This window comes from Nocardia aegles (genome assembly GCF_052545135.1).
In genome coordinates this window covers 228318-285293 of record NZ_JBQWRI010000005.1, presented here as the reverse complement: position 1 = coordinate 285293, position 56976 = coordinate 228318, and the positions used below count along the sequence as shown (strand labels likewise).

At 68.9% G+C, this 56976-nt stretch carries 55 protein-coding genes (1 of these 55 cut by a window edge); 28 read left to right on the top strand and 27 right to left on the bottom strand.

Features of this window, described 5'->3' with window-relative positions:
- The 5 genes from ACT89H_RS17055 to ACT89H_RS17035 all read left to right on the top strand — a co-directional run.
- Positions 1-46, top strand: the end of a protein-coding gene (locus ACT89H_RS17055) for a hypothetical protein (protein ID WP_445109607.1). The gene continues 617 nt to the left of window position 1, outside the view; the window shows 46 of its 663 coding nt (coding positions 618-663); the start codon falls outside the window, past its left edge; it ends in the stop codon at positions 44-46.
- A 5-nt stretch (positions 47-51) separates the two neighbouring features.
- Entirely contained in the window at positions 52-765 is a 714-nt protein-coding gene (locus ACT89H_RS17050; protein WP_445109606.1) for an ESX secretion-associated protein EspG, read from the top strand.
- A gap of 38 nt (positions 766-803) precedes the next feature.
- The gene (locus ACT89H_RS17045; protein WP_445109605.1) at positions 804-1652 is read left to right on the top strand and encodes a polyphosphate kinase 2 family protein; all 849 of its coding nucleotides are present in this window, start codon (positions 804-806) and stop codon (positions 1650-1652) included.
- A 222-nt stretch (positions 1653-1874) separates the two neighbouring features.
- Positions 1875-2654 (top strand): DsbA family protein, encoded by a 780-nt coding sequence (locus tag ACT89H_RS17040; protein ID WP_445109604.1) that lies wholly within the window; start codon positions 1875-1877, stop codon positions 2652-2654.
- Entirely contained in the window at positions 2651-3217 is a 567-nt protein-coding gene (locus ACT89H_RS17035) for a vitamin K epoxide reductase family protein (protein ID WP_445109603.1), read from the top strand. The genes ACT89H_RS17040 and ACT89H_RS17035 overlap by 4 nt, the downstream gene beginning before the upstream one ends.
- 6 nt (positions 3218-3223) lie before the next feature.
- On the opposite strand, the gene ACT89H_RS17030 is transcribed toward ACT89H_RS17035, so the two are convergent.
- The gene (locus tag ACT89H_RS17030) at positions 3224-4348 is read right to left on the bottom strand and encodes a S1C family serine protease (protein ID WP_445109602.1); all 1125 of its coding nucleotides are present in this window, start codon (positions 4346-4348) and stop codon (positions 3224-3226) included.
- 158 nt (positions 4349-4506) lie between these two features.
- Between ACT89H_RS17030 and ACT89H_RS17025 the strand changes: the two genes are divergently transcribed.
- The 3 genes from ACT89H_RS17025 (at position 4507) to ACT89H_RS17015 (ending at position 8261) form a co-directional block, all read left to right on the top strand.
- A complete protein-coding gene (locus ACT89H_RS17025; protein ID WP_445109601.1) occupies positions 4507-5559 on the top strand; it encodes an NAD(P)-dependent alcohol dehydrogenase in 1053 nt (350 codons plus the stop codon).
- A 72-nt stretch (positions 5560-5631) separates the two neighbouring features.
- Positions 5632-6828 carry an AI-2E family transporter gene (locus tag ACT89H_RS17020; protein ID WP_445109600.1) on the top strand — a complete coding sequence of 399 codons (1197 nt, stop codon included), beginning with the start codon at positions 5632-5634 and terminating at the stop codon, positions 6826-6828.
- Between the two features lie 107 nt (positions 6829-6935).
- Positions 6936-8261 carry a tetratricopeptide repeat protein gene (locus tag ACT89H_RS17015; RefSeq protein ID WP_445109599.1) on the top strand — a complete coding sequence of 442 codons (1326 nt, stop codon included), beginning with the start codon at positions 6936-6938 and terminating at the stop codon, positions 8259-8261.
- A 33-nt stretch (positions 8262-8294) separates the two neighbouring features.
- Here ACT89H_RS17015 and metE read toward each other — a convergent pair whose 3' ends face one another.
- From metE to aceA, 3 genes are all read right to left on the bottom strand, one after another.
- Complete coding sequence (gene metE / locus ACT89H_RS17010) at positions 8295-10601, bottom strand: 5-methyltetrahydropteroyltriglutamate--homocysteine S-methyltransferase (RefSeq protein ID WP_445109598.1); 2307 nt, start codon at positions 10599-10601, stop codon at positions 8295-8297.
- Between the two features lie 215 nt (positions 10602-10816).
- The gene (locus ACT89H_RS17005) at positions 10817-11686 is read right to left on the bottom strand and encodes a 3-hydroxybutyryl-CoA dehydrogenase (RefSeq protein ID WP_445109597.1); all 870 of its coding nucleotides are present in this window, start codon (positions 11684-11686) and stop codon (positions 10817-10819) included.
- 179 nt (positions 11687-11865) lie between these two features.
- The gene (gene aceA, locus ACT89H_RS17000) at positions 11866-13155 is read right to left on the bottom strand and encodes an isocitrate lyase (RefSeq protein ID WP_445109596.1); all 1290 of its coding nucleotides are present in this window, start codon (positions 13153-13155) and stop codon (positions 11866-11868) included.
- 596 nt (positions 13156-13751) lie between these two features.
- Here aceA and ACT89H_RS16995 point away from each other — a divergent pair.
- Genes ACT89H_RS16995 through ACT89H_RS16985 form a run of 3 tightly spaced genes read left to right on the top strand, consistent with a single transcriptional unit; the run spans position 13752 to position 15188 of the window.
- Positions 13752-14234, top strand: coding sequence for a hypothetical protein (locus ACT89H_RS16995; protein WP_445109595.1), 483 nt, complete (start codon positions 13752-13754; stop codon positions 14232-14234).
- Between the two features lie 43 nt (positions 14235-14277).
- Complete coding sequence (locus ACT89H_RS16990) at positions 14278-14784, top strand: helix-turn-helix domain-containing protein (RefSeq protein ID WP_445109594.1); 507 nt, start codon at positions 14278-14280, stop codon at positions 14782-14784.
- Positions 14781-15188, top strand: coding sequence for a hypothetical protein (locus ACT89H_RS16985; protein WP_445109593.1), 408 nt, complete (start codon positions 14781-14783; stop codon positions 15186-15188). The genes ACT89H_RS16990 and ACT89H_RS16985 overlap by 4 nt, the downstream gene beginning before the upstream one ends.
- A gap of 161 nt (positions 15189-15349) precedes the next feature.
- On the opposite strand, the gene puuE is transcribed toward ACT89H_RS16985, so the two are convergent.
- From puuE to uraD, 9 genes are all read right to left on the bottom strand, one after another.
- Positions 15350-16252, bottom strand: coding sequence for an allantoinase PuuE (gene puuE, locus ACT89H_RS16980; protein ID WP_445109592.1), 903 nt, complete (start codon positions 16250-16252; stop codon positions 15350-15352).
- A 40-nt stretch (positions 16253-16292) separates the two neighbouring features.
- Entirely contained in the window at positions 16293-17270 is a 978-nt protein-coding gene (gene alc / locus ACT89H_RS16975) for an allantoicase (RefSeq protein WP_445109770.1), read from the bottom strand.
- Positions 17271-17314: 44 nt separating this feature from the next.
- Positions 17315-18529 (bottom strand): DUF6986 family protein, encoded by a 1215-nt coding sequence (locus ACT89H_RS16970; RefSeq protein WP_445109591.1) that lies wholly within the window; start codon positions 18527-18529, stop codon positions 17315-17317.
- On the bottom strand, positions 18526-21288 hold the full coding sequence (locus ACT89H_RS16965; protein WP_445109590.1) for a molybdopterin-dependent oxidoreductase: 2763 nt from the start codon (positions 21286-21288) through the stop codon (positions 18526-18528). The genes ACT89H_RS16970 and ACT89H_RS16965 overlap by 4 nt, the downstream gene beginning before the upstream one ends.
- Positions 21288-22130 (bottom strand): FAD binding domain-containing protein, encoded by an 843-nt coding sequence (locus tag ACT89H_RS16960; protein WP_445109589.1) that lies wholly within the window; start codon positions 22128-22130, stop codon positions 21288-21290. The genes ACT89H_RS16965 and ACT89H_RS16960 overlap by 1 nt, the downstream gene beginning before the upstream one ends.
- Positions 22131-22605: 475 nt before the next feature.
- Entirely contained in the window at positions 22606-23967 is a 1362-nt protein-coding gene (locus tag ACT89H_RS16955; RefSeq protein WP_445109588.1) for an 8-oxoguanine deaminase, read from the bottom strand.
- Positions 23955-24860 carry a factor-independent urate hydroxylase gene (gene pucL, locus ACT89H_RS16950; protein WP_445109587.1) on the bottom strand — a complete coding sequence of 302 codons (906 nt, stop codon included), beginning with the start codon at positions 24858-24860 and terminating at the stop codon, positions 23955-23957. The genes ACT89H_RS16955 and pucL overlap by 13 nt, the downstream gene beginning before the upstream one ends.
- Before the next feature lie 2 nt (positions 24861-24862).
- The gene (gene uraH / locus ACT89H_RS16945; protein ID WP_445109586.1) at positions 24863-25180 is read right to left on the bottom strand and encodes a hydroxyisourate hydrolase; all 318 of its coding nucleotides are present in this window, start codon (positions 25178-25180) and stop codon (positions 24863-24865) included.
- Complete coding sequence (gene uraD / locus ACT89H_RS16940; RefSeq protein ID WP_445109585.1) at positions 25177-25680, bottom strand: 2-oxo-4-hydroxy-4-carboxy-5-ureidoimidazoline decarboxylase; 504 nt, start codon at positions 25678-25680, stop codon at positions 25177-25179. Before uraD ends, uraH begins: the two co-directional genes overlap by 4 nt.
- 134 nt (positions 25681-25814) lie before the next feature.
- On the opposite strand from uraD, the gene ACT89H_RS16935 reads away from it, so the two are divergent.
- Positions 25815-26411: a nucleotidyltransferase family protein gene (locus ACT89H_RS16935; RefSeq protein ID WP_445109584.1), complete on the top strand. Its 597-nt coding sequence runs from the start codon at positions 25815-25817 to the stop codon at positions 26409-26411.
- A gap of 13 nt (positions 26412-26424) precedes the next feature.
- Positions 26425-27447 carry an XdhC family protein gene (locus tag ACT89H_RS16930; protein WP_445109583.1) on the top strand — a complete coding sequence of 341 codons (1023 nt, stop codon included), beginning with the start codon at positions 26425-26427 and terminating at the stop codon, positions 27445-27447.
- A gap of 1 nt (position 27448) precedes the next feature.
- On the opposite strand, the gene ACT89H_RS16925 is transcribed toward ACT89H_RS16930, so the two are convergent.
- From ACT89H_RS16925 to ACT89H_RS16900, 6 genes are all read right to left on the bottom strand, one after another.
- Complete coding sequence (locus tag ACT89H_RS16925; protein WP_445109582.1) at positions 27449-28537, bottom strand: ABC transporter substrate-binding protein; 1089 nt, start codon at positions 28535-28537, stop codon at positions 27449-27451.
- 69 nt (positions 28538-28606) lie between these two features.
- Positions 28607-29404, bottom strand: coding sequence for an ABC transporter permease (locus ACT89H_RS16920; RefSeq protein ID WP_445109581.1), 798 nt, complete (start codon positions 29402-29404; stop codon positions 28607-28609).
- Between the two features lie 52 nt (positions 29405-29456).
- Positions 29457-30203, bottom strand: a complete 747-nt coding sequence (locus tag ACT89H_RS16915; protein ID WP_445109580.1) for an ABC transporter permease — start codon at positions 30201-30203, stop codon at positions 29457-29459.
- 124 nt (positions 30204-30327) lie between these two features.
- Positions 30328-31131, bottom strand: coding sequence for an ABC transporter ATP-binding protein (locus ACT89H_RS16910; RefSeq protein ID WP_445109579.1), 804 nt, complete (start codon positions 31129-31131; stop codon positions 30328-30330).
- 203 nt (positions 31132-31334) lie between these two features.
- On the bottom strand, positions 31335-32126 hold the full coding sequence (locus tag ACT89H_RS16905; protein WP_445109578.1) for a DeoR/GlpR family DNA-binding transcription regulator: 792 nt from the start codon (positions 32124-32126) through the stop codon (positions 31335-31337).
- A 111-nt stretch (positions 32127-32237) separates the two neighbouring features.
- On the bottom strand, positions 32238-32972 hold the full coding sequence (locus ACT89H_RS16900; RefSeq protein ID WP_445109577.1) for a TetR/AcrR family transcriptional regulator: 735 nt from the start codon (positions 32970-32972) through the stop codon (positions 32238-32240).
- 411 nt (positions 32973-33383) lie between these two features.
- On the opposite strand from ACT89H_RS16900, the gene ACT89H_RS16895 reads away from it, so the two are divergent.
- From ACT89H_RS16895 to ACT89H_RS16885, 3 genes are read left to right on the top strand one after another with little or no spacing between them, the layout of a single operon-like run.
- Positions 33384-34295, top strand: a complete 912-nt coding sequence (locus tag ACT89H_RS16895; RefSeq protein WP_445109576.1) for an SIS domain-containing protein — start codon at positions 33384-33386, stop codon at positions 34293-34295.
- Positions 34296-34318: 23 nt separating this feature from the next.
- Entirely contained in the window at positions 34319-35476 is a 1158-nt protein-coding gene (locus ACT89H_RS16890) for an N-acetylglucosamine-6-phosphate deacetylase (RefSeq protein WP_445109575.1), read from the top strand.
- An 8-nt stretch (positions 35477-35484) separates the two neighbouring features.
- Positions 35485-36426, top strand: coding sequence for a hexose kinase (locus tag ACT89H_RS16885; RefSeq protein ID WP_445109574.1), 942 nt, complete (start codon positions 35485-35487; stop codon positions 36424-36426).
- A 263-nt stretch (positions 36427-36689) separates the two neighbouring features.
- Here ACT89H_RS16885 and ACT89H_RS16880 read toward each other — a convergent pair whose 3' ends face one another.
- Both ACT89H_RS16880 and ACT89H_RS16875 read right to left on the bottom strand, forming a co-directional pair.
- On the bottom strand, positions 36690-36887 hold the full coding sequence (locus ACT89H_RS16880) for a DUF397 domain-containing protein (RefSeq protein WP_445109573.1): 198 nt from the start codon (positions 36885-36887) through the stop codon (positions 36690-36692).
- Complete coding sequence (locus ACT89H_RS16875) at positions 36884-37918, bottom strand: DUF5753 domain-containing protein (protein ID WP_445109572.1); 1035 nt, start codon at positions 37916-37918, stop codon at positions 36884-36886. Before ACT89H_RS16875 ends, ACT89H_RS16880 begins: the two co-directional genes overlap by 4 nt.
- On the opposite strand from ACT89H_RS16875, the gene ACT89H_RS16870 reads away from it, so the two are divergent.
- Entirely contained in the window at positions 37895-38197 is a 303-nt protein-coding gene (locus ACT89H_RS16870) for a hypothetical protein (RefSeq protein WP_445109571.1), read from the top strand. The genes ACT89H_RS16875 and ACT89H_RS16870 overlap by 24 nt on opposite strands.
- A 56-nt stretch (positions 38198-38253) precedes the next feature.
- Positions 38254-38694: a DUF4254 domain-containing protein gene (locus tag ACT89H_RS16865; protein WP_445109570.1), complete on the top strand. Its 441-nt coding sequence runs from the start codon at positions 38254-38256 to the stop codon at positions 38692-38694.
- Between the two features lie 70 nt (positions 38695-38764).
- Here the strand turns inward: ACT89H_RS16865 and ACT89H_RS16860 are convergent, their stop codons facing one another.
- Both ACT89H_RS16860 and ACT89H_RS16855 read right to left on the bottom strand, forming a co-directional pair.
- Complete coding sequence (locus ACT89H_RS16860; protein WP_445109569.1) at positions 38765-40018, bottom strand: lipase family protein; 1254 nt, start codon at positions 40016-40018, stop codon at positions 38765-38767.
- Positions 40019-40177: 159 nt separating this feature from the next.
- Positions 40178-41689: an ATP-dependent DNA ligase gene (locus tag ACT89H_RS16855; RefSeq protein WP_445109568.1), complete on the bottom strand. Its 1512-nt coding sequence runs from the start codon at positions 41687-41689 to the stop codon at positions 40178-40180.
- 94 nt (positions 41690-41783) lie between these two features.
- Here ACT89H_RS16855 and ramB point away from each other — a divergent pair, with 94 nt between their 5' ends.
- A complete protein-coding gene (ramB, locus tag ACT89H_RS16850) occupies positions 41784-43190 on the top strand; it encodes an acetate metabolism transcriptional regulator RamB (RefSeq protein ID WP_445109567.1) in 1407 nt (468 codons plus the stop codon).
- A gap of 6 nt (positions 43191-43196) precedes the next feature.
- Here the strand turns inward: ramB and ACT89H_RS16845 are convergent, their stop codons facing one another.
- Entirely contained in the window at positions 43197-44429 is a 1233-nt protein-coding gene (locus tag ACT89H_RS16845; RefSeq protein WP_445109566.1) for an MFS transporter, read from the bottom strand.
- A gap of 74 nt (positions 44430-44503) precedes the next feature.
- Here ACT89H_RS16845 and ACT89H_RS16840 point away from each other — a divergent pair, with 74 nt between their 5' ends.
- Positions 44504-45349 (top strand): TetR/AcrR family transcriptional regulator, encoded by an 846-nt coding sequence (locus tag ACT89H_RS16840; protein ID WP_445109565.1) that lies wholly within the window; start codon positions 44504-44506, stop codon positions 45347-45349.
- A 19-nt stretch (positions 45350-45368) separates the two neighbouring features.
- Here the strand turns inward: ACT89H_RS16840 and ACT89H_RS16835 are convergent, their stop codons facing one another.
- Complete coding sequence (locus tag ACT89H_RS16835) at positions 45369-47198, bottom strand: acyl-CoA dehydrogenase (RefSeq protein ID WP_445109564.1); 1830 nt, start codon at positions 47196-47198, stop codon at positions 45369-45371.
- Positions 47199-47570: 372 nt separating this feature from the next.
- Between ACT89H_RS16835 and urtA the strand changes: the two genes are divergently transcribed.
- From urtA to ACT89H_RS16805, 6 genes are all read left to right on the top strand, one after another.
- Complete coding sequence (gene urtA / locus ACT89H_RS16830; protein ID WP_445109563.1) at positions 47571-48845, top strand: urea ABC transporter substrate-binding protein; 1275 nt, start codon at positions 47571-47573, stop codon at positions 48843-48845.
- A gap of 483 nt (positions 48846-49328) precedes the next feature.
- Positions 49329-50213, top strand: a complete 885-nt coding sequence (gene urtB / locus ACT89H_RS16825) for an urea ABC transporter permease subunit UrtB (RefSeq protein ID WP_445109562.1) — start codon at positions 49329-49331, stop codon at positions 50211-50213.
- The gene (gene urtC / locus ACT89H_RS16820; protein ID WP_445109561.1) at positions 50210-51349 is read left to right on the top strand and encodes an urea ABC transporter permease subunit UrtC; all 1140 of its coding nucleotides are present in this window, start codon (positions 50210-50212) and stop codon (positions 51347-51349) included. The genes urtB and urtC overlap by 4 nt, the downstream gene beginning before the upstream one ends.
- The gene (urtD, locus tag ACT89H_RS16815; protein ID WP_445109560.1) at positions 51346-52200 is read left to right on the top strand and encodes an urea ABC transporter ATP-binding protein UrtD; all 855 of its coding nucleotides are present in this window, start codon (positions 51346-51348) and stop codon (positions 52198-52200) included. The genes urtC and urtD overlap by 4 nt, the downstream gene beginning before the upstream one ends.
- Positions 52193-52885, top strand: a complete 693-nt coding sequence (gene urtE / locus ACT89H_RS16810) for an urea ABC transporter ATP-binding subunit UrtE (protein ID WP_445109559.1) — start codon at positions 52193-52195, stop codon at positions 52883-52885. The genes urtD and urtE overlap by 8 nt, the downstream gene beginning before the upstream one ends.
- An 8-nt stretch (positions 52886-52893) precedes the next feature.
- Positions 52894-53595 (top strand): GntR family transcriptional regulator, encoded by a 702-nt coding sequence (locus ACT89H_RS16805; RefSeq protein ID WP_445109558.1) that lies wholly within the window; start codon positions 52894-52896, stop codon positions 53593-53595.
- Positions 53596-53599: 4 nt separating this feature from the next.
- Here the strand turns inward: ACT89H_RS16805 and ACT89H_RS16800 are convergent, their stop codons facing one another.
- Positions 53600-54472 (bottom strand): NERD domain-containing protein, encoded by an 873-nt coding sequence (locus ACT89H_RS16800; RefSeq protein WP_445109557.1) that lies wholly within the window; start codon positions 54470-54472, stop codon positions 53600-53602.
- Positions 54473-54688: 216 nt separating this feature from the next.
- Here ACT89H_RS16800 and ACT89H_RS16795 point away from each other — a divergent pair, with 216 nt between their 5' ends.
- A complete protein-coding gene (locus tag ACT89H_RS16795; protein WP_445109556.1) occupies positions 54689-55234 on the top strand; it encodes a carboxymuconolactone decarboxylase family protein in 546 nt (181 codons plus the stop codon).
- Between the two features lie 71 nt (positions 55235-55305).
- Positions 55306-55683 (top strand): VOC family protein, encoded by a 378-nt coding sequence (locus tag ACT89H_RS16790; protein ID WP_445109555.1) that lies wholly within the window; start codon positions 55306-55308, stop codon positions 55681-55683.
- A gap of 389 nt (positions 55684-56072) precedes the next feature.
- On the opposite strand, the gene ACT89H_RS16785 is transcribed toward ACT89H_RS16790, so the two are convergent.
- Positions 56073-56924, bottom strand: coding sequence for an SDR family oxidoreductase (locus ACT89H_RS16785; protein WP_445109554.1), 852 nt, complete (start codon positions 56922-56924; stop codon positions 56073-56075).
- Positions 56925-56976 lie beyond the last annotated feature (52 nt).

Sequence of the window (56976 nt, the reverse complement as noted above, 5' to 3'; positions counted from 1 at the left end):
CACGCCCGACGGTCCGGATTCCGTCCGCGGAGGCGGCGCACGGTGAAATGGGTGCTCACCCCGGACGAGTTCACGCATGTCTGGACGAACGAAACGAGCCTGGACCGCAGGCCCTACCCGGTCAATATGGTGCCCTCGGCCACGGCGCGGACCGAGTCGGAGTACCACGCCCTCCAGCTGCCGCAGCGCTTCGCCCGGCAAGCCGACCCCGACCTGGCCGCCGCGCTGGTGCTCTGCGCACGTAACGACGCGACCACCATCACCGTCTCCGGCGAACGCTCGCCGCTCTCGCGCAACGGCAGCGGGTCGGAGGCCGACCGGATTCTCGCCTTCGCCGCCGTGGTGCACAACCACGCGGGAATTCTGGTCGCCACGCCGGACCGGGTGACCGTGCGGATGTGCCACGCCCGCGCCGTGGGCGAACGCCTGGTCCAGATCATCGGTTCGGCGCGGCGGGGCAAGCTCGCCCCGATGCGGGAGCCGCAGGACGCGGTGCTGAATCCGGATTGCACCGAGCCGTTCGTCACCAATGGTCGCGGTGCGGCGAAGTTCCGCCGAACCCTGCGCAAGCCGGTGGACGGGCGGGGCTTCATCACCGTCACCGTGCAGCCGGAGAACCCGATGTCCCCGCCCACCCGCCATCGCACCTGGCTGGACTTCACCGGCGACGGTCGCTACTTGCTCACCAGCGCGCACGATCTGATCCTCACCCCCGTGTCGGACGAGGAGTTCGCCGCACAGCTGTTGCGGCTCGCGCAAGTGTGACACGGACTACGTCCGACCGCGCCCGTTAAGGTTGGGCCATGCCGAAGCAGTGGACGGCGTGGCCTACCGAGGCTCTGCGAGCCGACGGCTTGCGGGTGGCCGAGTTGGACACCTCCGGAACACCGGGTTTCACCGGCGGCAAGAAGGAGGGTTCGGCCTTGCTCGCCGAACGCGCCGAGGTGCTGTCGGAGCTGCAGGAGAAGCTGTACGCCAACGGCCGGTCCGGCGGCGACCGGCGCAACGTGCTGCTGATCCTGCAAGGCATGGACACCGCGGGCAAGGGCGGCATCGTCCGGCATGTCATCGGCTCGGTCGACCCGCAGGGCGTCGACCACGCCGCGTTCGGCGTGCCGACGCCGGAGGAGAGCCGCCATCACTATCTGTGGCGCATCCGCAAGGCGCTGCCGCGCGCGGGTCAGCTCGGGGTGTTCGATCGCTCGCACTACGAGGACGTGCTGGTGGTGCGGGTGCACAATCTGGTGCCGCCGACGGTGTGGCAGCCGCGCTACGACGAGATCAACGCATTCGAGCGGGAACTGGTGGACGAGGGCACCTCGCTGGTGAAGGTGGCCATGTTCGTCTCGCTCGACGAACAGAAACGGCGGCTGGCCGAGCGGCTGGAACGCACGGACAAATTCTGGAAGTTCAACCCGTCGGATATCGACGAGCGCGCCTTCTGGCCCGCTTACCAGGAGGCGTACCAGGCGATGCTGGATCGCACGTGCACCGAGTACGCGCCCTGGCACGTCGTGCCCGCCGACCACAAGTGGTTCTCTCGCCTCGCCGTCACCGAACTGCTGATCGCGGCCCTCGAGCGGCTGGAGCTCGACTGGCCGCAACCCACCTTCGACGTCGAGGCGCAGAAACGGCGGCTTGCCCGGGCCTAGCCGATTCCCGGCCGACCATGTCGACCCTCGCCGGCCTGATCCAGCAGGTCACGCGGGTCGGCGGGCAAACTGCCGCCACACGGCCGGGCCGGATATTTCGGAATCTCTCAGGAAGGCCGACGATGATGGCGGCTGTGGCCCGACCACGCGGCGAGGTGGTCGGCGGATCTACGATCGTGGCGGCAGAACCGTCCGGCGAGCGAAAGGCGTGGTGAGCGCACGGTGAGCAAGAACCAGGGTGGGAAGTCGAACCCGCTGCTGGCGGCGGAACGCGCCGACCGCAACCGCAAGATCTTGGTCCAAGTGGCCGTCGCCGCCGTGCTCGTCGCGCTGATCGCGGCGATCGGTATCGGCATCGCGGTGAAGAAGGCCCGCAAGGACAATCCCGGCCCCGCCCCGTCCATCGCCGCGACCGGCACTGCGAACGCGGGCGCCGTGCCCGGGTCGATCACCGGCAACGGCGCCGTCCGCGTCGGCAAGCCGGACGCGAAGGTCACCGTGCGGGTCGTCGCCGACCTGCAGTGCCCCGCGTGCAAGGCCTTCGAGGCGGCCAATGGGCAGGTGCTCGAGGATGCGGTGGCCAACGGCACCGCGGTGGTCGAGTACAACGTGATCGCCTTCCTGGACAAAGCGTCCACCACGCGCTACTCCTCGCGCGCGGCCAACGCCGCCTACTGCGTCGCGGAGGCCGACCCGTCGAAGTACCAGGCCTGGCTGAAGACGATGTACGCCCAGCAGCCCGCGGAGGGCGGCGCGGGCCTGCCCGACGAGCAGCTGGTCCAGATCGCCAAGAGCGCCGGTTACACCGACGACGCGGTCGCCCAGTGCATCACCGACCACAAATACGACAAGTACGTCCAGACCCGTACCAAGGAAGTGCTCGACAGCGGCATCCAGTCGACCCCGTCGGTGTTCGTCAACGGTAAGAAGATCGAGTCCAGCCCGCAGGTCTTCGGCGCAGGCGGCCTCGCACCCGTGATCAGCGCCGCCGCGGGCCAGTGATCACCGCGGGGCCCCGGGCCGCGTGGGTCCTGTTGCTCGGCGGGCTGGCCGGCTGGCTGGCCTCGGTCGCGCTGACCGTGGAGCGGTTCAAGCTGTTCACCGATCCCGGCTACACGCCGTCGTGCAGCATCAACCCGATCCTGTCCTGCGGGTCGGTGATGGTGACCCACCAGGCGGCGATCTTCGGATTCCCCAACCCGCTGATCGGTATCGTCGGGTTCTCGGTGGTCGTCACGCTGGGAGTGTTGTCGGTGGCCGGGGTCGGCTTCCCGCGCTGGGTCTGGGGCGGGCTGTGGCTGGGCACCCTGCTCGGGGTCGGTTTCATCTGCTGGCTGATCTTCCAGAGCCTGTACCGGATCAACGCGCTGTGCCCGTACTGCATGGTGGTGTGGGCGATCATCACGCCGCTGCTCGCGGTATGCACCGACCAACTGTGGGGGCGCTCGCGCGGTCCGCTCGGCGTGCTCGCCGAGTGGCGCTGGACGATCGTCGCGCTGTTCTTCGCGGTCGTACTGCTGCTGGTGTTCCTGCACTTCCAGGACTACTGGCTGTCGCTGGTCTGATCCGGATCAGTTCGGCGGGCCGGCGACCAGCACCACCGGCACCGTGCGGGCGCCGCCCGCGCCGGCGATGCCCAATCGCACGGTCTCGCTCGGCTTGCGCCGGTTCAGCGCGATGCGCAGCGACTGCGCGTTGCTGACGGGGTGATCGTCGATCGAGGTGATCACGTCCCCGGCGGCCAGACCGGCAGCGTAGGCGGGCATGCCGTAGATCGCCATGTCCACGCGGGCTCCGGTACCGGCCGGCAGCGCGTTCGAGGCGAGCACACCGAGCGTGGCCGTCGGGCCGATGTGCACGGTATCGGTGGGGGCGCCGGAGCGGATCTGCTGGACCACACGCATCGCGGCGTCGATCGGCACCGCGTAGCCGTTCGCCGGGTGGTCGGCCGTGCGCGTCCCGTCGCCCGACGCCGCGGCGATGACGCCGACGACGGCCGCCTGGTGATCGACCAGGGCTCCGCCGGACTGCCCCGGTGTGACCGCCGCCGCGACCTCCAGCATGCCGTTGAGCGCCTTGCGCGACAGATCGGCGGCGTTGATCGCCACGATCGCGCTGTTCAGATCGGTGAGGGGGCCGTGCACCGCGGTGGGCGTGCCGCCCGTCCCGCCCGCGTTGCCGATCGCGAGGACCTCCTCACGCAACCGCAATTCGGCCGAACGGCCGATGGTCGCGGTCGGCAGCGCGGCGGCCGCGGTCAAGTCCAGCAGCGCGATGTCCGCGTCGGCGTCGTAGCCGAGCACCACCGCGTCGTAGACCTTGCCGTTGCCCACGTCGGTGACGGTCACGGTGTCCGCGCCTTTGACCACGTGATGGCTGGTGAGCACCTCGCCGTCGGCGGTGAGGACGATGCCGGACCCCGCCGCACCCGGCCCGGATCGCTCGGCCGAGGCGTTGATGTTGACCAGCGCTGGTCGCACCGCCGCGGAGACGAGTCCCGCGTCGAGCGGCTCGGGCGGAACGAACGCGACCGAAGCCGCTGCCCCCGCGGGGCCGGGGCGGTCGCGGTCCGGCAGATCGCCGCGATACCCGAGGAACGCCGCGACCACGAGCATGAAGGTGACGACCAGCACGAACACCCGGCCACCGCCCGGCGCGCGACGCGCCCCGATCCACTGCTGCCGTTCTTCGTCCATGGCTCTCCCGCCTCGGCCGAACCTCCCGGCTCCATTGTCGCCGCTGCGCGCCGCCGAAGATCATCGAACCGGGGAGCTCGCCGTAAAAAAGGCCCGTGAGCGTGCTTTTTTCGGGTCGCGGTTGGCAACCGCACCCATGCGGCGGTAGGCATGTCCTCATGACCACTGCCGCCGCCTACGCCCTGGCCGCTCCCGATGGCTCGTTCGAGAAGGTCACGATCCAACGCAGGGACCTGGGTCCGCGTGACGTGCTGATCGACATCAAGTTCGCGGGCATCTGCCACTCCGACATCCACACCGCCCGCGACGAGTGGGGCAGAACCCGCTACCCATGCGTGCCGGGGCACGAGATCGCGGGTGTGGTCGCCGCGGTCGGATCCGCGGTCACCAAGTATCGGGTCGGCGACCGCGTCGGTGTCGGCTGCATGGTGGATTCCTGCGGGGTCTGCGCGCCCTGTCTCGCCGACGAGGAGCAGTACTGCACCGCGGGCGCGACCATGACCTACAACACCCCGGTCGACCCGGCGGCGCAGCCCGGCGGTCACACCCTCGGCGGGTACTCCACACAGATCGTGGTGACCGAGAATTTCGTGGTCGCCATCCCCGAGGGAATCGGCTTGGACGTCGCCGCGCCGCTGCTGTGCGCGGGCGCGACACTGTACTCGCCGCTGCGGCACTGGGGCGCCGGGCCGGGCAAGAAGGTCGCCATCATCGGCATGGGCGGGCTCGGCCACATCGGGGTGAAGCTGGCAGCCGCCATGGGCGCCGAGGTCACCGTGCTGAGCCACTCGCTGAGCAAGCAGGACGACGGCAAGCTCTTCGGCGCTACCGGCTATTACACGACCACTGACAAGCAGACCTTCCGCGAGCTGCGCGGCCGGTTCGACCTGATCCTCAACACGGTGTCGGCGAGCCTGCCCATCGACGACTATCTGCGCCTGCTGAATCTGGACGGCACCCTGGTGATCCTCGGCCTGCCCGAGAAACCGATGAGCGTCAGGGGGTTCAACCTCGCCACGTACCGCCGCTCGCTGGCGGGCTCGATGATCGGCGGCATCGCGCAAACACAGGAGATGCTGAACTTCTGCGCCGAGCACGGTATCGGCGCCGAGATCGAACTGATCGCCGCCGACGAGATCGACGGCGCCTACGACCGGGTCGTGGCCAGCGACGTGCGCTACCGGTTCGTCATCGACGTCTCCACCATGTGAGTCCGCTCGCCGCACCGGTGCGGCCGCGCGGTGTGGGGGGCGAACCGGCCGTCGCGTGAGTACCTTGGCCTTGTGTCTGCGGAGGACGAAGACCAGACGCCACGGCCGGCCATCGCCGCACGCGGTATGCCGCCGTGGCTGCCGCGCGCGTTCCTGCTCGCCGCGGCGACGGTCACCGGGTTGCTGGCGGCCTTCTGGGTGCTCGAGCGGCTGCGCAGCCTGCTGACGATTCTGCTCGTCTCGCTGTTCCTCGCGTTCGCGATCGAACCGGCGGTGAATTGGCTGGCGCGGCGCGGCATGCGGCGCGGCCCCGCGACCGGACTGGTGTTCCTCGGCCTGACGGCCCTGGTCGTCGCCTTCTTCTGGACCCTCGGGGCGCTGCTGGTGGAGCAGGTCACCACGCTGGTGCAGAACGCCCCCGAATACGCCGACCGTGGCGTCGACTGGATCAACCGCACCTTCCACAAGGATCTGTCCAGTACGGACATCCAGAAGTACGCGACCGACTGGAGCTCGACCCTGGAGGGTTATCTCACCGGATTGGCGGGCAACGTCTGGGGCATCGGCACGGCCGCGATCGGCGCGCTCTTCCAGGGCCTCGGCATTCTGCTGTTCACCTACTATTTCGCCGCCGACGGCCCCAGAATCCGTACCGCCGTCTGCTCGCTCCTGCCGCCGCGGCGACAGCGACACGTGTTGCGCGCCTGGGATATCGCGGTCGACAAGACCGGCGGCTACATCTATTCCCGGGGACTGCTCGCGCTCGCCTCGACGCTCGCGCACTACGTCATGCTGCGGCTGCTGGACGTGCCGTCGGCGTTCGCCCTCGCACTGTGGGTCGGGGTGGTCTCCCAGTTCATCCCGACCGTCGGCACGTATCTCGCCGGTGCGCTGCCGGTGATCGTGGGTTTGGTGCACGGGCCGAGTACCGCGCTGTGGATTCTCGGCTTCATCGTGCTCTATCAGCAGTTCGAGAACTACGTGCTGCAACCGCGCATCACCGCGTCCACCCTGGACATGCACCCGGCCGTCGCGTTCGGGGCGGTGCTGGCGGGTGCGGCGCTGCTGGGCGCCACGGGCGCGCTGCTGGCCATTCCGGTCACCGCGACGGTGCAGGCGTTCTCCGGCGCCTACATCCGCCGCTACGACGTCCCAGCCGACGTGGAGGCCGATATCGGCCGTCGGTCGGGCTCACCCAAGCGCCGCCGGAAGTTCGCCAGGCAGTTGACCCTGCGCCTGGCAGGCCGTCACGAGCCACCCGCGGAGTGACCCGCGACCGGCGTATCCCACGCCAGGGGGTAGCCATGGATCGCGCACCGATGTAGAAATCTCGGGAAAAGATCCGCACCTCTCGGTGCCGAGGCTGGATGGGAACAATGCTGAAGCGGCCGCCGGACCTGGCCTTCGACCTCGGCAAGATGCACCACAGGCGCAACGACGTGGTGGCCGCGCGCGAGGCGTTCCAGATCGCCATCGACTCCGGCCATCCGAACTGGGCGCCGCTGGCCGCCGCGGAACTCGGTGGGCTGCTCAGCGTGGTGGGCGACAAACCGGCCGCGGAAGGCGCCTACCTCGTCGCGGTCGATTCCGGCCATGCGGACGCGGCGCCGCGCGCGGCCTACAACCTCGGTCTGTTGCTGGCCGAGCGCGGCGACATCGCGGCAGCCGAAGCGATGTACGAGCGCGCCGCCGAATCCGGGCATCCCGACGCGGCGCCGCGGGCCTGGATCAACCTCGGCTACTCGCGCGCCAAGCGGGGCGACTCGGACGCGGCGCGCACGGCCTACCAGCACGCGATCGACGCGGGCCCCGGCGACATCGCCAGACTGGCCCTGTCCAACCTGGCCTACCTCCTGCGCGCCGAGGGCGACCTGGACGGCGTGCAGGCCGCCTACCGGGCCGTGATCGCCGGTTGGCCCACCGGCCAGGCGTTCATCCTCGCCGGCGACCTGGTGCAGCATCTGAGTGAGGCGGGCGATCTGGCGGCGGCGAGGGAGGTGAGCCGGTCGCTGGCCGAATCGGGCGATCCCGCGGTGGCCGCGCGGGCCAGTTTCGACGTCGGCGTTTTCAGCGAACAGCTCGGTGAGCCGGACGTGGCCCTGGCGGCCTTCCAGCGCGCCCTCGATTCGACGGATGCGGAAGCTCGGGTCCGGGCGGCGGCGGCGCTGGCGCCGATCTACCACGAACGCGCGGCGACCGTGCTGCGCGAGACGGACTGGGCGGGCCTGGCGCACGCCCACGGATCCGCGAGCGATGCTCCCGCCAGGCTCGTCGACCTGATCAGCTCATCCGTCGAGGACCAGGCACGCGGCATCGTCTTCCTGTACTCCACGGTGCTGCACCAGGGTTCGATCTACTCGGTCACCGCGCCCGCCGCCGAGGTCGTGCTCGGCGCCCTGCTACACGAGCGCACCGACGTGACGTACCCCCGCGCCTGGGTGCGCGAGCCGCAACCGTTGCGGTTGGAACTGCTCAACTGGCTGCACGAGGTGATCGCCACCGCGGCATGGCAATCGGCCGACGAGGACGGCGGCGAACTCCCCGCGGCCGACCGCGGCGCCGCCGCGGATTGCTTGGCCCTGCTGCCGCGCGTGCGGGCCGCCACCGCGGCCGCGCTGGCCGTGGCCGAGGCCGAAGCGGTGGCCGACGCCGCCACCGAGGTGCTCGCGACGCTCAGCGCGCTGCCCGCCGTCCGCGGGTGATCGCGCCGCGACCCTCGCTCGTTGCGCCTCAGCTCACTCGGCGGACTCCAGCCGTCTGCGGACGCGGCGCGCCGCCGCGACCAGGTTGCGCAACGACGGCTCAAGCTGCCAGTAGTGCCGGGTCTTCAGTCCGCCGTCCGGATTGGCCCACAATCGCTGCGGCGTCACCGCTTCGGCGGCCGCGGTGAGCAATTCGTCCAGCTCGTCGATACCGGGGATGCGGGCGGACCGGCTCTCGTACACGCCGGGGCCGACGCCGTGGCTGAGCCCGTGCCCGGAAGCGAGGTCTTCCTTCAGCGCTCGCAGCACCCATTCGATCGAGCGCGTCGCGACGATGGCGGTGACGTCGGCGTCCAGTTCTTCGATCGCATCGACCACCTCGGCGCGGCCGGAATAGCCGATGTGCGTGTGGATCTGCGTCTCGGCCTGCACCCCCGAGGTGGCCAGCCGGAACGCGCCGATCGCCCAGCGCAGGTACTCGGCGCGGCCCTCGGGCCGCAGCGGCAGCATCTCCCGGATCGCGGGCTCGTCGACCTGGATGATCGCGATGCCCGCTTTCTCCAGGTCCACCACTTCGTCGCGGATGGCCAGCGCCACCTGGTCGGCGGTCTCGTGCAGCGGCTGGTCCTGCCGGACGAAGGAGCGGGCGACCATGGTGACCGGCCCGGTGACGATGCCCTTGACCGGCTTGTCGGTGAGCGACTGCGCGTAGGTGATCCACTCCACCGACATCGGCGCCGGGCGCGACACGTCGCCGTAGATGATCGGCGGCCGCACACAGCGTGATCCGTACACCTGCACCCAGCCGAAGTGGGTGGTCGCGAAACCGTCGAGCAGCTCGGCGAAGTACTGGACCATGTCGTTGCGCTCGTGCTCGCCGTGCACGAGCACGTCCAGGCCGATGTCCTCCTGCAACCGGATGGTCGCCTCGATCTCGGCCTCGATCCGCTTGCGGTACTCCTCATAGGACAACCGGCCCGCACCGAGCTCGTAGCGCGCCTGGCGGATCCGGGTGGTCTGTGGGAAGGAGCCGAGCGTGGTCGCCGGCACCGGAGGCAGGTTCAGCTTGCGCTGCTGGGCTTCCCGGCGCACCTCGTAGGGCTCCCGGGAGCGCATGTCCGAGGTGATCGCGTAGACCCGCTGCCGCACCGCGTGCTTCTGCTTGAAGTGCACCTCGGTCGGCCGCTTGCGCCACTTGTCCGACGGGCCCTCGGTGAGCGCCTTGGCGAGCGAAACCACCTCGCCCACTTTTTGTTTCGCGAACGCGAGCCGTTCGGCGACATGCGCCTCGATGTCGTATTCGACCAGCAGATCGTAGGGCACGTGCAGCAGCGTGGTCCCGGTCGAGACGACCAGGTCCGGACACACCTGGGCCAGTTCGTCGAGGTATTCCAGCGTGACGTAGCGGTCGGCGCGCCACACATCGCGCCCACTGATCACGCCGGCGTACAGGCGCTTGCGGCGCAGGCCGGGCACCTCGGCCAGATCCTCCGGGCGCACCCGGTGACTGGCGAGGTCGAGGCCGATCGCCTCGACGTTGGTGCTCGCCAGGATGGTCAGCGCCGCACCGAAATCGCCGTACTGGCCGGTCACCAGGATGCGGGGGCGCAGCGGGGCCTTGCCCAACCGGTGATAGGCCATGTCGAACGCGGCCAGTTCGGCGGCGGTGCGCTCACTGGTGAACGCGGGCTCGTCCAGCTGCACGCAGGTGGAGCCGCGCTTGGCGAGGATCTCGAACAGCTCCTCGTAGACCGGTAGCAGCTTGTCCAGCAGGCTCAGCGTCTCGAATCCGCCCGACTCGCCGGGGATGTGCCCGGCCTTGGCCAGCAACAGCAGCGAGACCGGCCCGAGGACGACCGGGCGCAGTTCGATGCCGACCGCCTTGGCGCGATCGAATTCGTCCAGCAGCGCCTCGGGGTGCAGCGAGAACTCCGTATCGGCGTCCATTTCCGGCTGGCGGTAGTGGTAGTTCGTGCCGAAGAACCGGACCAGCTCGAGCGGCGGCAGGTCCGGACGGCCGCGCGCCATGAGGAAGTAGAAGTCCAGCGGATGCAGGCCCTCGCGATACGGTTCGAACCGCTTGGGCACCGCACCGAACAACAGCGCGTTGTCCAGCACGTGGTCGTAGAACGAGAAGGTGTTGCCCGGCACCTGGGTCAGTCCGGTGGCGGCCAGCTCGTTGAACTGGGTCTCCTGGATCTCGCGGCCGACCGCGAGCAGTGCTTCGCGCTCGAGCGAACCGTGCCAGTAGGCCTCCAGTGCCCGCTTGAGCTCGCGGTGCGGCCCGATCCTGGGATAGCCGAGAATGCTGGACCCGTAGCCGTCGGTCACGTTCACCATGAGCGGGATACCTTCTTTCGATCACCTGCGCGGCCTCTGCCGGGATCGACGGATCGATCCCGGCGCTGCGCTCCGGATACCCAGCCGAGCCGTCGCTATGGCCCGGCGGTTGTGCAGCTGTCGGGTGCGAGTCTTACGAGCACCGTTCGCGGCCCGCGAGACTTCCCGGGGCCGCGAACACGCAGCGCCGCAGGCGCTGCGAAATCAACACCGCATCAAGCCCTGTACTGGTAGAAGCCCGCGCCGGTCTTCTTTCCGAGCAGCCCCGCCTCGACCATGCGCATCAGCAGCGGCGGCGCCGAGTACAGCGGCTCCTTGAACTCGCCGTACATCGAGTCGGCGATGGATTTCACGGTGTCCAGGCCGACCAGGTCGGTCAGCGCCAGCGGGCCCATCGGGTGGGCGCAGCCGAGCACCATCGCCTTGTCGACGTCCTCCTTGGTGGCGAAGCCGGACTCGACCATGCGGATCGCCGACAGCAGGTACGGCACCAGCAGCGCGTTGACCACGAAGCCGGAGCGGTCGGCCGAGCGCACGACCTGCTTGTCGAGCACGTCGCCCGCGAAGGCCTCGGCCCGCACGGAGACCGACTCGCTGGTCTTCAGCGTCGTGACCAGCTCGACGAGCGGCAGCACCGGGACCGGGTTGAAGAAGTGCATGCCGACAACGCGCTCGGGGTTCGCCGTGGCGACCGCGATCTTCATGATCGGGATGGAAGAGGTGTTGGAGGCCAGCACGGCCGAGGGGTCGGTGACGACCTTGTCGAGCTCGGCGAAGATGCTGGTCTTCACCTTCTCGTCCTCGAGCACCGCCTCGACCACCAGCTGGCGGTCGGCGAAGTCGCCCAGATCGGAGGTGAACCGCAGGCGCCACGCGGCCTGTTCGCGCTCGCGCTCGGTGATCTTGCCGCTGCTCACGCCGCGATCGAGGGATCGGAGGATGCGCGCGCGGCCCGCCGCGGCCAGTTCCCGGGTCTGCTCGTACACCAGTACGTCGACGTGCGCCCTGGCACACACCTCGGCGATTCCGGCGCCCATCTGGCCGGCGCCGATGACACCGACGCGTTGGATCTTTTCGCTGCTCACGTCCCGCTCCTGCTGGGTTGTCTGGCTCTGGGGTGGCTGATCTGCGAAGGTGTCGCTCCGGTGTGAGCGCCCCTTCGATGGTCCAAGGTATAGGGTGCCCTCCCCGCCGGGGCTGTTCAGCGGGGAGGGCAGTACACCCCTACCGGAGTAGAGGATGGTCGGACTTCACGTCGGGAACCTCAGTGGAACTGTCCCTCTTCGGTCGAGCCCTTCAGCGCGGCCGTCGAGGTGTTCGGGTCGACAGTGGTGGCGATGGTGTCGAAGTAGCCCGCGCCGACCTCACGCTGGTGCTTGATGGCGGTGAAGCCACGCTCGGCGGCGGCCTTGAACTCGCGCTCCTGCAGGTCGACGAAGGCGGTCATGCCCTCGCGGGCGTAGCCGTAGGCCAGGTCGAACATGCCGTAGTTGAGCGAGTGGAAGCCGGCCAGCGTGATGAACTGGAACTTGAAGCCCATCGCGCCGAGCTCCCGCTGGAACTTCGCGATGGTCGCGTCGTCCAGGTGGGCCTTCCAGTTGAAGGACGGCGAGCAGTTGTAGGCCAGCAGCTGGTCCGGGAACTCGCCGCGGACGGCCTCGGCGAACTTGCGCGCGACCTCGAGGTCCGGCACGCCGGTCTCCATCCAGATGAGGTCGGCGTAGGGGGCGTAGGCCTTGGCACGCGCGATACAGGGTTCGATGCCGTTCTTCACACCGAAGAAACCCTCGGCGGTGCGGGTGCCGTCGAGGAACTCGCGGTCGCGCTCGTCCACGTCCGAGGTGATCAGGGTGGCGGCCTCGGCGTCGGTGCGGGCGATGATCACCGACGGCACGTCGGCGACGTCGGCGGCCAGCCGCGCGGAGGTCAGGGTGCGGATGTGCTGCTGGGTCGGGATCAGCACCTTGCCGCCCAGGTGGCCGCACTTCTTCTCGGAGGCGAGCTGGTCTTCCCAGTGCACACCGGCGGCGCCCGCGGCGATCATCGCCTTCTGCAGTTCGTAGGCGTTCAGCGCGCCACCGAAGCCGGCCTCGGCGTCGGCGACGATCGGGGCCAGCCAGTTGGCGACGGCGGTGTCGCCTTCGACCTTGGCGATCTCGTCGGCGCGCAGCAGCGCGTTGTTGATGCGGCGGACCACGGCCGGAACCGAGTTGGCCGGGTACAGCGACTGGTCGGGGTAGGTGTGGCCGGACAGGTTCGCATCACCGGCGACCTGCCAACCCGACAGGTAGATGGCCTTCAGGCCGGCACGGACCTGCTGGACCGCCTGATTGCCGGTGAGGGCGCCGAGGGAGTTGATGTAGTCCTCGTTGTTGACGAGATCCCACAGGATCTCCGACCCGCGGCGGGCGAGGGTGGCCTCCTCGACGACGGTGCCCTGGAGCTTCGACACCTGCTCCGCGGTGTAGTTACGGGTGACGCCCTTCCAGCGCGGGTTGGTGTCCCAATCCTTCTGGATTTCCGCGGCGGTCCTCGGGGTGCCGGTGGTCGACATCTGTGACTCCACTTCTTCGTCGTTCGGGTGCTGCCGCCGGTCGAGCTACCCAGCAGCTCTAACTGCTGAAGCGGCAATTTGCAGGCTTGCTAGGCCCTTGAGGTGTACTTCCACACGATTGCACACGGAGAAATAGCCGTCTACCTGTTGTTAGTGTGAATATGAGCTAGGTTTTCCTACCCCTTTGCTAACTCTGCAAAATTTGCCCCCGAATTGCGGTCGCGCAATCTACCGGCTGGTAGCCCTGACGTGGGGTTTTAACGTAACGCTCGTACTGTTAGCGATCGGCGAGCGGCCCGCGCCGGCCCGGGTCCGCTATTTCCAACTGTGATGACGTTCACAGAGATCTGTGTGATCGAAGTCACTTTCACTTTCGAGCGTTCAGCGAGGGGTACGAAGCTTTGAGTGTCGACCTGTCCACAGCACGGTGGCTCGAGAGCAGCCGCGGCGGTACCGGCGGGGACTGCGGTCGCACATCTCGCCGGGGACATAGAGTTTCGTTCCGGCAAGAGCATTCGGTGCATGTGGTACCAACGATGGGCGGCTGTACGCCAGAACTGGCCTCGATCCAAGCCGCGGGGAGGGCGACACAGGGGATGAGTAGTGAAAGCGGCGGAACCTGGCCATACGGGCGGCGTCCCGAGGCCGACCGGTCACCCGAGTTCGCGGGGGAACTGCAGGACATCACCATCCGAGCCCCCATGGAACCCAATCCCGACGGGTCGATGCCGAGCGGATCATCTGACCGGAAGCTGTTGCTCCAGGAGATCTTCAAACTCATGAAGGCGGCGCACAACGGAACCGTTCGGCAGATCGACTATGAGCAGGTGCGTTGGCAGGACACTGTCGTCGAGTTGAAGCATCCCCGACCCGGACATGACCATGGCTGGCACTATCGGCTGTACACCGGCGTACCTAGGCCGCCATATCACGACCATCTGGTGTGGCTTGGCGCCGGACGCAAGCCGGACGACCAGTTCAAGCCAGGGGAGTGGCGTGTATCCCAGACTGCCGAAATCGATGCATCGGAGCGGCGCTTCAAGACATGGATAATCGCACGCTACGCCGACCACTTATAAGACTCGCTGGCAAACCATAGCTGTTGAGGTTAACCTCAACAGCATGGGCACGTTCGAGGATCTGGAGAAAGCACTGGGGATCGACCTGTCGGATCCCGAGGACGCGCTGGCGCGCGACTTGGTCGACGCCGACCACGACATGCTCGAGGAGTTGGTGCGCATACGCAAGCACGTAGCCAACATGTCGGGTTCCGAGGTTGCGGACCGGATGGGGCGCCATCGATCGGTGGTCACGAACTTCGAGAAGCTCACGGCAGACCCGCATCTGTCGACTATCCGCCGATATGCCCATGCGATCGGCGCGCGGGTCACCCATCACGTCGAGTGGGTCAATCCTCGGAGCGAGGAACACATGGAGCAGCAACCGATCGCGGATGTCTCTTCACCGCCTGCAGAATCGCCACAAGCAGGTGAAATCCCGAGAGTGCGTGTGACCGGCATGGCGTTCGATGCAATGCGGCGGCTCACCCATGGCACCCCAGTGCACGTGCGGGTGAGCGCTTCGAAGGCGGTAGTGCGTGTGGCTCCTAATACGGGAACCGGTCGATGATCGTTACGCTCGTTACCGCCGATTCGGCGCAGCCGGACCCGTCGACCGGCAAGGCGCATGCCTTGGGCATCGGGTGGAGTTGGGTGGGGACTCCGACCCCGCCGATCTCCTTCATCGCGATCATCGACCGCGACGAGAGCGATCTCGAACACGCGGAGATCAGTCTTGTGTTCGAGCTGGTAGACGTTGAGGACAAACTCGTAGCGTTAGGGGCCGATAGTGACGCGCTGCGAGTGCAGGCTGTGATCACAGTTGATCAACAGTCAGACCGGTTCGCTATTCCTTTCAGTCTCGGCGCAGGGCTGCCGCTGGTGCCCGGTACCTACAGTTGGCGCGCCTCTGACACCAGCGGAAAAGAGTACGCCCGGGTGGGATTCGAAGTCAGGCAACAGTCCATCCAATAAATCGTCGCTTGGGCACTGCCCCGATCGCCAGTCGTAGCTCCGTCGCGGGTGGCCGGACGTTTCCGGTCGCCGTGCGCAGCTATTGCGTTCCGGCTCGGAATGCCAACGCTTCATATGGTGATTCGATTACTCCGTTGCCCGGAGTCGCCGTCCGGGCGCACTCAAAAGGAGATAACCGGCGGGTGCACCGTGCGCCAATGTCGCGCTATGTCGATGCGGCGGGTGATCCATACCTGGTCGTAGGACTGGATGTGGTCGAGTAGGCGTTCCAGGGCGGCGGTGCGGGCCGGGCGGCCGATGAGGCGGCAGTGCAGGCCGATGGACAGCATTTTCGGGGTGCCTTCGGCCCCTTCGCGATAGAGCACGTCGAAAGCGTCGCGGACGTGTGCGAAGAATTGCTCACCGGTGGGGAAACCGGCGGGCGAGGCGAATCGCATGTCGTTGGTGTCGAGGGTGTAGGGCACGACCAAGTGGTCGTGGTCGTGCACACGCACCCAATAGGGCAGGTCGTCGGCGTAGGAGTCGGCGTCGTAGACGAAGCCGCCGTGCTCGACCACCAGCTCCCTGGTGTTCGGCGAATCGCGGCCGGTGTACCAGCCCAGCGGTGCGGAGCCGGTCAGTTCGGTCAGGACGCGCACCGCCTCGGCCAGGTGCGCGCGCTCGGTGTCGCGGTCGGTGAGCTGGTAGGACTTCCAGCGCAGACCGTGGCAGGCGATCTCGTGGCCCAATTCGCGGAAGGCCGCCACCGCCTCCGGGTTGCGCTGCATGGCGCGGGCGACGGCGAAGATCGTCAACGGCAACCCGCGTCGTTCGAAGACGCGCAGCACCCGCCACAGCCCGGCGCGGGAGCCGTACTCGTAGAGCGACTCCATGCTCATATGGCGGTTCGGGAATGCCTCGGCGGGAGTCATTTCCGACAGGAACGTCTCGGAGAAGTCGTCGCCGTCGAGGACGTTGTTCTCGCCGCCCTCTTCGTAGTTCAGCACGAACTGGACCGCGATGCGCGCCTCCCCCGGCCACTTCGGATCCGGCGGACGCGGGCCGTAGCCGACGAAATCCCTCATGAGAGCGCCTCGCACGACTCCGTGTGGGATATCCGCGCGTTCATGCGCCGAGCTCGCCGTACAGGCGCAGCCGCGCCATGCCGCCATCGGGATAGATGTCCAGGCGCACCTCTTCCACCGACGCGGCCATCGGCTCGATCGGGAACCGATGCCTGGTGTCGGGTTGCAGCGCGGTGCGCGGCAACAACTCCAGCTCGGTGCCGTCGTTGGTGCGGCCGGTCAGCCGGGCCGCGCCCGGACTGTTGCCGATGAAGTAGGACGTGTCCAGCTCGGCGAGCCGGATCGATCCCGGCCCGGCAAGGCGGATCCGCACCCAGTCGTTGCCGTCGTCCCGGCGGCGGGCGGTCTCCCAGCCCTCACCCATGGACCTGGCCCGGCCGGGATACAGCAACTGGTTCGGCGAGCTGTAGAAGCGATTGGAGCAGTCCAGCACCAGCGCGCCGTTCTCCAACGCGGCCAGATCCAGCGGTCCGAGACCCAGCAGGCGTGGATCGGGCCTTCCGAAACCGTGCACCCGCAACCTGGCCACGCCACCGTCGGGGTGCATGGTGAGCTTCAGGTGGGTCCAGCGGTTCTCGTTCTCGACGGCGAACAAGTTGCGGTGGTCGCCCGTTACCGAGGAGCGATCGACCAGCGTCACCCAATCAGCGCGGGCGGCAATGGTTTCCGCGGGCGGATAATCGTCGATTTCCAGCGCGGACACCGAGACGGCGGGCGGGTAGTTGCCGGTGAACCACGCCGTGTCCACCACGATCCCGCGGATCACGCCCGGCACGCCCAGCCGCACGATCGCGGCGTCGTCGCCGGGCTGCCCGCGGTGTCGGCGCGTCTCCCAGCCGTCGTAGATCTGCCCTTTGTGCCCGAACTCCGCCGGCCGGTATTGGGCGGGCCCCGGGTTGATCAAATTCTCCTTCGCCGCGAAGAATTCGTCGTTCGCCCAGATCACCGAGCCGCCGAGCGGCCGTACCGCCAGATCCGGCAGCAGCGTGAACTCGTCCTCGTCGCGCCGGTCGCGCATCGCGTCTCCTGTGTCGTGCGGGATCGTCCCGTTCGGATGGCCGATCATGGCGTCTCCGGTATCGGCGCGCGCGCCGCCAGCGCCCGCAAGACCGTTTCGGTGAGTTCCGCGGCCCCCGCGTCCGGGCGGGCTCCGCAAGCGATGCCGCGCAGTACGGTGCCGGCCAGCGCCTCCGCGGTGGCGGGTTCGTCGACGATGTCGCCGCCCCGCCGAGCGAGGTAGTCCCGCAGGCGCGGCACCGCGACGTCGATCGCCCGGCGGAAGAAGTCGAAGGTGGCCAGCCAGCGGGTGACCAGGTGACCCGGATGCAGGTCCCAGCCCTGGTAGTACCCGCGCCGCAATGCCCGGGTGACCAACCGGTGGTGGTTGCGCAGCGCGGCCGCCGGATCGGCGTCGGGCACGATCTGGGTGGAGCCGTCGCACACCCACACCCCGGTCTGCGCGGCCGCGACTTGCATCACCGCCTTCGCGTAATCGGCGGCCGGGTGGTCGAGCGCCTGATCCGGTGCGGCGACACCGCACGCGGCGGTGTAGTCGTAGGTTCCGAAATGCACTGCGCTGCACCGTCCTTCGGAAAGGGCGAGCATCGCGGCGATCGGCACGGTGCCATCCGCGGCCAGGATCGCCTGCGGGCTCTCGATCTGCAACTCGAAGCGCAGGCTGCCCTCGGCGATGCCGCACCCGCGTTCCAGGCCCGCGCACAGCTGCGCCAACGCCGTAACCTGCGCTACAGCACGAATTTTCGGCACGGTGAAGACGAATCCCTCGGGCACGCCGCCCGCGCCGTCCAGCACGAGGTCGAGGGTGCGCAGCGCCCGGCGACGCTCGCCGCCGCCCAAACCCTTCATCCGGATGCCGCTGCTCGCCGGACCTGCGCGACGCCGTGCCCAGGCCGCGAGCACCGCGCCCGCGGCCGTGGCCGCGCGGTCCTCCTCGGCGTCGGCGCGCAGGCCGTAGCCGTCCTCGAAGTCGATGCGCAGATCCTGCACCGGGTCGGCTTCCAGCCGCTTGCGCACGTCGGGCAACGAATCGGTCTCGTCCAGGGCGGCCAGCAGATCGTGGTGGCGGTCGAGCAGTTCGACCGCGGTCGCGCCCCATTCCTCGGGAGTCTCCTCGGCGACCCGATCGGCCGGGACGTACACAGTGTGGATCGGTTGTGCGCGGCCGTCGGCGCCGGGATACCGGCGGCGCAGCTCGGTGTCGACCGCGTCGAGCAGGGACTCGATCCGCGCGCGGACGTTCTCGGGCAGCTTGGTCATCGTGATTCCTTGTCCCGCACAGCGGCCCAGACCCGGTCCGCGGTCATCGGCAGCCGGTACAATCGCACGCCGACCGCGTCGCGGATCGCGTTGGCCAGCGCGGGCGCGACCGGGTTGTACGGCGATTCGCTCATCGACTTGGCGCCCAACGGGCCGAGCGCGTCGGACGTCTCGGCGAAGTAGACCTCCGTGCGCGGCACGTCGGCGAACTGCGGAATGTGGTAGTGCCGCAGAGTCTGCGCGCCCACCACGCCGTGCGCGCTGCGCATGTCCTCGTACAGCGCCGTGCCGATGGCCTGCGCCGCGCCGCCCTCGACCTGCCCGCGGCACTGCGTCGGGTTGAGCACCGTGCCCGCGTCGGCGGCCTGGATCGACTGAAGGATGCGCACCACCCCGGTGCCGGGATGCACGGCGACGCGGAACGCGTGCACGTTGAAACTCACCGATCTGGGGCTGCCGTCGTGCTCGGCCTCGGCGGCGAGGTCGCCGCCGCTCAGCAGGTCGGTCGCGGTGAGCAGCCGGTCGCCGCAGTGAACGCCGCCGGAAGTCAGCACACACTCCCGCTCCGTGACACCCGCTAGTTCCGCCGCCCGGGCCAGCAGGCGCCCCCGCAGCGCGCACGCCGCCGCGTATACGGCCTTGCCCGCGACCACGATGCCCGTGGAGCCGAACGCGCCGGTGTCGTGGTCGACCAGGTCGGTGTCGCCGTGCCGGACCACGATGCGGTCGACCTCGGTATCCAGCGCGGTCGCCGCGAGCTGCGCGTGCACCGTCGTCGTACCGTTGCCGAATTCCGCCGTGCCGACCCGGATCTCGTAGCGGCCATCGGGCAGCAGCGTGGCCGTCGCGGTCGACCGGTGACCGCGCGGCGGAACGGTCGCGATCATCGCGGCGGCCATGCCGGTGCCCACCCGCCACTGCGGGCCGGGCGCGTGAACGTCGTTGCCGCGCAGCAGGGCTCGTTCGGCCAGGTCGATGCACTGGTCCAGGCCGTAACTGCCGAACACGAGATCGCTCTCGTTCACCGCGGCGCCCACGAACCGGTCGCCGGGCGCCACGGCATTGCGACGGCGCAGTTCGAACGGGTCCATGCCGAGCGCGTGCGCGAGCTCGTCCAGCGCCGATTCCACCCCGAAGATCACCTGTCCGAGACCGTAACCGCGGAACGCGCCGGACGGCATATTGTTGGTGTACACCGCCTGCGCGTCGACCCGCTTGTTGGCACAGCGGTACAGCTCCACCGACTCGCCGACGCCGTGATACATCACCCCGCCGCTGTGATTGCCATACGCGCCGGTGTCGGCGAGAACGTCGACGGCCAAGGCGGTCAGCACACCGCGGGCGTCGGCCCCGGCGGTCACCTCGACCCGCATCGGATGGCGGCAGGTCGCGGCGGTGAACTCGTCGGTACGGGTGAACTCGTACTGCACCGGCCGACCGGTGCGCAGCACGGCAAGGGCGATCAGATCCTCGGCCAGCAGCTCCTGTTTCCCGCCGAACCCGCCACCCACTCTGGCCGCGAACACCCGCACCTGCGCGGCCGACCGGCCGAACAGGCGGCACAGTTCGTCGCGGACCAGGAAAGGAACCTGAGTGCTGCATCGGATGACCAGCCGCCCGGCGTCGTCCAGCCAGCCCACCCCGCCATGCGTCTCCAGGTGGACGTGCTGCCCGCGCGGCGACTGCCAGACCCCGTGCACGACCTGGGCGGCGGCAGCCAGGCCCGCGGCCACATCCCCCACCTCGCCGTGCAACTCGGCGACCAGGTTGCGTCCGGGATCGGCGATCCGGGCCGAGGCCGGCTTGTCCCCGTGCAGTTTCGGCGCGTCGGCGCGCAGCGCGTCCTGCGGGTCGAACACGGCGGGCAGGACTTCGTAGTCGACCTCCAGCAGACGGCAACCTTCGCGGGCGATCGCGACGCTGTCGGCCACCACCGCGGCGACCCGCTGCCCCACGAACCGCACCGTCCGGTCGAGCACGTAGGTGTCGTCGGGGTCATCGGTGCGCAGCTCGTGCCGCGCGGTAGAGAACGGCACGGGCGGCGCATCGGCATGGGTGAGCACGGCGTGCACACCGGGCAGCGCCTCGGCGGCGGCGGTGCCGATCGAGCGGATCCGCGCGTGGGGGTGCGGACTCCGGAGCACCGCGATGTGCAGCGGGGCGGCCGGTGGCGCGGTGTCGGCGTCGCCCGGTCGCGGCAAGTCGAAGGTGTACGGCTCGCGTCCGGAGACGATACGCGGCCCGGCCGGGGCGCCCGCTCCTACGATCGCCGCGACCGGATCGGGCGCGATGGCGGCCGGATCGTCCGGCGTGAGCTGCTCGCCCAGCGCGGCGCGGATGGCGCGGTAACCCGTGCACCGGCAGAGGTTGCCCTTCATCAATTCGGCGAGTTCATCGCCCGGCACGCCGGCCTGCTCGTCAACGGCACATCCGAGCCCGGCGGCCGTCACCACCATGCCCGCGGTGCAGAACCCGCATTGGAACGCCGCGTCGGCGACGAACCGGCGCTGCACCGGATGCGGGTGCTCGGGCGTTCCGAGCCCGGCCGCGGTGGTGACGGACCGTCCGGCGGCGCGGTAGGCGGGAAAGACGCAGGAGTGCACCGTCATTCCGTCGACCAGCACCGAGCAGGCCCCGCAATCGCCCGAGTCGCAGCCCTTCTTCACCGCGAGGTTGCCGCTGTCCCGCAGCGCCGTCCGCAGGCACTGCCCCGGCTCCGCCGCGATATCGACGGTCCTACCGTCTACTTCGAATCGCATCAGCATCCCCGCAAATCCGCGGCGACCTCGCCGGCGAGCACCCCCGCGACGTGCCTGCGCCACTCCGGCGACCCGTGCGGATCGTCGAACCACAGTGCCGGATCGATCGCGTCCATGGCCTCGCGCACATCGCCCTCGGTGGGCGGTGCGGCGAAGTCCAGGACGACGGGCTCGCTCGTGGCGGCCGTGATCGTGACCGCGCTACGGCCACTGCCTTCCCGCCGCCCCATCACGACGGCGCCGGACCGGCCGAGCGGGGCGAGCGCGATCTTCCGAAAGCTGGTGCGGGCCAGCAGACTGTAGCGCGGCAGGCGGATGGAGCGCAGCACTTCCCCGGGCCGCAGCGCCGTACGTCCAGGACCGACGACGAACTCCCGCATCGGGATTTCCCGATCGCCGCCGTCCGCGGCCCACACCAGCGCGGTTCCGTCGAGCGCCACCAGCGCGCCGAGCACCGCTCCCGCGGGCAGCGCCAGGCAGACGTTGCCCCCGACGGTCGCGCTGCGCCAGATCTTGTGCGAGGCCAGCAGCGCCCGGCAGGACCGGGCGAACAGCGCGGTTCCCGGCCACGGATCGCGCAACACCCGCGTCCCCAGATCACGGCCCGGCGCGGCGCCGGCGAACTCGGCCAGGGTGCAGGTCGCGGCGATGTCCAGTCCGCCGTCCACGATCTCGAACGCGGGCCACCCCAGGCCGGTGATGTCGACCAGGCGCACCAGCTGATCCTGCGGCTCGGAGAACAAAAAGGTGCCTCCGGCGAGCACCGCGGCCGAAGCATCGAGCGCGGCCAGGTCTTCTCGCTCGCGAGCGATCACCACCTCGCGGATCGTGTCCAGGTCCACGTCTCACCTCGTTCCTGCCTCTCCGTCACCGTAGAGCCAGTCGGTTGCCGCCATATTGCGCATGACGCACATCGGATTGCGCGGCCGTTACCTCGCCACACGACGGCCACCCGCCACCGGGAACCGTCCCGGCCGAGCGCTGGTGCAGGCGTGCCGTCCACGACACCACGGCTCCCACCCCCTCGACGGACCGTTCGCGCCGACATTGCTTCAGTATTGCTCGTCCGAACTGACCAGGCACGACACCTCGCTCAGATCAGCGGGGCGATCGCCGGCGACGCCGACCGGACCCCGGGAAGCGCCGTCACGGCGGCACGACGCGCGGTTCACGCGGTCTTCCGCCGGGCGCCCGAGCTCGCCCGGCCATCCACCGCACCGGCCTCGATCAGCGCAGACCGTACGGCCACAAGCACCCGCTCCCGGCGGTCGACGCCCACTCCGGCAAGATCGCCGACGCGCGATCCGCGGAAGTCGCTCAACCGGCCTTCGCGAGCAACTTCGCCTGCGCCCGCGCGACCTCGGCGGCCACCACCTCCGTGTCGACCGTCCGGATCTCGCCGTCGCGCACCACCTCACGTCCGTTCACCAGCAGCGCCGCCAGCGGCGGGGGCGAGCCGAGCACCAGGGCGGTCACCGGATCCGCGATTCCGGCGTGCGCGACGGTGTCCAGCCGCCACAGCGCCAGGTCCGCCAGCTTGCCCACCTCGATCGAACCGATATCGGCGGTGCGGCCCAGCACCCGCGCGCCGCCCATGGTCGCCAGTTCCAGCGCGGTGCGCACGGTCATCGCGTGCGGTCCACCTCGGTTGCGCGCCCACAGCAAGGCGTGGCGCGGCTCCTCGAGCATCGAGCCTGCCTCGTTGCTCGCCGCCCCGTCGACGCCGAGCCCCACCGGAACGCCCGCGCGTACCAGGTCGGCGATGCGGGCGACGCCCGCGCCGAGCCGCGCGTTCGACGTGGGACAGTGCGCCACGCCGGTACCGGTCTCCGCCAGGACGCCGATCGCGTGGTCGTCCAGGTGAACGGCGTGCGCGTACCAGACGTCGGGACCGAACCAGTCCATCCGCTGCAGGTACTGCGCGGGCGTGCAGCCGAAGGTCGCCAGACAGTAGTCCTGCTCGTCGATGGTCTCGGCGAGATGGGTGTGCAGCCGGACCCCGGTGTCGCGGGCCAGCGCCGCCGACTCGCGCAGCAGGTCCGGCGTCACCGAGAAGGGCGAGCACGGCGCCAGCGCGATCCGCAGCATGGCGTCGGACGACGGATCGTGCCACCGCGCGACGGCCTCCGCGCCGGCGGCGAGGATGTCGTCCAGGCGTTCCACCAGGTGATCGGGTGGCAGACCGCCCGCGCTCGCGCCCAGATCCATCGAGCCGCGACAGGGATGGAACCGCAGACCCACCTGCGCCGCCGCGGTGATCTCGGCGGCCAGCGGGTCACCGCCGTCGCGTGGGAACACGTAGTGGTGATCGGTGGTGGTCGTGCACCCGGTGCGCGCGAGCGTGGCGAGCGCACCGGTGGCCGCCACGCGCACCCCGTCCTCGTCGACACCCGCCCAGACCGGGTAGAGCGTGGTGAGCCATTCGAACAGCGTGTGGTCGGTGGCCAGGCCGCGAGTGATCCATTGATAGAGGTGGTGATGGGTGTTCACCAGCCCGGGGGTCAGCAGGCAGCCGCGCCCGTCGACGCGCCGCGCAACCGGGCCGAGTTCCGGCGGATCGCCCGCGCCGACCGCGTCGATCCGATTGCCGCGCACGACGACGTGCCCGCGGGCGTACTCGGTGCCGTGGGCGTCGACGGTCGCGACGGCACAGTCCGCGATGACGGTCACCTGGTCCACGCGAGACCCGCTTCCGGCGCGTCGGCCCGCGCCACGGTGGCGTGGATGAGCCCGTAGGGACGGTCGTCGGCGTGATAGACCTCGCCATGGTTCTCGATGCCGAAGCGGTCCAGGTCGTAGTCGAAGTGATGCTTGTTCGGCGCCGCGAGCCGGATCTCGGCCAGCACCGGGTACGCGGCCAGCACGGCCTTGCCCATGTCGAACAGCGTCTGCTGCAGAGCCTTCGAATGCAAGGTCGCGAAGGTCTCCACCAGCCGCGCCCGCACGCCGGTGTAGATCTCGTCCCAGTCCACGCTGTCGCTGCTGGCGAAGCGCCACTCGGCGATCAGCGAGGTGGCCAGCATCCGATCGCGCGTCGGCGCGAGCACGGTGAACTCGTCGGTCAGGAAATCGGCGAACTCCGATCCGGTCGACTTCAGGATGGTCAAGTCCTTCACCCCGCCGACGACCCAGGCCCGCCGCTGGGTGCCTTTCCCCGCCACGGTGACCGCCGCCGTGCGCACTTCCGGCCCCTGCCGCACCCAGGTGTGATCGTGTTCCACACCGCCGACCGTGACCCGCTGCCAAGCGTATTCGTCGACCTCGATCCGCGCGCTGTGCACCGGTTCGATCTCGGCGACGAAATGATCGGCCAGCGCGAGCGCGTAGTCCTCGATGGCGCGCAGCCCGGGACGCTTCGCGAAGGCGTAGGCGGTCTGCTTCTGCGAGTCGGTGGGCAGGACCTTCGCTTGGTCACCCGCGACGTACGCGTCGGCGAAATCGCCGCGCAGCACCGTGGACACGTTCACGTCGCGGATCTCGTGCCGTGCGCTGTGCCGGTGGATCCGGACGATCCGATTCTCCGCCTTTCCGTATCGGTGATCGGTCAGCACGATGGGCCCGGTGAGTTCCATGCTCAGCTCCCTCGATAGGTGGAAAAGGCGAAGGGCGACAACAGCACCGGGACGTGATAGTGCCGGTCCTCGGTCACGGCGAACGCGATGTTCACTTCGGGATAGAAGGTCTCGACCTCCTGGTCCGCGAAGTATCGACCGGTGTCGAACACCAGCCGATAGGTTCCGGGTTCGACCGCTTCGCCCAGTGCCCTGATCCGCCCATCGACATCCGTTTCGCCCGAATCGAGTCGACGTTCCCGCTGGTACAACGTCACCGTGACACCCGCAGCGGGCACGCCGCGCACCGCGTCCAGCACATGGGTGCTCAGCGTGCTCACGACCGCTCCGCCAGCAGCGCGCGCAGCCGGATCCGCGTGATCTTGCCCAATTCTTCTCGCACGACTCGCCTTTCGGTCTCGGGATCATTGCGCAACCGGGCGGTGAGCAGCGCGAGCAGCTCCTCGCCCGATCTACCGCTCGCACACACGAGGTAGATGTGCCCGAACCGTTCCTCGTAGGCGCGGTTGCCCTCGGCGAGCGCGGCACGCACCGCGTCGGCCGCATCCGCCACCCCGGCCTGCTCCCGCGCCGAGGCGGCCGAACGCGGTCGCTCGCCGATCCTGGGGTGACCCGCCAGCGCCAGGTCGAGTTCCGGCTCCGGCAGCCGCGCCGACGCTTCGTCCGCCGCCGCGAGCAGCGCGTCGACGCTCCGGTACGGACGGCCCGCGACCAGCGACCGCGCGAAGCCCGGCGACGAGCAACAGCCGAACACCGCCTGGTAGGCGGCAGCATCGGACAGCGCGTCGAACGCCGCGATCCCGCGTCGCTGATCCGTCATCGGACCAGCATCGAATACGACCGGGCCCGGCGCCACCGGAACGGATGGATCACGTTCGGCGTGTCGCTCAGGAATCGCCTTTGCCACCGGTTTCCCATCGTGCGGCACCGACCGGCCGGTATTACCTTTAAGGCATGGCCGACCCTGATCGCCCCGCCGTCGCGGCCTGCGCGGGCGTCGTGCTCGCCGCCGGCGCCGGAACCCGCTACGGAAAACCCAAAGTGCTCGCCGAGGGCGGCGCCTGGCTGCGGGCCACGGTCGCGGCGCTGCGCGACGGAGGCTGCGACCCGGTGATCGTGGTTCTCGGCGCGACCGGCCCGACGCCGCGGATCGTCGATCTGCCGCCGGGCGTGCGGCACGTCTGGGCGGCGGACTGGGCGACCGGGCTGAGCGCATCGCTGCGGGCGGGCCTGATCGCCGCGGCCGGCACCCCCGCCCGCTACGCCGCCATCATGCCGGTGGACACTCCTGACGTCGGCGCCGACGTGGTCGCCCGGGTACTCGCCGCCGCGCTCGCGGCCCCCAGCGGCTTGGCGCGCGCGGTGTTCCACGGCACACCCGGACACCCCGTTGTCCTCGCCCACCAGCACTGGAACGCCATCTCTGGATCGGCCATCGGAGATTCCGGCGCCCGCGCCTACTTGACCGGCAGAACCGATATGGTGCGCGTCACGTGCGACGATTTGGCGACGGGGGTCGATCGTGACTTCCCGGCCGCCCCCGCACGGTGATCGGAGCCAGCGGATGCGGGACATCGTCGACGACCTGTTACGGGTGTGGTATTCGGACCGTACCGGCGGACTCGGCACCATCGTGCGCACTGTGGGCGCCGCCCCCTTACCGGTGGGCTCGGCGATGCTGGTCGACCCGGACGGGGGCGTCCACGGATCGGTCGCCACGGGCGGGCTGGAGAATATCGCGTACGAGGCCGTGCTCCAGGCCGCGCGTACCGGCCGTCGTGCGATGCACCGCTTCGGCGGGGCCGGCGGCCTGGATGGCGGCGTGAACGGCGAGGGGATGACGGACGTCTTCACCGAACCGTTCTCCCGAAGACACTTCCCGGAGTTCCCGGATATCGCCGCCGAAATCGCGGCGCACCGCAGAGTCACCGTCTTCACAGTGGTGTGGAACTCCGACGCCGACCTGATCGGCCGCCACCTGATCACCGACAAGAAGCACGCCACCGAACTGGTCGCGCTACCCGATTCCGACGTTTTCGTCGCCTCGTTCGCTCCGCCGCCGCGCCTGATCATCTTCGGCGCCAATTCCTTCGCCGCCGCGCTCACCGTGCAGGCCAGGTTGCTCGGCTACCGGGTGACCATCTGCGACTCCCGCACCGATTTCACTACGCCGGAATCGTTTCCCGGCGCCGAGGTGGTGGTCGATTGGCCGCACCGCTACCTCAACAACCTCTCCGCGGCCGGTGAAATCGGCAGCAGCACAGCCATAGTCGTGGTGTCGCACGACCCGACGTTCGAGATCCCGCTGCTCACCGTGGCCCTGCGACTACCCGAGCTCGGCTATCTCGGCGCCATCGGGTCACGCCAGGCGCACATCCGGCGCATCGAGGACCTGCGCGCGGGCGGTTTCGGCGAGGAGACACTGTCGCGGCTGCACTCGCCCGCCGGACTCGACATCGGCGCGCGCACCCCAGCGGAGACAGCCGTCGCGATCGCGGCCGAGCTGCTGGCCGCCCGCGCCGCGCGTGCGGTCGATCCGTACAGCGGCGAGATCCCGATCGCGTCGAAAGCAGCCGTGGGGGTGTAGCTCATTTCAGGCCGGGGTTCTCGGCATACACCTCGCGCAGTACGGACAGGTCGAACAACTGGGCGGCCTTGATATCGATCTTCGCGGCGCGCAGCGCGGCGATGTTCTGCTCGATCAAGGCATCGGTCATCGAGAGCAAGCCGCCCGTGGCCGTATCCGCCGAAACCACCAGATCGTTCTGCGCGGTGGCCTCTTTCGTCTGCTCGGCGAGATCGAGCTTCTGATCTTTGCCGTACACCTCGACCGCGAGCCGAGCCGCCTCGGCCGGGTCGGCCACCGCATCCTTCCAGCCTTTGATCTCGGCGACGAGGAACGCCTTCAGCTTGTCGCGCTCTTTGTCGATGGTCGACTGCGCGACTGTGAGCGTCTCGGCGACCAGCGGCAGGCCGAAGTCGGCGAACAAGAAATGCGCGTTCTGGAAGCCCTTGGCCGCCAACGTGATCGGTTCGTTGGTCACGTAACTGACCCACCCGTCGACCTCGCCGTTGGCCAGCGGGGTCGGGTCGAATTGCGCGGGCACCACGGTGACCTCGCCCGGCTTCAACCCGTTGGCGGTGAGCAGCGCGTTGAAGATCAGCTGGTTGGTGTCCTGCACACCGATCTTGCGGCCCTTCATGTCCTCGGGCGACTTGATCGGTTTCGCCGCGGCGGACACGATCGCGAAGGGGTTCTTCTGATAGGTGGTCGCGACGATCTTGGCGGGCAGGCCCTCCAGGATCGCGGGCGCGGTGGTCTGCGGCGCGGACAGGCCCAACCACACCTTCCCGGTGTCCAATCCGGCCTCCACCGACGTGCTGGCCGCGCCGCCCGCGATCAGGTCGACCGAACCGAAACCCGCCTCCCGGAAATAGCCTTTCGAGTCGGCGAAGTATTCGCCCGCGAATTCGATGTTCTTCAGCCAGGACAGTTGCACCGCGACGCCGCCGTATTTCGAGCCGTCCGCGGCGGCGCCGCCCGGCGCGTCACCGGAGTTCCCGCCGCAGGCGGCCAGCGCCCCCGCACCGCCGAGCGCGGCACCGGCGAAGGCGGAGTAACGGAGAAATGAGCGTCGGTTCAGGTGCCCGAACGTGGAGCGGTGCGCGGGTGTCATGGGCCGAATCTAGGTGCCGCGCGTTTCGATTTCTTTACTTTGGCGTTCCGAGCGAGGAATTCGGTTCGGTCACAGTCGTCCCGCGCCGGGACCGAACCGGGCGAGCACCAGGTTCTCGACGACGCCGACGATCGCGTAGAGCGCCACCGAGACCAGCGTGACGATGACGATCGAGGCCCACAATTTGCTGTACTGGAAGGTCGGGATCGCTCGGATCAGGCCTGCGCCCAAGCCGGTGCCGCTGCCCAGCCACTCGCCGAGCAACGCGCCGATCAGCGCACCCGGCACCGAGATCCGCGCGGCGGCGAACACCGAGGGCAGCGCCGCGGGCACGGCCACCATGCGCAGCCCGGTCCAGCGCGACCCGCCGTACGCGGCCACCAACTCCAGCGCCTGCCGCGGCGCGTCACGCAATCCCGCCATGATCATGACCAGCGCGGGGAAGAACACCACGATCGCGGCGAGCACCGCGACCCCGGCCACGCCACGGCCGAACACCAGCACGATGATCGGTGTGAGCGCCACCAACGGCACCGAGCGCAGCAGCATCGCCACCGGCAGGAAGGTCTGCTCGACGGCGGCGAAGGACACGAACAGCGCGGCGACCACCAAGGCCGCGAGCATGCCCGCGCCGAACCCGATGGCCGCGTCGCGCAACGTGATCTGTAGATCGTCCAGGATCGCCTGCCGCGCGGTCGCGGCGCTGGGCGCCGCCACCAGGTAGGTCCAGATATCGCCCGGTGTCTTGCCGACCCGCGGGCCGACCTGCGGAAAAGCCTTCAGGAAGACGTACCAGATCACCAGCATCAGCAGCAGCGAGGTGCACAGCGGGAACAGGAAGATCCCGATCCGGCGCAGCAGATTCATCGCTCGGCCCCCGTAACCTTTTTCGGCGCAACGCCGGTCGTACCGGAGGGGCTCATCGCGACTCCCGTGCGGTCCAGGGCGCGGCCAGGCGGGCGGCCAGCGCCACCAGCGTGTAGCCGAGTCCGGCCAGCGCCGCCGCGGCCAGCGCCATACCCCAGGTGCGCGGCACATTGTAGGAGGTCTGCGCGGCGGTGAGCGCCACCCCGATGCCGCTGTCCACGCCACCGAGGTACTCGCCGAGGATCGCGCCGAGCACCGCCGACGGCGCGGCGATCTTCAACGCCGCGAATGTGCTCGGCAGCGCCGAGATCGCCTGCACCAGGTACAGCTGCTGCCAGCGTCCGCCGCCATAGGCGCGCACCAGTTCCAGGCTGGTCCGGTCGGCCGAGCGCAACCCGGCGACCGTGCCGACCATAGTGGTGAAGAAGCAGTACATCGCGGCCAAGAAGACCGTCGGGGTACGACCGCCGAACACCACCAGGATGATCGGGCCCAGCGCGAGCAGCGGGGTGCAATAGCTCAGGATCGCCAACTGCGTGGCCAGCGACTCGATCGGCGGCACCAGCACGATCAGCACGGCGAGTGCGATGGCCAGGCCGTTGCCCCAGACGAAACCCTGTAGCGCGCCGAGGGCGGTGATCCGGAAATTGGGGCCGTACAGGCCCCATCCGTCGGTGTACATGGTGTGCAGCACCTGCCAGGGGCTGGGTATGGTGCCGCCCGCGACCTCGAACACCGCGAGAACCCACCACACCGCGACCAGCCCGAGCACGCCGAGCACGCCGCCGAAGCGCTTCACGCCGTGTCCCCCGTCCGCCGCACGCGGCGCACCGGTGGGTGCCGCCGCACCGGCCGGGCGTGCGCGCTCGACCGTTGCCGGCCCGGCTTGCGGTGGCACAGGCAGCGACCCGGTTGGTGCTCGTTCATGCGACGCCTCCTCGTCCCGCGGTCCCGAACAGCAGCTCCGACAGATAGTCGTGCAGTTTGTGGAACTCCGGTGTTCGCATCATCTCCGGCAGCCGCGGACGCGGCAGATCGATCTCGACCAGTTCCAGCACCCGCCCCGGCCGCGGGCTCAGCACGGCCACCACGTCGGACAGGAACACCGCCTCGGCGATGCCGTGGGTGACCATCAGCGTCGTCGCCGGCTTCTCGGTCCAGATCCGCAGCAACTCCAGATTCAGCCGCTGCCTGGTCATATCGTCCAGCGCGCCGAACGGTTCGTCCAGCAGCAGCACGGTCGGCTGCACCACCAGGGCACGCGCGATCGAAACGCGCTGGCGCATACCGCCCGACAGCTGCGCGGGCTTGGCCTTCTCGAAGCCGTCCAGCCCGACCAGACGGATCAGGTCATCGATCTGCCCCGGTTCCGGCGCGATACCGGCGACTTGGAGCGGCAGCGCGATATTCGACGCCACCGACCGCCACGGCAGCAGCGCCGAATCCTGGAACGCGATGCCGAACGCGTGCCTGCCGCGCAATTCGGCGGGCGTCGCGCCGTCGATCAGCGCCTTGCCCGCGGTCGGCGTCTCCAGACCGGCGAGAATGCGCAGCACCGTGGACTTGCCGCAGCCGGACGGGCCGAGCAGCGACAGGAACGCGCCCCGCTCGGTGTGCAGATCGACGCTCGCCAGCGCCGGTACGGTTTTCCGCCCTACCCGGAAGGTCTTGGTCAATCCACTGAGATGAATTCCGGTCCCCCCGGCGGTACCGCTCTCCGTGCTCATGAGGGCCACCCTAGGAGCACCCCATTGCACGGACATTGCGAATGGCGTCGCCAGATTGCGCAATCGTTACGGTCCGCACCGCGCACTGTTGCTCGCGGCGATCCGATCGGATGCACCCCGCCGCGGGTTACGCGGCAAACGAACCCGGTCCGCACGTGCTCGACGCCGAGCCGCACAGCGCGGGCTCGGAGATCCGGTGGCGACTACACCACGTCCACCCGCACGCCCGCCGCTCGGATCGCCTGCACCGCCGCCGGATCCGCGCCGGTATCGGTGACCAGCACCCGCACCTGCTCGATGCCGCAGACGCGGGCCAGCGCCGTGCGCTCCAGCTTGTCGCCGGTGGCCACCACGATCACCCGGCCGCAGCGCCGCACCATCTCGGTGGTCACCCCGGCCTCGTCGATGTGCCTGCACTGGGCGCCGCCCTCGACGGAGATCGCGTTCACGCCGAGCACGAGATCGTCGAGCCGCAGTTCGGCCAGCGCCCGCTCGGCCAGCGGACCGTGCAGCTCGTAGGATTCCCGCCGGGCCACACCGCCGAGGACGATGGTGCGCATGTGCGGCCGCAGCACCATCTCCACCGCGATGTTCAGCGCATTGGTGACGATGGTGAGCCCCTCGTCACCGGCCGATCCGAGATCCGTGCGCCCAGCCAGCATTCGCGCCACCGCCGTGGTGGTGGTGCCGCCGTTCATCCCCACCACCGCGCACGGATCGACCAGGGACGCGGCGTGTTCGGCGATGCGCTGCTTGGCTTCGCCCGCACTCTGCCGATAGCGCGCGGGCAGATCGTAGGCCACCGAGGTCGCCACCACACCGCCGTGCGTCCTGGTGGCCAGCTGCTGCGCGGCGAGCGCGGTGAAGTCGCGGCGCACCGTCGCGGCGGACACGCCGAGCCGCTCGGCGGCCTCCTCCACCGAAAGCCGGCCGGATTCGGCGAGCAGTTCCAGCAATCGGTTCCACCGGTGCGGACGATCCGTCGGTCCGGTCATCGCACACCGTCCCGGTCGCGGGGGCAAACTGCTGTTTCGGCGAACACGCGAACAATAGGAACACGCGCACCCGCCGCGCGCGGAAATCCGCACGGCCGACCCCGGCTCGGGTCAGACCACATCGGCCTCGACGACGGATCTGTCCGTAAGCCGCGCCGGATCGGGAAGACGTCGGTCTTCCGCACCCAGATCGCGCGCCCCGACCAGACCGGAATGCACGAAGTAGGCGATCTCTTCGCAGATCTCGTCCAGGCTCACCGCCGAATCCGGCGCCGTGCCCTGCACCAGTTCCTGGGCAAGGGAGGTGACCGCGCCGATCACGGCCAGCGCGAAGAGATCGAAACGCCGCGGGCTCGTCTCGCCGCGGCCGACCGCGTGTTCGGCCTCGCTGATCAGCAACGCCGACAGCAAGCGGCGCTGCTGCCTACGCCACTGCTCCACCGCCGCGCTCACGCCGACCACCTCGACATAGCACACCCGCGCGGACCGGGCGTCGGCACACGTGACGCCCAGATACGCGCGGAAACTCGCTACTACGCGCGTGGACAAGGGCTCGTTCCGGGTCGCCGCCAAGGCGGCGAGCGCGCGTTCCAGCGCCCGCGAGGCGATGCGGTTCCCCAGGGCGATGAGCAGTGCTTCGCGACTGCCCATGTCCTCGTAGAAACTGCGCGTGGAGACGTTCGCCACGGCGCAGAGGCGTTCGATCGAGGTGGCCGCGTAACCCTGGGTGCCGAATAGTTCGAGCGCGGCATCGATCAGGCGGGTCTGCCGCTGCGCAACCCGCTGTTCCTTGGACAGGCCGCCGTAGCTGCGACCGTCCCTGGGTCCGTGATCCCGCCGTGTCACCATTCGATGCTACCGCGCGGCTACCTTCCCCCAGCGCGCCGAACGGTGGAGTCGCGGTGATGGCCTCGTCCGCCTCCAGTGTTCCCAGGCTATTTCACGCTGCCCGCGGACCATCCCGCCACCAGCCACTTCTTGGTGAAAGATGGTGTCCATGCGCTGGCGGAAGACACCCTGCGCCACCGCCCATTTCGCATTGTTACTCGGATAGAACCGCGCCACCGGACGCGTGTCGGCGAACGCCTTGGTCACCAGGTCCTCGGCGCGGACGGTGGCGGCGCTGTGGGTGTAGATGCGCCGGGGTGTAAATGCAGCGGGTGTAGATGCAGCGCAATCTATCCCCAATTGTGATCATATGTGACCGTTTTGGACGGAAATTTGACATAAACAATCATTCGGAGTGAAGCTGTTGGAGTGCCTACGCCTGCCGACCGCACGCCGGAGCCGCATCTGGCCACCGAGGTGGCCACTCAACCGGAGGACTGGACGCACGCCGCGGCCGTCGCCGCGGATCATCGCGCCGTGCTGCCGAGTCCGGGTGAGCGGGTCGCGGTGATCGGGTGCGGCACTTCGTACTTCATGGCGCGCGCGATCGCCGCGCTGCGCGAGGACACGGGACACGGCATGACCGACGCCTGGCCCGCCGGCGCGGTCCGCGCTCGCGAGTACGACCGCTACCTGGTGATCTGCCGCTCCGGCACGACCACCGAAGTGGTGCGCGCCATGCGCGCCATCCCCGCGCACATTCCCCGGGCAGTGATCTGCTCCAGTCCCGGCACGCCCGTCCTCGACCTGGGTGACCCGATCCTCATCGACCAGGTCGATGAGCGGTCGGTCGTGCAGACCCGCTTCGCGACGACCACCCTCGCCATCCTGCGCAACCACCTCGGCGAGGACCTCACCCCCGTGATCGCCCAGGCCCGCGCGGTACTCGCCGAGGATCCCGCCGAGTCGCCGGCCGCGGTGCGCCGCGCCGAACAGATCAGTTTCGTCGGTATGGGATTCGCGGCGGCCATCGCCGACGAGGCGGCGCTGAAGTTACGCGAATCCTGTCAGTCCTGGACGGAGGCGTATCCGGCGACGGAGTACCGCCACGGCCCGATCGCCATCTCGGCGCCCGGCCGCGCGGTCTGGGCGTTCGGCGCACTGGAGCCGGGCTTCGCCGACGACGTCGCCGCCACCGGCGCCCACCTGGAACATCGCGACATCGACCCGATGGCGGACCTGATCCGAGTGCATCGGCTCTGCCTCCTGCGTTCCGCCGATCTGGGATTGGACCCCGACCACCCGCGCGGCCTGAAGCGCTCGGTGGTTTTGCAGTCGTGACCGAGGGCGGGAGGGGCACTCACATGCCGGCACACACCCAGTTCGTCCGGGGACGCATAGTGTCGGCGAGCGTCACGGTGGACGACGGCGTAGTGATGGTGGCCGCCGACCGGATCGACGCGGTGCGGTCGTTCGCGCAGTGGCGTGCGACGCATCGCGAATTACCCGAGCCGCCGTTTTCGGGAACCGTGCTGCCGGGGCTTGTGGATATTCACAATCACGGCGGATTCGGGTACCGGTTCGATACCGTGCGCGCCGAGCACGCGCGGGCAGCGGCGAACTGGCACCATGCGCGCGGCTCGACCACGGTGGTGGCGAGCGTGGTCACCGGCCCCGCCGCGGAGATGGTGGCGCAGACCGCCACCTTGCGCGAACTCGCCGAGGAAGGGGTGCTCGGCGGTATCCACGTCGAGGGGCCGTTCCTGTCCGAGGCGCGCTGCGGGGCACAGGACCCGCGATATCTGTGCGACCCCGATCTCGGGCTGACCGACCGGCTGCTGACCGCGGGTGGTGCGCAGCTGCGTGCGATGACACTCGCGCCGGAGCGTCCCGGCTACGCGGCCGTCGCCCGGCGGCTGGCCGACAACGGTGTGGTGGTCGCGCTCGGCCACAGCGACAGCGACTACGCGTCATTTCGAAATGCGCTGGCCCCCATAGGCCTCGGAAGACTCGTGACGCACGTGGCGAACGGTATGCCGCCGTTGCACCACCGGGATCCCGGCCCGGTGGCCGCGGCGCTGGTGGCCGCGGCCGCCGGTGACGTGATCGTGGAGTTGATCGGCGACGGCGTGCACGTGGACCCGGGCTTCGCCGCGCTGGTGTTCGCGACCGCGCCGGGGCGAGTCGCCCTGGTCACCGATGCCATGCAGGCCGCCGGCCGCGGCGACGGCGAGTACCAGCTCGGCCCGCAGCCGGTGACCGTCCGCGCCGGAGTCGCGCGCATCGCCGACGGGTCGATCGCGGGCGGCGTGAGCACCCTGCTGGAATGCGTCGCGCGGGCCGTGCGCGCCTCCGGCGTCCCGCTGCGCGAGGCGGTCCTGGCGGCCACCGCGGTTCCCGCTGCGGCGCTCGGGCTCGCCGACGTCGGTGACCTGCGGCCCGGCTATTTCGCCGATATATTGACAGTCGGTGACAACCTCCACTTGCGCGGGGTGCTCAGACGTGGACAGTGGGTGAGGTGATCCTCACCGTGACAATGAATCCCGCGTATGACATGACCTATCGCGTCGAACGCTTCCGACGCGGGCAGGCACACCGGGTCAGGTCGGTGGAGCAGCGCATCGGCGGCAAGGGCATCAACGTGACCCGGGTGTTGAATCAGCTCGGCAAGTACGCCCGGGCCACCGGGTTCTCCGACCACGCTTTCGCGGCCGCCGCCGAACTGGAGATGCCGGTCGACTTCGTCCACGCGCTGCCCTGGGTCCGCCGTACGGTGGTGATCAGCGAATCCGAGGACGGCACGGCCACCGCGCTCTGGGAGCCGGGCGCGCGGGTGTCCAATCCGCATGCCGCCGAACAGTTGTCGGTCCGGGTGGCGGGACTGCTTCCGGAAATCTCCGGGTTGGTCATCTCCGGGTCGCTGCCGGGCGGCATCGAGCCCTCGCTACCCGCCGAGATCGCCCGCACCGCCATCGCGGCCGACGTGCCCACCATCTGCGACGTGGATGGCGAGGCGCTGCGCTTGGCCGCCCAGGTACCCGGCATCGTGCTCATCCCGGACGAGACCGAACTAGAGCGTCTCACCGGCGCCCGGCCGACGACCGCCGAGGACATCGTCACCGCCGCGAAACAGCTGATCGACAACGGAGTGCGCGCCGTGATCGCGACTCGCGGTCCCGAGGGAATCGCCGCAGTGACCGCCGAAGGCGGGTGGTCGGCCGCGCTCGCCGAACCACTGGCCGGAAATCCCACCGGCGCAGGCGATGCCGCGGTGGCGGCGGCGATCGCCGCCCTTTCCTCCGGACCACGCCCGGACTGGCCCGCCCTGCTCGCCGACATGGTCGCGACCTCCGCGGCCGCCATGGTCGTCCCGGTGGCCGGTGAGATCGACCGTGGTCAGCGCACCCGCCTCACCCCGACCGTGCGGGTGCGCGAACTGGACGTATCCACACCGCAGAAGAGTTCCCCCTGATCGCCGAACCTCCACGCCCGACCGCACGAGTGGCACACCACGCAGAGGTCTTCTCGGGCGATGTGTCCCAGCCACGTGCCCCTCATGAGCGACGGCCGACGGCGCGTGCGAGGGGTTACGCGCCGTCGGCCGATCGGGAGGTGGGCAGGGCAGTTGTCCACCGGTGAAGCTGTCGATGGAACGCTCCGCATCGACAGAAACATTCTTCCGGATGGAGCTGTGCGGGGGGTGTAACGGAGCTGAGAGTCGGCTGGGAATCGAGGTCAGGGGAGGTCCGCGCCGCGGATCGCCGTGGTGAATGCGTCCCAGTGGGCGGGCGTGAACGCCAGCACGGGCGAGCTAGCGGCCGGTCCTTGGAATGTGCTGTCCCGGACGAGAACCCGGCCGCCCACGAAGCAGACTTCTACGCAGGTCTGGCTGTCATTGGAATACGAGGATTTGAACCATCCGGTACCGCTCATCCGATCGACTGTAATTCAACGGCGGTCGCTCGGATCAGTGCCAGGGACTCGTCTCGGGACAGCGCGGTTGTCCGCGCGCGATCGAACACGAAACCCAAGTCGCGCACTCGGGTTTCTTTTCGGCTCTCGTCATCGACGATGATCTGGCCGAAGACCGCTGATTCATGCCACGCGAGCGTCGGCAATCGCGGGCTGGCGAAATCGAGAAGGTGGTAGGTGGAACTCGCCGGGACACTGTCGGCGGCAGTGAACGGAATGATCTGTAATTCGACGCTCTCGGAATGCGATTCGAGCACGTCGGCCAGGTGGACCAGTTGACGCCGCAGAACGTCCGGACCGCCGATCTGCTGTCGCAGCGCGGCCTCGCCGACAACCGCCCGTAGCGAAACAGGACTCTCGCCGGTCAGCCGTCGCTGCCGATGCAGTCTCGCTTCGACACGCCGATCTACTTCGATCGCCCGCACGGTCGCCGCGGCCGAGAGCATCAGTGCTCGAATGTATTCCTCGCCTTGCAACAGACCAGGCATCAAGAGGCCTTCGTAGGTCCGGATCGATACGGCGCCCCACTCCATTCCGTAATAGCGAAGGATTTCTTCCCCGAACAACGCGGAGTAGCGGCTCCACCAGCCACGTCGTCGCGCGGCTTCCCGGAGGGCCAGCAGTTCACGCTGTTCATCGGCGTCGATCGCGAGAATGCTCAGCAGCCGTTCCAGCTTGTCCTTCGGGATCAGGTTGCGCTCGTTTTCGATGTGCGACCAGTACGCGGCCGAGACATCCAGCGCTTTGGTGATCGACGCGGCACCGATACCCAACTCCAACCGTCGCTGCCGAAGCCGAAGCGCAAGCTCCCAACGCGCAACCGCAGGTGACAGCACCATGTCAGCACGATACAGCGGACAATGCCTAGCAAACACTTTCGTAAATTGACTTGTATAGTTTACTATTCTGAGCGCAGCACAGCGGGGACTCTCCACAGAACCCGCTCCGGCGGGGATGAGGGGGTTCTGATGTCCGTGCATGTCGTCGACCACACGTGGATCGTGAGCGATCGGACGCCGCATCAGGCGCGGCGGGTCAGCGAAGACGCGTGGGTGGTGTCCTATCTGCGTGGCCGGATGGTGAACACCGAGCAGGCGACAGCGGCTATTCAAGTGGCGGAGCTGGTGTCGCTGACGGAGGAGCTCGTGCGCCACGTCGGACTCACGGCCCTGGAAGCCGTCGGCCTCGTCGTTCTCGAATCTCCGTGGGACACCACGCCGTTGCGCACCAAATACCGATTGCCGCGCCCGGGCGGGCGGCATCGCCGATGATCCTTCGCGTCTCGCGTTACGCCCGGCGCGACCATTCGATCCAGGGGGTTGACGCAGTGGAACCACTGCCCACCAAAGAACTCGTCCTGCAAGCCTGCCGCACGGCGCCGCACCGCGCCCACCCGGTGCTGGAATCCGCCCACCTCCTGGCGGGGCTACACCAGCGCCGCCTGCGCTGTGAACCGAGTGGGACGAACGACATCGACCAGCACCGAGCCCGCCTCGTGCTCGCCATCGACCGCTGGGTCGCCACCGGGGCGCCACCACCGCACGGTGGCGCGCTCATGCACACCGAGACCGTGGGCATGGTGGTAGACCGGCTCGCCCAGTTCTCCGCCTCCGCGTTCGGAATCCGCTCCGGCACACCGGAATGGGTCACGCACAACGCGTGGGAACGGTTGGCCGAACTGGCGCTCGGGTATGAAGATCTCGCCTACGAGGTCGCGGCGGGCGTGCGCCGCCTGCCCTACCTCAGCGGGCCGCGCGAACATCCGTGACGAGTCTTCGCCCGGCCACCCATCGGCGCCCGCACCCCGGCCACATCGGCTCCGGGTGGCATGTCCTCGGTCAGCCGGATCGGGTGCACTGCGCGGCGGCCGGCCGACCTGCGAAGCGATCATCGATCCATGCGCTCGCGCCGGGGATGCCACTGAGTCCGACCAGGAAGTGCTCGCCGAAATAGACCTCGAAATCCACCGGCGTCCCGGCGCCACACCAGTCGGCGTAGAGCTTCTCCGCACCGGCCAACGGCACCCACGGGTCGTGTGTGGCGTGATAGAGGAACACCGGCACCCTCGGCGCGCTCGCGCCCAGCCGATTGGCGGCCAGGATCTCCCTGACCATCGGCAGTTCGGTGGGCGCGGCGGCATGGGTCAGCGCCTGCACCGGAATCGGCGCCACGACACCGCCGAACTCCTCGGCGGTCATGCACAGGTCCTTGCCGACCTGGGCCAGTCGCCAGCCGTCGTCGTTCATCAGGCCGAGCAGTTCGGGATACTCGCGCGCCAGTCCGAGGGTCGCGGCCAGAAAGACCCCGGACGCGGCGTTGCGTCCGTTCATGGTGGACAGCAGCAGGTCGAAATCGGCGGGGACACCACCGAACGCCGCACCCACCAGGTTCAGCTCGGGCGCGTACCGCGGGGCCAGTTGTGCGGCCCATCCGCTCGCGATGGCGCCGCCGGAGTATCCGGTGACCACCGTCGGCGCATCCGGCCGCAACCCGAACTCCGGGGTGTTCACCACCGCCCGGATCGAGTCGAGCACCGCGTGCCCGGCCATCAGTCCCGCCGCGTACGCCTGCCGCGGCCCCTGATGGTCCGGCACGAGCACGGCGTAGCCCCTGGACAGCGGGATCTGGGCGGCCCAGAACTCGGTTGCCGGCTCGTTCCTGAGTTTGTAGGACGGTGCGCACCGATGCCCGAGCGAGTCGATCGCGGCATTGAACGACAGCACCGGGCGCGGCCCCGGCCCGGTCCACGGGGCCCGCGGCACGAGCAATGTCGCCACCACGGGCACCGGCTGGTCCTTCGAATCGGTCGACCGGATCAACAGTTCGGTCGACCGCAAGGGAAACGCGGTCAGACCCGTTCCCCCCGCACGGGACGCGAGAACCGTTCCCGGAGGCAGGCTCTCGAAGCCCGGCGGCGGGGTGTAGAACGGATCGTCCAGCGGCGTGGGCAGGATTCCTGAGTACTCGCGCGACGGCGTGAGGAGTTGCTCGATCGGATTCGCCCGCACGGGCGTACCGACCGCACTCACCGCCACGGCGCCCAGCAGCGCCACTACTATCCCGGCATATCTTCCGCGCAGAACTTGTCGCATCAACCCACCCGCCCGCCGATTCCTCGTCCGGAACAACGAACCGGCCGGACCACTGCGTTCGTGGCGGCCATCCGGAACCTTGCGCTGCCCATACTTACAGTGGCTCGACGTGCTCGGCACGCCCGACACGCGCCTCCACGGGAGCGACCGCGCTTCACATCACGGCAGTAGTGCGCGAACGGCATCGATGGTGTCTGCTTCGGCCGGCTCTTTGTCGGGTCGATACCGCACCACACGAGCGAAGCGCAATGCGACATCGCCCGGGTAACGCGAACTGACCTGCACTCCGTCCAAGGCGATCTCCACGACGAGTTCCGGCCACAGATACACGGTGTGCTGGTCGCGCGAGCGCTCGTGGCGGGGGAATTCGTCGGTCTGCCACCGCAGCAGCGCGTCGGTGAGTCCTTTGAAGGTCTTGCCCACCATGACCGGCTCACCGCCGTCCGGGTCGCGCGCGCCGAGATGCAGATTCGACAGGTAGCCGGTGCGGCGGCCGTAGCCCCATTCCGCGCCGAGCACGATCAGATCGAGGGTGTGCGTCGGCTTGATCTTCTGCCAGGCCCGGCCCCGCCGGCCCGCCGCGTATGGCGCGGTCAACGACTTGATCATGACGCCCTCGTGCCCCGCGGCCAGCGCGGCGTCGAAGTATTCGGCGGCCGCCTCGGCATCCGGCCGCAGCAGCGCGGGAATGGTGTGCTCGCCGGCCACCTTCGTCAGCGCGGCGCGCCGCTGCGACAGCGGAGCGTCGAGCAGGTCGCGCCCGTCCAGGTGCAGACAGTCGAAGAAGTACGGATGCAGCAGCAGCTCCCTGGTGGAGCTCACCTCGGCGAAACGGCTCATGGTCTCCTGGAACGGACGCGGCCGTCCGGCGTCGGTGAGCGCCAGCGTCTCGCCGTCGAGCACGACGCTCGAGCAATCCAGGCCCGCGACCAGTTCGACGAGTTCCGGAACGCTCGCGGTGATCTCGCGCAGTGTCCTGGTGAAGATCCGAACGTGGTCGCCGTCCCGGTGCACTTGAATGCGGGCGCCGTCCAATTTGTGCTCCACGCTCACCTCCCCCTGGAACTCGACCAGCGCCTCGTCCAGCGTCGCACCGGGCGAGGCGAGCATGGGCTGGATCGGACGGCCGACTTCGAGCCGGAACTGCGCGAGCGCCGCGGCGCCGCCGGTCAGCGCCGCGACGGCGGTGACCGGCAGCCGGCCCGACAACATGTACGCCCGGCGCACCAGATCGGGCGGCACCCCCGCGGCGACGGCCACGGCTTCGGCGACCACGGCGGTGAGCGCTCCTTGGCGCAGCTCCCCGGTGAGCAGCCGCACCAGGAAGCCCTGCTCGTTCGCCGTCGCCGCGGACCACAGCGCCGCGAGCAGTTCCGTGCGCCGGGCCGCGGAACCGGCACCGGAGGTGACCGCCAGCTCGCTCAGCGCCGCGTGCACCGCCGAAACGGTCAGTGTGGGCACCGGCGCGGGCGGGTGGTCGAGCATGGTGAGCGTGCGCCATCCCGTGCCGATCCGCCCCTGCGGTAGCTCGCCGGACGCCCAGGCCACCACGGGGCCGAGTTCCACCGGCGCGGCCGCGCTCAGCAGCGCCGCCAGGGTGGCGATCTTCGTCTTGCGTGACCTGGTCGCCCGCACGGTCTCCGAGGCCAGCACGACATCCGAGAACAACACCATGCCGACGGTAGCCGCCGGGTCCGACACCCCGCCTGCGAGGAGTGTTAATCGGTAATTGGCACGGATGCGAAAGCGCCCATAAACTGGACGCATGGCCAAGACTTACGTCGGCGCTCGGTTGCGTCAACTGCGGACCGAACGCGGGCTGAGCCAGGTGGCGCTGGCTCAGCAACTGGAGATCTCGGCGAGTTATCTCAACCAGATCGAGCACGACGTGCGCCCGCTCACCGTCCCGGTGCTGCTGAAGATCAGCGACGTGTTCGGCGTCGACGCGACCTTCTTCTCCGCCGCCGACGACACCCGGCTCATCGCGGAACTGCAAGAGGTCGCGATGGACGAGGAACTGGGCATCGACGCCGACGCCCAGGCGATCGCGGACATCGTCTCGGCGCACCCGAGCATGGCCCGCGCGCTGGTCAACATGCACAACCGCTACCGCAACACCTCCGCTCAGCTGGCCGCGGCCACCGAGGACCGGTTCGCCGACAGCGCCGGCAGCGGCGCGATCAGCAAGCCGCACGAGGAAGTGCGCGACTACTTCTACCAGCGCCAGAACTACATCCACGAGCTGGACACCGCCGCCGAGGACCTCACCGCCCGCATCCGTTTCCACGGTGGCGACGTGAACAGCGAGATCGCCAGAATCCTGCGCGGGCACGACGTGCGGATCACCGAGCGCATCGACCTCGGCGAAGGCGTGCTGCACCGCTACGACCCGCAAACCCGCAATCTGGAGATCGCGCCGCAACTGTCCGGCGGCCAGCGAACCTTCAAACTGGCCGCCGAGCTGTCGTACTTCGAGTGCGGTGAACTGCTGGAGAAGCTGGTCGACGAGGGCAATTTCGCCTCCGAGGACGCCCGCAAGCTGGCCATGCTCGGGTTGGCGAACTACTTCGCCGCGGCGACGGTGCTGCCGTACACGCATTTCCACGAGGTCGCCGAGGACTTCCGCTACGACATCGAGCGACTGTCGGCGTTCTTCACGCAGAGCTACGAGACCATCTGTCACCGGCTGTCCACGCTGCAACGACCGTCGCTGCGCGGCGTGCCGTGGTCCTTCGTCCGGGTGGACCGGGCGGGCAACATGTCCAAACGCCAGTCCGCCACGGGTTTCCACTTCTCCTCCAGCGGCGGCACCTGCCCGCTGTGGAATGTCTACGAGACCTTCGCCTACCCGGGCAAGATCATGACCCAGATCGCGCAGATGCCCGACGGCCGCAAATACCTCTGGGTGGCTCGCACGGTCGAACGCCGCGCGACCCGTTTCGGCCAGCCGAGCAAGACCTTCGCCATCGGCCTCGGTTGCGAATTGCGGCATGCGGCCCGCGTGATCTACGCCGACGGCATCGATCTCGACGAGGTGCAGCCGACGCCGATCGGTGCGGGCTGCCGAGTCTGCGAACGCGCCAACTGCCCGCAGCGCGCCTTCCCGCCCCTGGGCAAGGTGCTCGACATCAGCGAACATCGCAGTTCCGTTTCGCCGTATGTGCTGAAGTAGCGGCGCTTACCCTCGAGCGACCATCGCCCTCCGCTGGATACGGAGACCGATCACCGTCATCCCCAGCGCCGCGACCAGCATCAGCGCCAGCGTCCAGGCGAGCGTCGCGAAGCCGTGCGGCGCCGCGGCGGCGGCGACCAGCGGGCCGACGGTCGCGCCCACATAGAAGGAGAACATCGCGACCGACATGGCGGCGGCGCGGGATTCGCCGCCGAGTTCGCCCGCGCTCTGCAGCACGGCCGGACCGATGATGCCCAGTCCGCCGACCAGAACCGCGAGCAGCACGGCCAGCGCGGCCGGATGGGTTCCCTCGAAGGCCGCGACCACCATCGCCGCGGCGGCGATCAACACCCCCAGCGCGATCTGACCGTGCTTGGACAACCGAGCCAGCGGCACCGCCAGCACGGGAAGCGCGACCATCACCGGCAGCGCGCCCGCGCGCAGCGCGAGCAGTTCGCCCGAGCCTCGAACCACTCCGGTCAGCTCGAGCCCGGTATACACCCCGACCATCACCGCCATGCTCAGCGCGCCCGCGATCAACATCGGCACCAGTGCCCGGATGCGCAGCACCGCGGGAATCGCGGCGTAGCTGTGCCGCAGCGGCTGGTCCCGGCCGGTAGCGGCGTCGGCGGGCAACGCGGACCGCAGCACCAGTGCCAGCACGGCGAAAACGATCGCGGAGGCGACGAAAACCGTGCGCCACGGGAACGCGCGGACCATCCACTGCGACACGATCTGCGCGATCACGGTCGCCGCGAGGAACGAGGTGGCCACGGACATGGTGGCCACGGCACGGTGTGCGGGGGCGATGCGGGTAGCCACATACGCCATGATCGCGGGCGGAATCGAGCCGATCACCAAGCCCTGCGCTACTCGGAGGCCGACGGCCGGCGCCGCGCCGAACGCCAAACCGGTCAACAGTGTGACCACTGCGGCCACCAGCATGCCGGTGACCAGCACCCGCCGGTGACCATAGCGATCCGACAGCGGCCCGAACAGGACGAAGCCGCCCGCGTAGCCGACGGCGAACGCGCTGATGATCCAGGTCAGCACGGCGGGACCGACGCGCCACTCGGCTTGCATCGCGGTGAAAAGCGGGATCGGAACGTACATCTGACCGGTGGCCAGCAGCGCGGCCAGGACGAAGACGGGCACGGTGCGCCCGGTGTGGGCGCGTGACGAGATGACTCGGGTGCGCGTCCGGACCGGAGCCACGGACTGGAAGGTGGGCATTGCCATGGATCGAAGGTAGGCCCGGCCGGACCACGTTGTCAACCAAATAGTTGGTTTAATGCGGTGGTACAGTGTCCGTCATGACCGTCACGATGAAGCGCAGTGCCGCGACGAGGCAGGCCCTGTTGCGCGCCGCCCGCGACGAGTTCGCCGAGTACGGGCTGGCCGGCGCGCGGGTGGACCGGATCGCGGACGCGGCCGGCGTCAACAAGGAGCGCATCTACGGACTTTTCGGCAGCAAGGACAAGCTGTTCGACGTCATCTTGATCGACACCCTGCGCGAGTTCATCGACGTGGTGAAGCCGCTGGCCGACACCGAGCCCGGCGCGTACGTCGGCAAGTTGTACGACTACCACCGGGACAACCCCCAGCTACTGCGCCTGATGCTCTGGGAAGCGCTGCATCGCGGCGCCGACGCGCACGATATCGACGGCTGGCGCGCCGCGCACTACGTGCGCAAATTCGACCGCGCGCAAGAGCAGTTCGACGTGGACTCCGCGGACGCGGGCCGCCTGCTACTGGCCCTGTGCGGCCTGGCCAATTGGTCACTCGCCGTGCCGCAGACCACCAGACTGCTGCTCGGCGAGGCCGCCGCGGAGGACAGGAACGCCACCAGGGCGTTCCTGATGGAGTTCGCCAGGGCGGCGATGCGCCGCGACACGGCTCCCGGCGAGCGGGAAGCCCGCCTCCCCGAGGTCGAACTGGTCAATGACTTGACCACAGAGGACGAGCCGTCGAGGGTCGAACGCGCCGCACAGCGGCTCCGCGACGCCCAAGCCGCCGCCGACGCCGCCCGCGAAGAACTGGCCACCGCCCTGCGCGCCGCCCACGCCGCGGGAGCGAGCGCCAATCACCTCGCCCGTCAGGTATCCGGCACCCTGTCCCGGCCGGTGGTACTCAAACTGCTGTCCCAGCCGAAGCCCTGATCCGGCCACCGCCGCGCCCTCAGAACGCGCTTTCTTCCAGGTTCATGATGTCGTTGTCCAGTGTGGCGACGATTCCGCGCACAGCGCTCAGCGTCGGCAGCACGTTCTTGGCGAAAAAGCTTGCGACGGCGACCTTCCCGGCATAGAAGGCACGGTCCTTCTCCGGTGCGTCGGCGGCCGACGCGGCGGCCGCGATCTCCGCCTGGACCAGCAGTCGCCAGCCGATGAGCAGATCGCCGACCGCGAGCAGGAAGCGCACCGAACCCAGCCCCACCTTGTACAGCTCGGTGGGCTTCTGCTGGGCGGCCATCAGGAAGCCGGTGAGCGAGGCGGCCATCGCCTGCACGTCCTCCGCGGCCGTCCGCAGCAGTGCGCGCTCGGTGACGAACCGCCCGGTCTTCGCGTCCAGGAACGCCGCGATCCGCGCGTTGATGTGACCGAACGCCACGCCCTGATCGCGGATGATCTTGCGGAAGAAGAAGTCCTGTGCCTGGATGGCGGTGGTGCCCTCGTAGAGCGAGTCGATCTTCGCGTCCCGGATGTACTGCTCGATCGGGTAGTCCTGGAGATAGCCGGATCCGCCCAGGGTCTGCAACGACTCCGTCAGGTACTGGTAGGCCCGCTCCGAGCCGACGCCCTTGACGATCGGCAGCAACAGATCGTCCACCCGATGTGCCAGATCCGGGTCGGCACCCGAAACCAACTGCGCCACATCGGGATTCTGATGGGCGGCGGTGTACAGGTACACCGCGCGCAAACCCTCCGCGTACGCCTTCTGCATGGCCAGCGAACGACGGACATCCGGGTGCTGGATGATGCTCACCCGCGGCGCGGCCTTGTCGGTCATCTGCGTCAGATCCGCGCCCTGCACCCGCTCTTTGGCGTAGTCGAGTGCGTTGAGGTAACCGGTCGACAAGGTGCCGGAGGATTTGACGCCGACCATCATGCGCGCGTTCTCGATCACCTGGAACATCTGCGCGATGCCATTGTGCACCTCGCCGACCAGCCAGCCCTTGGCGGGCCTGCCGTGGCCGCCGAAGGTCAACTCGCAGGTGGGCGAGGACTTCAGCCCCATCTTGTGCTCCACTCCGGTGACGTACACGCCGTTGCGATCGCCGAGTTCCAAGGTCTCGGGGTCGAAGAGGAACTTCGGCACGTAGAACAGCGACAGCCCCTTGGTGCCCGGTCCGGCTCCCTCGGGACGGGCCAGCACCAGATGGAAGACGTTCTCGGCGGTGTCGCCGACTTCCGCGCCGGAGATGAAGCGTTTCACGCCCTCGAGGTGCCAGGAGCCGTCTTCCTGGCGGATCGCCTTGGTGCGACCCGCGCCGACGTCGGAACCGGCGTCGGGCTCGGTCAGCACCATGGTGCCCTGCCAGCCCTTCTCGAAACCGAGCGTGGCCCAGTGCCGCTGCTGCTCGGTGCCGACGCCGAACAGCACGGACGCCATCACCGGGCCCATGGTGAAGAACGACGCCGCCGGATTGGCGCAGCTGATCATCTCGGCAACCGCCCAGACCAGCGCCGCTGGGGCCGCAGTGCCGCCCATGCCCTCCGGCATGCCGAGCCTGCTCCAGCCCGCGTCGCGCACGGCGGCGACGGTCCGGCGCAGCGGCTCCGGAACCGAGAGCGAGAAGGTGGTCGCGTCGTAGACGACCGGATCGCGGTCGGCCGCGGCGAAGGAGTCCGCCACCGGCCCCTCGGCCAAGCGCCGAACCTCGGACAGGATCTGCCGGACGGTGTCGGAATCGAGGTCGCCGTAGGCGCCCGTATCGAGCAGCTTGTCCAGCTCGAGCACTTCGAACAGGTTGAACTCGATATCCCTCAGGTTCGCCTTGTAGTGGCCCACCTGGTCCTCCTCGACTCGAGTCCGCGGCCGGCCGCCGCGGCATGGGGACGGTTCAGACGTCGTACGAATCGAAGCGTGCCGTATCGCCGCGACGCTACGCAACCGTAGCCACATCCGCCCCGGCCGGCAGGTTTGCCGGGATCGCCCAACTGTTCGCCATCTGTTCACCGAAAAGGTTCACATCGGCGAAACGGGCGAAACGGACTTGTCATCGAGAGATATTCCGGCGCAACAACTCCTGTCTAACGTTCCACCCCGGATACAGCCGTTGTATACAGCCCCGTCTACCGCCGTGAGCGGGGCGAAGACGGCGGTGTTCGACGCGGCGCCCTGCCGACGCCGCCGCAACACCTGATGAGGAGGGCTCGTCCCATGCCAGATTTCCGTGCCACCCATCGCTCCGGGCGTTTGGTGCGAGCGATGGCGGTACCCACCGCGGTCGCGCTCGCCGGCCTGTTGCTGACCGCCTGCGGCGCCAAGGACGACGCCTCGACCACCGGCTCCGGCGCCGCCTCCTGCGTCGACACGTCGAAGGACACGATCAAGATCGGTTCCCTGCACTCCCTGTCCGGCACGATGTCCATCTCCGAGGTCACCGTGGCCAACTCGACCAAGCTCGCCGTCGATCAGATCAACGCCGCGGGCGGCGTGCTCGGCAAGAAGATCGATCTGGTGCTCGAGGACGGCGCCTCGGACCCGAAGACCTTCGCGGAGAAGGCCGAGAAGCTGATCAGCTCCGACTGCGTCGCCGCGGTGTTCGGTGGCTGGACCTCGTCGAGCCGCAAGGCGATGAAACCGAAGTTCGAGAGCCTGAACTCGCTGCTCTACTACCCCGTGCAGTACGAGGGCCTGGAGGACAGCAAGAACATCTTCTACACCGGCGCGACCACCAACCAGCAGATCCTCCCGGCGCTGGACTACCTGAAGCAGAAGGGCATCACCTCCCTCTACCTGGTCGGCAGCGACTACGTCTTCCCACAGACCGCCAATCGCGAGATCAAGGCATACGCCGCCGCCAACGGCATCGAGATCAAGGGCGAGGACTACACCCCGCTCGGCTCCACCGACTTCTCCACCATCGTGAACAAGGTCCGCGCCGCCAAAGCCGGCGCGGTGTTCAACACCCTCAACGGCGACTCCAACGTCGCGTTCTTCCGCGAGTACACCAACGCCGGTCTGAAAGCCGCTGAGATGCCGGTGATCTCGGTCTCCATCGCCGAGGAGGAAGTGGCGGGCATCGGCGCGCAGAACATCGCCGGACAGCTCACCGCGTGGAACTACTACCAGACCGTCGACGGCCCGGTGAACAAGAAGTTCGTCGCCGACTACAAGGCCGCCTTCGGGGCCGACAAGCCGACCTCCGACCCGATGGAAGCCGCCTACGCGTCGGTCTACCTGTGGAAGAACACCGTCGAGAAGGCGAAGTCGTTCAAGGTGGAGGACATCCAGGCCGCCGCCGACGGCGTCAGCTTCGACGCTCCGGAGGGCCTGGTCACCATCGACGGCTCCAATCACCACATCACCAAAACCGCCCGTATCGGCGAGATCCGTCCCGACGGACTGATCTACACCGTGTGGGACTCCGGCAAAGCCGTGACGCCGGACCCCTACCTGAAGTCCTACGACTGGGCCAAGGGCCTGAAGTAGTCCGCGGCTGTCCGCGGTCCAGCTCCGGGGCCCCGCGCAGCGCCACAGTCGCGAGGGCGGTCACGCGGAGCGCGTAATGAGGGGGCCGCGGACAGCCTCGGACCAGCGCAGGCATCGCAGGCCCTACGGCGAATAGCCGCACGAACACGGCCACCGATTCCGGGCATGCAGCTTCTCGCACACCTTCGGTCCCTGCCCATAAACGCTGAACGCGACACAACGCCACCCACGGAGGTGAACGAGGAGCCACTGACAGGCGAACACCAGGTCCTCCGTCCCGCACCGAACGCGCCCAGCGCACCTCAACTCCAGGTTTCGAGCGCAGCGAGACCGAGCATCCGCCGTTCGCGGCCCGGCTCGCGTTTGCGCGGCCGCCGCGCAAGCGACGCAGGAGCAAGCGGCGGTCGCGCAAACGCGAGCCACAAGAGGGCCGCGAACACCCAGCGCCGCAGGCGCTGGAAAGACCAACACAGGAGCCTTTTCATGGATGTGGTTATCGGACAGCTGTTCACCGGGCTGAGTCTGGGATCCATTCTCTTGCTCGCCGCGCTCGGTCTCTCGCTGACCTTCGGTCAGATGGGCGTGATCAACATGGCGCACGGCGAGTTCATCATGGCCGGTTGTTACACCACTTATGTTGTGCAGAAGGTCATCTCGTCGACCGGTGGGTCGCTCGTCGTCTCCCTGCTGATCGGTTTCCTCGTCGGCGGCCTGCTCGGCGCCGCGCTGGAGATGGGTCTGATCCGGTGGATGTACGACCGGCCGCTGGACACCCTGCTGGTCACCTTCGGCGTCGGGCTGGTGCTGCAACAGCTGGCCCGCGACATCTTCGGCGCGCCCGCCAAGAACGTGATCGCACCGCAGTGGCTCAGCGGCGGCGTCACGATCCTGGGCGCGGTGGTGCCGAAGACGCGCATCTTCATCCTGGTCCTGGCGGTGGTGGCGGTGACCGCGCTGGCCGCGGTGCTCAAAGCGACGCCGCTGGGCCGCCGCATCCGCGCGGTGGTGCAGAACCGCGGCTTGGCCGAAACCTCGGGCATCTCCAGCCGTTTCACCGACCTCAGCACGTTCTTCATCGGCTCGGGACTGGCGGGCGTGGCCGGTGTCGCGCTGACGCTGATCGGCTCGACCAGCCCGACCATCGGCCAGAGCTATCTGATCGACGCGTTCCTCGTGGTGGTCATCGGCGGGCTCGGCCAGATCAAGGGCACGGTGATCGCGGCGTTCGCGCTCGGCCTGCTCAATTCCTACATCGAATACTCGACCACCGCGTCGATCGCGAAGGTCATCGTCTTCGTCGTCATCGTGATCTTCCTTCAGGTCCGCCCGCAGGGCCTGTTCACCGTCCGGACAAGGAGCCTCGCATGACCACGCTCGTCCACTGGTGGCGCGCGCACCCCTCGCTCGGCGCGCTCGCCGGATTCGCCGTCGCCGCCGTCCTGCTGTTCGCGGTCGCGCCCGCCGTGCTCAGCGATTTCCGCCTCACGCTGCTCGCGAAGTTCCTGTGCTTCGCGATCGTCGCGGCCGGCATCGGATTGGCGTGGGGCCGCGGCGGAATGCTCACCCTGGGGCAGGGCGTGTTCTTCGGCGTCGGCGCTTACATCATGGCCATGCATCTGCAAATGGCCGATGCCGCCCGGCTGCGCAACGATGTGCCGGAGTTCATGGAGATCGCGGGCATCCGCGAATTGCCGTTGTTCTGGAAGCCGTTCGCGTCGGCTCCGGTGGCGCTGCTCGGCATCCTCGTGCTGCCCGCGCTGATCGCGGCGGCGCTCGGCTACGGCGTGTTCAAGCGTCGCGTGAAGGGTGCCTATTTCGCCATCCTCAGCCAGGCGCTGGCCGCCGCCCTGGCCATCCTGCTGACCGGTCAGCAGAACATCGGCGGGTTCACCGGCCTGTCGGATTTCCGCGCGTTCTTCGGGTTCAAGCTGTCCGATCCGGTCAACCGGCGCATGCTGTTCTTCCTCGCCGCGGCCGCGTTGCTGGTGGTGGTCGCGCTGGTGCGCCAGTTGATGCACAGCCGATACGGCGAGTTGCTCGTCGCGGTGCGCGATCAGGAGGAGCGGGTGCGCTTCCTGGGCTACGACCCGGCGAACGTCAAGATCGTCGCCTACGTGGTCGCCGCGTTCTTCGCGGGCATCGCCGGTGCGCTGTTCACGCCGATCGTCGGCATCATCTCCCCCGCCGACATCGGTGTCGTCCCGTCCATCGCGTTCCTCATCGGCGTCGCGATCGGCGGCCGGACCACGCTGCTCGGTCCGGTGCTCGGTGCGATCGGCGTGGCGTGGGCGCAGACGGCGCTGTCGGAGGAGTTCCCGTCGGGATGGACCTACCTGCAAGGTGTGCTGTTCATCGCGGTGGTCGGTTTCGTTCCGGCGGGACTCGCCGGGTTGTGGCCGATGCTGAAAGGCGTGCTGGACAGCAGGCGTCCCGCCACCCCACCCGCGACGGTGGTGGTCGGAGCGCTGCCGGAACCCGCGACGGAGAAGGTGCGATCGCGATGACCGAGACGATCCACTTTCCGAAGCTCGGCGGCAACGCCGGCATGTCCAGCGAGTACCTCGAGATCCGCAGCCTCTCGGTGAGTTTCGACGGCTTCCGGGCCGTCACCGACGTCGATCTGACGGTGTTGCAGGGTGACCTGCGCTTCCTCATCGGCCCCAACGGCGCGGGCAAGACGACGCTCATCGACGCGATCACCGGATTGGTCCCGGCGACCGGGTCGGCGCGGAAGACCGGCGTGGAACTGCTCGGCCAGAAGGTGCACCGGATCGCCCGGCTCGGTGTCGGACGAACGTTCCAGACCGCGAGCGTGTTCGAACAGCTCAGCGTGCTCCAGAACCTGGATATCGCCGCGGGTGCCGGCCGTTCGGCGCTCACCATGCTGCGCCGCCGCACAACGGTGCTGCCCGCGATCGAGGAGGCGCTGGAAATCACCGGCCTGGCCGATCTGCGCGACAAACCCGCCGGGGTGCTCGCGCATGGACAGAAGCAATGGCTGGAGATCGGCATGCTTCTGGTGCAGAACGCTTCGGTGCTGCTGTTGGACGAGCCGGTGGCCGGGATGAGCGCCGAGGAGCGCGAGGAGACCGGAAATCTCCTGCGCCGCATCGGCGGCGACCGGGTCGTCGTGGTGGTCGAGCACGACATGGATTTCATGCGCGCCTTCGCCACGTCGGTCACCGTCCTCGCCGGCGGCCGAGTGCTCAGCGAGGGAACCGTCGAACAGGTGCAGTCGGACGCCAAAGTCCAGGAGGTCTACCTCGGCACCGCCGCGGCGGTCGGGACCGAACTGGAGGACGCGTCGATCGCGGCGAGCCCGGAGTCACCCCGGAAAGGGGCCGACGATGCTTGAACTCACCGATATCCACTCCGGTTACGGCCGCACCGAGGTGATCCACGGCGTCTCGGTGACCGTCCCCGACGACAGCGTGGTCGCCATCATGGGACACAACGGCGCGGGAAAGACCACGCTGCTGCGCACCGCCGTCGGGCTGATCGGCGCGAAGTCGGGCCGGATCGAGTTCGACGGGGAGGCCATCACCAGGCTGTCGCCGTCGCGCCGGGTGCGGCGCGGGATCGCGTACGTGCCGCAGGGCCAGCAAAGTTTCCCGCAACTGACCACAGCGGAGAATCTGCAAGTGGTCGCCGACGGCCGCAAACGCGGTAGGGCGCTGATCGACGAATCGCTGGACCTGTTCCCCGCGCTGCGCGAGCTGCTCCCCCGGAAGGCGGGCCTACTGTCCGGCGGCCAGCGCCAGCAACTCGCCATCGCGCGGGCGTTGATCACCGAGCCCAGGCTGCTCATCCTGGACGAGCCGACGGAGGGCATCCAGCCGTCGGTGGTCGCCGAGATCGAGCGCACCATCATGGACCTCACCCGGCGCGGTGGACTGAGCGTGCTGCTGGTCGAACAGCACATCGGCTTCGCGTTGCAGGCGGCGCAGCGCTACTACGTGCTGCGATCGGGCCGGGTGACCTCCACGGGCGCGGGTGGGGCGGGCGCCGAGCGCGAAGTCCGCGCGGCGATGGCGATCTGAGCGCGGCCATGGCCCGCGACAGGGCTCGGATTCCGTTACGCGAGCAGGTGTACGACTCGTTGCGCCGGGATCTGGCCGCTGGAGCCATCGCGCCGACCGAACGGCTCGGCGAAGAACGTCTCGCCGAGGCGTACGGGGTGTCGCGCACCCCGGTGCGCGAGGCACTGGCCCGATTGCAGGCCGACGGGCTGGTCGAGCGGCTCCCCGACGGGCTCTACCCGTACCGGCCCCGGCTCGACGAACTCGATCACCTCTACGAGTTGCGGCTCGTACTGGAGGCCAGGGGCATGCAACGGGTGGCGCTGCCGGGCGAGGCGACCGCACACGATCTGGATCTCGTGCGCGCGGAACTGGCCATCTGGCGCGCACTGCGCGACGACCCGCCCGAACCCGGCCCCGCGCTGGTGGCCGCCGACGAACGGTTCCACACCACCTTGCTCGCCGCCGCAGGCAACGCCGTACTCGCCGACGCGCTGACCGCCGTGCATGTCCGTCTGCGTCCGGTGCGCACGCTGGATATGCCGACTCCGGAGCGCATCGCCACGATGACCGCCGAGCACATCGCGGTCGCCGAGCACCTGGTGTCCGGTGCGGTGGGCGCGGCGTTGGACACGCTCTCCGCCCACATCGACACCTCGCGAAGAAATGTGCTCGCCCGCGCCCAGTACGCCTTGCGCCTGACCGAACTGGGCCGCGCGGTGCGCGATTGACCGGTCAGCAGTTCTGCTGGAAGGGGTAGCACTGGGTGGGCCGGTACGCCGGTGGCGACGGCGTCGGACTCGTCGTGCCGGTCGCCGGGATCGGCTGCGCCGAGTCGTGCGCCAGCGCGGTGGCGATCATGCCCAGCACGAACAGCACCCCGACCACGGCGATCACGATGACCGACCAGCCCGCGTAGGCCTGGCTCTTCGTCGCGACGCCCGGCGTGGGCTCGACTCGCGGCTTCGGTGCGCGCGGGATGGTCGTGACCGGCTCCGGCGCGTTCTCCTCGAACCCCGACTCGAGCAGTTCCGCCCGGGACGGCGCGATCTCCGCGAGACCGAGTGCCCCGCACGCGCCGATTACCCGGTCCGCGGTCCAGTCGCGCGGTCCCGCGGAGAACCCCTCCAGATAGATGCGCAGTTCGGTCGCGTCGGTGACGTTTCCGACGACCACGTCCAGCCCCGGCCGCAGATTCGTGCGCGCCGGGCGCACCACGGCGCCGCGGAACGGAACGAGCACGACGGCACCGCAGATGTGTCCCGGATCCTGCAACGCCCGCTGGAGCATGTGCTTGACCGCGTAGATCCCGTGTTCCACGCGCTCGGCGGGGCTTCCGTTCTGCGGGTCGTCCAGCTCGACCGGCGCGTCGCTGATCTTCCACGGTCCTTCGGCCGGTGTGCTCAGAATGCCGCTCTGCCTGCGCTGGAAGCCGTGTACCTCCAGCACGGTCAGCCCACGCGGCGTCCACACCACCGCGTCGACACGCCGGTTGTCCGCCTCGAGATCGATCACGGCGAGGCCGGCCGTCGGATACGACCGCAGGCACGCGACGAATTCCCGCTCAGCGCCGGAGAGTTCCGCTCCCGGCCTGATCCTCACCAGCATCTTTTCCCCTGCCGACCTGTTGTCCACACCTGACGCCGCGGAAACGCGCTGCGGCCGCGGCAACCCGCACCGGTACTGATGATGACGGGCTATCCCGCCGAAAACCACTGGAAAGCAAAAGAATGGTGGCGCGCAGGCCGGGATACTGCCGAGTAGGCTCTCCTCTCGGTCGGCACCGACGCCGGCCGCACAGACCACGGGGAGGTAGCAACCGGCATGGTTTCAACGCCGCCACCACGCATCTCGCCCGGGCGGCTCCGGGAACTCGGGGCGCTCAATTGGGTTGTCTGGCAGGTGCTCTCCCGCGCCGCAGGCACCCATGACGCCCATTTGTTCAGCACGCTCGGCCGCACCCGCGGCCTGTTCCGCGGTTGGCTGCACTACTCGGGCAAGCTCATGCCGGGCGGGCGGCTGCCGCGCCACGAGTCCGAGCTGGTCATCATCCGGGTCGCGTATCTGCGCGGCTGCAAGTACGAGATGGACCACCACATCCGGCTCGGCCGACGCGCCGGGGTGACGAGCGAAATCCTGGAGCGGCTGCGCAAGGGCCCCGAGGCGGCGGGATGGTCGGACCGGCATCGGGCTCTGCTGGCCGCCGTGGACCAACTGGTCCAGACGCGCGACCTCGACGACGACACCTGGGCCGAGCTGGCGAAACACTACGACGAGCGCAGCCTGATCGAGATCGTCCTGCTGATCAACCAATACGACGGGCTGGCCGCCACCATCACCGCCCTGCGCATCCAGCGCGACGGCGTATAGGCCGGCGAGCCCTCGATGCGGCGGGCCAAACCGTCCAGCACCAGCGTGAGTTCTGCCACCGAGGAGTTCCCATGAACATCACCGCTTCCGCCATCTCGCTCAACGTCCCCGACCCGGCCGCTTCGGCGCGATTCCTCATCGAGCACCTCGGCTTCCAGGAGAAGATGTCGGCCGACGGGTTCGTCTCGCTCGACCGCGCTGACGCCGGACTGAACGTCATCTACCTGCGCACCGGGCTGGCGAGCTTCAAACCGAAGAGCGCGGCGGGCAGCGCGGGCGAGGGCCTGCTCGTCGTCTTCGTCGTCGAGGACATCGACGACGAATACACCCGGCTGCGAGCCGAAGGCGTGCCGATCGTGACGCCGATCGAGACCGAGGAGTGGGGCGAGCGCTACTTCCAGATGAGCGATCCGAACGGGATCATCATCCAGTTGGTGCAGTGGGTGTGAGCTGTGTTCAATTTCCAGCGCCTGCGGCGCTGTGTTGATTTTCCAGCGCCTGCGGCGCTGGGTGTTCGCGGCCCCTTTGTGGCTCGCGTCCGAGTGACCGCCGCTGGCGACTTCGTCGCGGACGCGGCAGCCACTCGGACGCGAGCCGGGCCGCGAACGGCGGATGCTCGGTCTCGCTGCGCTCGAAACCGGAGGTTGCGGTGCGCTGGGCACGTCGATCTCGAATGTCGCTATCAGGCGTACGCAAGTTGTGGTGACCGACCGTCGGCTCCGCCCCTGCTGCCGTGTCGCTTGCTCCTGCGTCGCCGACGCGCGGCGGCAACTCGAACGCGAGCCCGGCCGCTAACTGGGTCTCGCTCGGTCTGGACAGAGACCGGCCACGAATGACGTCAGGCGAGCGCGGCGCGGAACACGTCGACGGCGGGGGTCGCCGGGCGCCCGATCAGGCGGACCAGGTCGCCGGAGCGCACGTCGAGGGCGCCCTGCGCGATACCGGCGTCGGTGTCGGCGAGGACCTCGGCGACCTGCGCGGGCAGCCCCGCCCCGACCAGCCCGGCCGCGTAATCGGCTTGCGGAAGGTTCTCGTAACGCACCGGCTTGCCCGACGCCTGCGAGATCGCCTGCGCGAGTTCGGCGTAGGTGAGCCGCTCGTCGCCACCGAGTTCGTATACCCGCCCGGCGTGGCCGTCGGTGGCGAGCACCTTGGCGGCGGCTTCGGCGTAGTCGGCCCGGGCAGCGCCCGCCACGCGCCCTTCACCCGCCGCGCCGCGCAGCACACCCGACTCCACCGCCTGCGCCAGACCGCCCAGGTAGTTCTCCCAGTACCACCCGTTGCGCAGAAGCGTATGCGGCACCGTCGATTCGGCCAGTACCGCCTCGGTTCCCTTGTGTTCCTGCGCGAGCAGGAGCGGACTGTCGGTCGCGCCCGCGACGCTGGTGTAGGCGAGCAATTCGACACCGGCCCGCTCGGCGGCGCGAATGACGTTGGTGTGCTGAGCCACTCGCGCGCCGAACTCGGTACCGGAGATCAGCAGCACCCGGTCGACACCGTCGAGCGCCCGGTCCAGCGCGGCCGCGTCACGATAGTCGGCCTGCCGGACGTCCACGCCACGCTCGGCGAGGTCGGCCACCTTCGCCGGGTCCCGCACGATCGCCACGACCGGCGTCGAGCCCACCTTCAACAGCGCGTCCACTACGAGTCGGCCCAGTTGTCCACTGGCCCCGGTCACCGCGACGGTCATGACTACCTCCATATTGGGGATGTTCGCATAGTACTAACTATTTGTAAGCACT

Coding starts and splice junctions, on each gene's coding strand:
- ACT89H_RS17045 (WP_445109605.1), top strand. CDS start 804: ATGCCGAAGCAGTGGACGGCGTGGCCTACCGAGGCTCTGCGAGCCGAC.
- ACT89H_RS17030 (WP_445109602.1), bottom strand. CDS start 4,348: ATGGACGAAGAACGGCAGCAGTGGATCGGGGCGCGTCGCGCGCCGGGC.
- ACT89H_RS17025 (WP_445109601.1), top strand. CDS start 4,507: ATGACCACTGCCGCCGCCTACGCCCTGGCCGCTCCCGATGGCTCGTTC.
- ACT89H_RS17015 (WP_445109599.1), top strand. CDS start 6,936: ATGCTGAAGCGGCCGCCGGACCTGGCCTTCGACCTCGGCAAGATGCAC.
- metE (WP_445109598.1), bottom strand. CDS start 10,601: ATGGTGAACGTGACCGACGGCTACGGGTCCAGCATTCTCGGCTATCCC.
- aceA (WP_445109596.1), bottom strand. CDS start 13,155: ATGTCGACCACCGGCACCCCGAGGACCGCCGCGGAAATCCAGAAGGAT.
- ACT89H_RS16995 (WP_445109595.1), top strand. CDS start 13,752: ATGAGTAGTGAAAGCGGCGGAACCTGGCCATACGGGCGGCGTCCCGAG.
- ACT89H_RS16990 (WP_445109594.1), top strand. CDS start 14,278: ATGGGCACGTTCGAGGATCTGGAGAAAGCACTGGGGATCGACCTGTCG.
- ACT89H_RS16985 (WP_445109593.1), top strand. CDS start 14,781: ATGATCGTTACGCTCGTTACCGCCGATTCGGCGCAGCCGGACCCGTCG.
- puuE (WP_445109592.1), bottom strand. CDS start 16,252: ATGAGGGATTTCGTCGGCTACGGCCCGCGTCCGCCGGATCCGAAGTGG.
- alc (WP_445109770.1), bottom strand. CDS start 17,270: ATGCGCGACCGGCGCGACGAGGACGAGTTCACGCTGCTGCCGGATCTG.
- ACT89H_RS16970 (WP_445109591.1), bottom strand. CDS start 18,529: ATGACCAAGCTGCCCGAGAACGTCCGCGCGCGGATCGAGTCCCTGCTC.
- ACT89H_RS16965 (WP_445109590.1), bottom strand. CDS start 21,288: ATGCGATTCGAAGTAGACGGTAGGACCGTCGATATCGCGGCGGAGCCG.
- pucL (WP_445109587.1), bottom strand. CDS start 24,860: ATGGAACTCACCGGGCCCATCGTGCTGACCGATCACCGATACGGAAAG.
- uraD (WP_445109585.1), bottom strand. CDS start 25,680: ATGACGGATCAGCGACGCGGGATCGCGGCGTTCGACGCGCTGTCCGAT.
- ACT89H_RS16935 (WP_445109584.1), top strand. CDS start 25,815: ATGGCCGACCCTGATCGCCCCGCCGTCGCGGCCTGCGCGGGCGTCGTG.
- ACT89H_RS16930 (WP_445109583.1), top strand. CDS start 26,425: ATGCGGGACATCGTCGACGACCTGTTACGGGTGTGGTATTCGGACCGT.
- ACT89H_RS16925 (WP_445109582.1), bottom strand. CDS start 28,537: ATGACACCCGCGCACCGCTCCACGTTCGGGCACCTGAACCGACGCTCA.
- ACT89H_RS16920 (WP_445109581.1), bottom strand. CDS start 29,404: ATGAATCTGCTGCGCCGGATCGGGATCTTCCTGTTCCCGCTGTGCACC.
- ACT89H_RS16910 (WP_445109579.1), bottom strand. CDS start 31,131: ATGAGCACGGAGAGCGGTACCGCCGGGGGGACCGGAATTCATCTCAGT.
- ACT89H_RS16905 (WP_445109578.1), bottom strand. CDS start 32,126: ATGACCGGACCGACGGATCGTCCGCACCGGTGGAACCGATTGCTGGAA.
- ACT89H_RS16890 (WP_445109575.1), top strand. CDS start 34,319: ATGCCGGCACACACCCAGTTCGTCCGGGGACGCATAGTGTCGGCGAGC.
- ACT89H_RS16880 (WP_445109573.1), bottom strand. CDS start 36,887: ATGAGCGGTACCGGATGGTTCAAATCCTCGTATTCCAATGACAGCCAG.
- ACT89H_RS16870 (WP_445109571.1), top strand. CDS start 37,895: ATGTCCGTGCATGTCGTCGACCACACGTGGATCGTGAGCGATCGGACG.
- ACT89H_RS16860 (WP_445109569.1), bottom strand. CDS start 40,018: ATGCGACAAGTTCTGCGCGGAAGATATGCCGGGATAGTAGTGGCGCTG.
- ramB (WP_445109567.1), top strand. CDS start 41,784: ATGGCCAAGACTTACGTCGGCGCTCGGTTGCGTCAACTGCGGACCGAA.
- ACT89H_RS16845 (WP_445109566.1), bottom strand. CDS start 44,429: ATGGCAATGCCCACCTTCCAGTCCGTGGCTCCGGTCCGGACGCGCACC.
- ACT89H_RS16840 (WP_445109565.1), top strand. CDS start 44,504: ATGACCGTCACGATGAAGCGCAGTGCCGCGACGAGGCAGGCCCTGTTG.
- urtA (WP_445109563.1), top strand. CDS start 47,571: ATGCCAGATTTCCGTGCCACCCATCGCTCCGGGCGTTTGGTGCGAGCG.
- urtB (WP_445109562.1), top strand. CDS start 49,329: ATGGATGTGGTTATCGGACAGCTGTTCACCGGGCTGAGTCTGGGATCC.
- urtC (WP_445109561.1), top strand. CDS start 50,210: ATGACCACGCTCGTCCACTGGTGGCGCGCGCACCCCTCGCTCGGCGCG.
- urtD (WP_445109560.1), top strand. CDS start 51,346: ATGACCGAGACGATCCACTTTCCGAAGCTCGGCGGCAACGCCGGCATG.
- urtE (WP_445109559.1), top strand. CDS start 52,193: ATGCTTGAACTCACCGATATCCACTCCGGTTACGGCCGCACCGAGGTG.
- ACT89H_RS16805 (WP_445109558.1), top strand. CDS start 52,894: ATGGCCCGCGACAGGGCTCGGATTCCGTTACGCGAGCAGGTGTACGAC.
- ACT89H_RS16800 (WP_445109557.1), bottom strand. CDS start 54,472: ATGCTGGTGAGGATCAGGCCGGGAGCGGAACTCTCCGGCGCTGAGCGG.
- ACT89H_RS16795 (WP_445109556.1), top strand. CDS start 54,689: ATGGTTTCAACGCCGCCACCACGCATCTCGCCCGGGCGGCTCCGGGAA.
- ACT89H_RS16790 (WP_445109555.1), top strand. CDS start 55,306: ATGAACATCACCGCTTCCGCCATCTCGCTCAACGTCCCCGACCCGGCC.
- ACT89H_RS16785 (WP_445109554.1), bottom strand. CDS start 56,924: ATGACCGTCGCGGTGACCGGGGCCAGTGGACAACTGGGCCGACTCGTA.